The 50,591-nt window shown below is 43.8% G+C and carries 55 protein-coding genes, 4 tRNA genes and 2 pseudogenes (1 of these 61 cut by a window edge); 18 read left to right on the top strand and 43 right to left on the bottom strand.

Features of this window, described 5'->3' with window-relative positions; all coding sequences use genetic code 11:
* Window positions 1–414: 414 nt before the first annotated feature.
* The 3 genes from FTV29_RS11540 to FTV29_RS11530 are packed head-to-tail and all read right to left on the bottom strand — an operon-like array spanning window position 415 to window position 3,228.
* The gene (locus FTV29_RS11540) at window positions 415–1,491 is read right to left on the bottom strand and encodes a DUF6670 family protein (RefSeq protein WP_159138922.1); all 1,077 of its coding nucleotides are present in this window, start codon (window positions 1,489–1,491) and stop codon (window positions 415–417) included.
* Window positions 1,492–1,509: 18 nt separating this feature from the next.
* Window positions 1,510–2,331 carry a CDP-diacylglycerol--serine O-phosphatidyltransferase gene (gene pssA, locus FTV29_RS11535; protein ID WP_005108642.1) on the bottom strand — a complete coding sequence of 274 codons (822 nt, stop codon included), beginning with the start codon at window positions 2,329–2,331 and terminating at the stop codon, window positions 1,510–1,512.
* Window positions 2,332–2,370: 39 nt separating this feature from the next.
* The gene (locus FTV29_RS11530; protein WP_005094045.1) at window positions 2,371–3,228 is read right to left on the bottom strand and encodes a 23S rRNA (adenine(2030)-N(6))-methyltransferase RlmJ; all 858 of its coding nucleotides are present in this window, start codon (window positions 3,226–3,228) and stop codon (window positions 2,371–2,373) included.
* Between the two features lie 118 nt (window positions 3,229–3,346).
* On the opposite strand from FTV29_RS11530, the gene FTV29_RS11525 reads away from it, so the two are divergent.
* Both FTV29_RS11525 and FTV29_RS11520 read left to right on the top strand, forming a co-directional pair.
* Window positions 3,347–3,949: a 2OG-Fe(II) oxygenase gene (locus FTV29_RS11525; protein WP_100357803.1), complete on the top strand. Its 603-nt coding sequence runs from the start codon at window positions 3,347–3,349 to the stop codon at window positions 3,947–3,949.
* A 70-nt stretch (window positions 3,950–4,019) separates the two neighbouring features.
* Window positions 4,020–4,547 carry a hypothetical protein gene (locus FTV29_RS11520; RefSeq protein WP_100355120.1) on the top strand — a complete coding sequence of 176 codons (528 nt, stop codon included), beginning with the start codon at window positions 4,020–4,022 and terminating at the stop codon, window positions 4,545–4,547.
* 90 nt (window positions 4,548–4,637) lie between these two features.
* Here the strand turns inward: FTV29_RS11520 and FTV29_RS11515 are convergent, their stop codons facing one another.
* The 6 genes from FTV29_RS11515 to FTV29_RS11490 all read right to left on the bottom strand — a co-directional run bounded on the left by FTV29_RS11515 (window position 4,638) and on the right by FTV29_RS11490 (window position 9,548).
* Complete coding sequence (locus FTV29_RS11515) at window positions 4,638–4,895, bottom strand: DUF2789 family protein (RefSeq protein WP_005094049.1); 258 nt, start codon at window positions 4,893–4,895, stop codon at window positions 4,638–4,640.
* A 116-nt stretch (window positions 4,896–5,011) separates the two neighbouring features.
* Entirely contained in the window at window positions 5,012–5,266 is a 255-nt protein-coding gene (locus FTV29_RS11510) for a DUF2789 family protein (RefSeq protein ID WP_035337452.1), read from the bottom strand.
* Window positions 5,267–5,354: 88 nt separating this feature from the next.
* Window positions 5,355–5,615, bottom strand: a complete 261-nt coding sequence (locus tag FTV29_RS11505) for a DUF2789 family protein (RefSeq protein ID WP_180072983.1) — start codon at window positions 5,613–5,615, stop codon at window positions 5,355–5,357.
* A 174-nt stretch (window positions 5,616–5,789) separates the two neighbouring features.
* Window positions 5,790–6,776: a malate dehydrogenase gene (locus FTV29_RS11500; protein ID WP_180075523.1), complete on the bottom strand. Its 987-nt coding sequence runs from the start codon at window positions 6,774–6,776 to the stop codon at window positions 5,790–5,792.
* Window positions 6,777–6,943: 167 nt separating this feature from the next.
* Window positions 6,944–7,582 carry a ribonuclease I gene (locus tag FTV29_RS11495; RefSeq protein ID WP_159138919.1) on the bottom strand — a complete coding sequence of 213 codons (639 nt, stop codon included), beginning with the start codon at window positions 7,580–7,582 and terminating at the stop codon, window positions 6,944–6,946.
* Between the two features lie 31 nt (window positions 7,583–7,613).
* Window positions 7,614–9,548, bottom strand: coding sequence for a lytic transglycosylase domain-containing protein (locus FTV29_RS11490; RefSeq protein WP_180040701.1), 1,935 nt, complete (start codon window positions 9,546–9,548; stop codon window positions 7,614–7,616).
* Between the two features lie 334 nt (window positions 9,549–9,882).
* Here FTV29_RS11490 and miaB point away from each other — a divergent pair, with 334 nt between their 5' ends.
* Genes miaB through ybeY form a run of 3 tightly spaced genes read left to right on the top strand, consistent with a single transcriptional unit; the run spans window position 9,883 to window position 12,960 of the window.
* On the top strand, window positions 9,883–11,340 hold the full coding sequence (gene miaB, locus FTV29_RS11485; RefSeq protein WP_159138917.1) for a tRNA (N6-isopentenyl adenosine(37)-C2)-methylthiotransferase MiaB: 1,458 nt from the start codon (window positions 9,883–9,885) through the stop codon (window positions 11,338–11,340).
* Between the two features lie 38 nt (window positions 11,341–11,378).
* On the top strand, window positions 11,379–12,455 hold the full coding sequence (locus FTV29_RS11480) for a PhoH family protein (protein WP_005094064.1): 1,077 nt from the start codon (window positions 11,379–11,381) through the stop codon (window positions 12,453–12,455).
* A gap of 22 nt (window positions 12,456–12,477) precedes the next feature.
* Complete coding sequence (gene ybeY / locus FTV29_RS11475; protein ID WP_005094076.1) at window positions 12,478–12,960, top strand: rRNA maturation RNase YbeY; 483 nt, start codon at window positions 12,478–12,480, stop codon at window positions 12,958–12,960.
* 178 nt (window positions 12,961–13,138) lie between these two features.
* Here ybeY and FTV29_RS11470 read toward each other — a convergent pair whose 3' ends face one another.
* Complete coding sequence (locus FTV29_RS11470; protein ID WP_005094077.1) at window positions 13,139–13,996, bottom strand: energy transducer TonB; 858 nt, start codon at window positions 13,994–13,996, stop codon at window positions 13,139–13,141.
* A gap of 261 nt (window positions 13,997–14,257) precedes the next feature.
* Between FTV29_RS11470 and FTV29_RS11465 the strand changes: the two genes are divergently transcribed.
* From FTV29_RS11465 to FTV29_RS11455, 3 genes are all read left to right on the top strand, one after another.
* Entirely contained in the window at window positions 14,258–14,944 is a 687-nt protein-coding gene (locus FTV29_RS11465) for a hypothetical protein (RefSeq protein WP_159138916.1), read from the top strand.
* 190 nt (window positions 14,945–15,134) lie between these two features.
* The gene (locus tag FTV29_RS11460) at window positions 15,135–15,818 is read left to right on the top strand and encodes a DUF3108 domain-containing protein (protein WP_373683610.1); all 684 of its coding nucleotides are present in this window, start codon (window positions 15,135–15,137) and stop codon (window positions 15,816–15,818) included.
* An 88-nt stretch (window positions 15,819–15,906) separates the two neighbouring features.
* On the top strand, window positions 15,907–16,482 hold the full coding sequence (locus FTV29_RS11455) for a xanthine phosphoribosyltransferase (RefSeq protein WP_005094083.1): 576 nt from the start codon (window positions 15,907–15,909) through the stop codon (window positions 16,480–16,482).
* A gap of 310 nt (window positions 16,483–16,792) precedes the next feature.
* Here the strand turns inward: FTV29_RS11455 and FTV29_RS11450 are convergent, their stop codons facing one another.
* The 3 genes from FTV29_RS11450 to FTV29_RS11440 all read right to left on the bottom strand — a co-directional run bounded on the left by FTV29_RS11450 (window position 16,793) and on the right by FTV29_RS11440 (window position 19,115).
* The gene (locus tag FTV29_RS11450; protein ID WP_034608358.1) at window positions 16,793–17,455 is read right to left on the bottom strand and encodes a hypothetical protein; all 663 of its coding nucleotides are present in this window, start codon (window positions 17,453–17,455) and stop codon (window positions 16,793–16,795) included.
* A gap of 83 nt (window positions 17,456–17,538) precedes the next feature.
* Entirely contained in the window at window positions 17,539–18,744 is a 1,206-nt protein-coding gene (locus FTV29_RS11445) for a CsgG/HfaB family protein (RefSeq protein WP_005168679.1), read from the bottom strand.
* Window positions 18,738–19,115, bottom strand: a complete 378-nt coding sequence (locus FTV29_RS11440) for a hypothetical protein (RefSeq protein ID WP_005094089.1) — start codon at window positions 19,113–19,115, stop codon at window positions 18,738–18,740. Before FTV29_RS11440 ends, FTV29_RS11445 begins: the two co-directional genes overlap by 7 nt.
* 869 nt (window positions 19,116–19,984) lie before the next feature.
* Between FTV29_RS11440 and FTV29_RS11435 the strand changes: the two genes are divergently transcribed.
* Window positions 19,985–20,452, top strand: coding sequence for a hypothetical protein (locus tag FTV29_RS11435; RefSeq protein WP_180075521.1), 468 nt, complete (start codon window positions 19,985–19,987; stop codon window positions 20,450–20,452).
* A gap of 53 nt (window positions 20,453–20,505) precedes the next feature.
* Here FTV29_RS11435 and wrbA read toward each other — a convergent pair whose 3' ends face one another.
* Window positions 20,506–21,102, bottom strand: coding sequence for an NAD(P)H:quinone oxidoreductase (gene wrbA / locus FTV29_RS11430; RefSeq protein WP_005094094.1), 597 nt, complete (start codon window positions 21,100–21,102; stop codon window positions 20,506–20,508).
* Between the two features lie 114 nt (window positions 21,103–21,216).
* On the opposite strand from wrbA, the gene FTV29_RS11425 reads away from it, so the two are divergent.
* On the top strand, window positions 21,217–22,464 hold the full coding sequence (locus FTV29_RS11425) for a YihY family inner membrane protein (RefSeq protein WP_005168686.1): 1,248 nt from the start codon (window positions 21,217–21,219) through the stop codon (window positions 22,462–22,464).
* A 30-nt stretch (window positions 22,465–22,494) separates the two neighbouring features.
* On the opposite strand, the gene yddG is transcribed toward FTV29_RS11425, so the two are convergent.
* The 4 genes and pseudogenes from yddG to FTV29_RS11405 all read right to left on the bottom strand — a co-directional run bounded on the left by yddG (window position 22,495) and on the right by FTV29_RS11405 (window position 25,654).
* Window positions 22,495–23,382: an aromatic amino acid DMT transporter YddG gene (yddG, locus tag FTV29_RS11420; RefSeq protein WP_159138643.1), complete on the bottom strand. Its 888-nt coding sequence runs from the start codon at window positions 23,380–23,382 to the stop codon at window positions 22,495–22,497.
* Window positions 23,379–24,317 (bottom strand): annotated as a pseudogene (locus FTV29_RS11415) (DMT family transporter). The gene yddG and the pseudogene FTV29_RS11415 overlap by 4 nt, the downstream one beginning before the upstream one ends.
* 155 nt (window positions 24,318–24,472) lie before the next feature.
* The gene (locus FTV29_RS11410) at window positions 24,473–25,114 is read right to left on the bottom strand and encodes a fumarylacetoacetate hydrolase family protein (protein ID WP_074383570.1); all 642 of its coding nucleotides are present in this window, start codon (window positions 25,112–25,114) and stop codon (window positions 24,473–24,475) included.
* A 42-nt stretch (window positions 25,115–25,156) separates the two neighbouring features.
* On the bottom strand, window positions 25,157–25,654 hold the full coding sequence (locus tag FTV29_RS11405; RefSeq protein ID WP_005168696.1) for a YcxB family protein: 498 nt from the start codon (window positions 25,652–25,654) through the stop codon (window positions 25,157–25,159).
* A 160-nt stretch (window positions 25,655–25,814) separates the two neighbouring features.
* Between FTV29_RS11405 and FTV29_RS11400 the strand changes: the two genes are divergently transcribed.
* Window positions 25,815–27,113: an SRPBCC family protein gene (locus tag FTV29_RS11400; protein WP_159138619.1), complete on the top strand. Its 1,299-nt coding sequence runs from the start codon at window positions 25,815–25,817 to the stop codon at window positions 27,111–27,113.
* A gap of 105 nt (window positions 27,114–27,218) precedes the next feature.
* Here FTV29_RS11400 and FTV29_RS11395 read toward each other — a convergent pair.
* From FTV29_RS11395 to FTV29_RS11380, 4 genes are all read right to left on the bottom strand, one after another.
* A tRNA-Arg gene (locus tag FTV29_RS11395) sits at window positions 27,219–27,295 on the bottom strand.
* A gap of 295 nt (window positions 27,296–27,590) precedes the next feature.
* Window positions 27,591–27,667: transfer RNA gene (locus FTV29_RS11390), tRNA-Arg, on the bottom strand.
* Between the two features lie 48 nt (window positions 27,668–27,715).
* A tRNA-Arg gene (locus FTV29_RS11385) sits at window positions 27,716–27,792 on the bottom strand.
* A gap of 16 nt (window positions 27,793–27,808) precedes the next feature.
* Window positions 27,809–27,898: transfer RNA gene (locus FTV29_RS11380), tRNA-Ser, on the bottom strand.
* A gap of 263 nt (window positions 27,899–28,161) precedes the next feature.
* Here FTV29_RS11380 and rnr point away from each other — a divergent pair.
* The 6 genes and pseudogenes from rnr to FTV29_RS11350 all read left to right on the top strand — a co-directional run bounded on the left by rnr (window position 28,162) and on the right by FTV29_RS11350 (window position 34,756).
* Entirely contained in the window at window positions 28,162–30,609 is a 2,448-nt protein-coding gene (rnr, locus tag FTV29_RS11375; RefSeq protein WP_159138620.1) for a ribonuclease R, read from the top strand.
* A 79-nt stretch (window positions 30,610–30,688) separates the two neighbouring features.
* Window positions 30,689–31,243, top strand: coding sequence for a hypothetical protein (locus FTV29_RS11370; RefSeq protein ID WP_159138621.1), 555 nt, complete (start codon window positions 30,689–30,691; stop codon window positions 31,241–31,243).
* Window positions 31,244–31,298: 55 nt separating this feature from the next.
* Entirely contained in the window at window positions 31,299–33,353 is a 2,055-nt protein-coding gene (locus FTV29_RS11365) for a M3 family metallopeptidase (RefSeq protein WP_171294114.1), read from the top strand.
* Between the two features lie 40 nt (window positions 33,354–33,393).
* Window positions 33,394–33,603 carry a YheV family putative zinc ribbon protein gene (locus tag FTV29_RS11360; protein WP_171509128.1) on the top strand — a complete coding sequence of 70 codons (210 nt, stop codon included), beginning with the start codon at window positions 33,394–33,396 and terminating at the stop codon, window positions 33,601–33,603.
* Window positions 33,604–33,621: 18 nt separating this feature from the next.
* Entirely contained in the window at window positions 33,622–34,056 is a 435-nt protein-coding gene (locus tag FTV29_RS11355; RefSeq protein WP_159138624.1) for a hypothetical protein, read from the top strand.
* A 53-nt stretch (window positions 34,057–34,109) separates the two neighbouring features.
* Window positions 34,110–34,756 (top strand): annotated as a pseudogene (locus FTV29_RS11350) (DMT family transporter).
* A 59-nt stretch (window positions 34,757–34,815) separates the two neighbouring features.
* On the opposite strand, the gene FTV29_RS11345 reads toward FTV29_RS11350, so the two are convergent.
* The 5 genes from FTV29_RS11345 to FTV29_RS11325 form a co-directional block, all read right to left on the bottom strand.
* The gene (locus FTV29_RS11345; protein WP_180075520.1) at window positions 34,816–37,098 is read right to left on the bottom strand and encodes a TRAP transporter large permease subunit; all 2,283 of its coding nucleotides are present in this window, start codon (window positions 37,096–37,098) and stop codon (window positions 34,816–34,818) included.
* 197 nt (window positions 37,099–37,295) lie between these two features.
* Window positions 37,296–37,868: a rhombosortase gene (rrtA, locus tag FTV29_RS11340; protein WP_159138626.1), complete on the bottom strand. Its 573-nt coding sequence runs from the start codon at window positions 37,866–37,868 to the stop codon at window positions 37,296–37,298.
* 67 nt (window positions 37,869–37,935) lie between these two features.
* The gene (locus FTV29_RS11335) at window positions 37,936–38,976 is read right to left on the bottom strand and encodes a hypothetical protein (protein WP_005094123.1); all 1,041 of its coding nucleotides are present in this window, start codon (window positions 38,974–38,976) and stop codon (window positions 37,936–37,938) included.
* 536 nt (window positions 38,977–39,512) lie between these two features.
* Complete coding sequence (locus FTV29_RS11330; RefSeq protein ID WP_159138627.1) at window positions 39,513–39,899, bottom strand: hypothetical protein; 387 nt, start codon at window positions 39,897–39,899, stop codon at window positions 39,513–39,515.
* Window positions 39,892–40,149, bottom strand: a complete 258-nt coding sequence (locus FTV29_RS11325; RefSeq protein WP_005094125.1) for a succinate dehydrogenase assembly factor 2 — start codon at window positions 40,147–40,149, stop codon at window positions 39,892–39,894. Before FTV29_RS11325 ends, FTV29_RS11330 begins: the two co-directional genes overlap by 8 nt.
* Before the next feature lie 183 nt (window positions 40,150–40,332).
* Between FTV29_RS11325 and FTV29_RS11320 the strand changes: the two genes are divergently transcribed.
* A complete protein-coding gene (locus FTV29_RS11320) occupies window positions 40,333–41,505 on the top strand; it encodes an acyl-CoA dehydrogenase family protein (RefSeq protein ID WP_180075519.1) in 1,173 nt (390 codons plus the stop codon).
* 60 nt (window positions 41,506–41,565) lie between these two features.
* Here the strand turns inward: FTV29_RS11320 and FTV29_RS11315 are convergent, their stop codons facing one another.
* The 16 genes from FTV29_RS11315 to rplE all read right to left on the bottom strand — a co-directional run.
* Complete coding sequence (locus tag FTV29_RS11315; RefSeq protein ID WP_159138629.1) at window positions 41,566–43,056, bottom strand: NAD(P)/FAD-dependent oxidoreductase; 1,491 nt, start codon at window positions 43,054–43,056, stop codon at window positions 41,566–41,568.
* A 221-nt stretch (window positions 43,057–43,277) separates the two neighbouring features.
* Entirely contained in the window at window positions 43,278–43,643 is a 366-nt protein-coding gene (gene rplQ / locus FTV29_RS11310) for a 50S ribosomal protein L17 (protein ID WP_004281488.1), read from the bottom strand.
* An 18-nt stretch (window positions 43,644–43,661) separates the two neighbouring features.
* Window positions 43,662–44,669: a DNA-directed RNA polymerase subunit alpha gene (locus FTV29_RS11305; protein ID WP_005094131.1), complete on the bottom strand. Its 1,008-nt coding sequence runs from the start codon at window positions 44,667–44,669 to the stop codon at window positions 43,662–43,664.
* 16 nt (window positions 44,670–44,685) lie between these two features.
* Window positions 44,686–45,312 carry a 30S ribosomal protein S4 gene (rpsD, locus tag FTV29_RS11300; protein ID WP_005094132.1) on the bottom strand — a complete coding sequence of 209 codons (627 nt, stop codon included), beginning with the start codon at window positions 45,310–45,312 and terminating at the stop codon, window positions 44,686–44,688.
* Between the two features lie 12 nt (window positions 45,313–45,324).
* The gene (rpsK, locus tag FTV29_RS11295; RefSeq protein ID WP_004281491.1) at window positions 45,325–45,711 is read right to left on the bottom strand and encodes a 30S ribosomal protein S11; all 387 of its coding nucleotides are present in this window, start codon (window positions 45,709–45,711) and stop codon (window positions 45,325–45,327) included.
* A gap of 19 nt (window positions 45,712–45,730) precedes the next feature.
* Window positions 45,731–46,087, bottom strand: coding sequence for a 30S ribosomal protein S13 (gene rpsM / locus FTV29_RS11290; RefSeq protein WP_004281492.1), 357 nt, complete (start codon window positions 46,085–46,087; stop codon window positions 45,731–45,733).
* 105 nt (window positions 46,088–46,192) lie between these two features.
* Window positions 46,193–46,309, bottom strand: a complete 117-nt coding sequence (rpmJ, locus tag FTV29_RS11285; protein ID WP_000867907.1) for a 50S ribosomal protein L36 — start codon at window positions 46,307–46,309, stop codon at window positions 46,193–46,195.
* A 20-nt stretch (window positions 46,310–46,329) separates the two neighbouring features.
* A complete protein-coding gene (gene secY / locus FTV29_RS11280) occupies window positions 46,330–47,649 on the bottom strand; it encodes a preprotein translocase subunit SecY (RefSeq protein WP_171063316.1) in 1,320 nt (439 codons plus the stop codon).
* Window positions 47,650–47,694: 45 nt separating this feature from the next.
* Window positions 47,695–48,135: a 50S ribosomal protein L15 gene (rplO, locus tag FTV29_RS11275; protein WP_005094137.1), complete on the bottom strand. Its 441-nt coding sequence runs from the start codon at window positions 48,133–48,135 to the stop codon at window positions 47,695–47,697.
* 3 nt (window positions 48,136–48,138) lie between these two features.
* A complete protein-coding gene (gene rpmD / locus FTV29_RS11270; protein WP_005094139.1) occupies window positions 48,139–48,315 on the bottom strand; it encodes a 50S ribosomal protein L30 in 177 nt (58 codons plus the stop codon).
* Window positions 48,316–48,321: 6 nt separating this feature from the next.
* The gene (rpsE, locus tag FTV29_RS11265; RefSeq protein WP_004281496.1) at window positions 48,322–48,819 is read right to left on the bottom strand and encodes a 30S ribosomal protein S5; all 498 of its coding nucleotides are present in this window, start codon (window positions 48,817–48,819) and stop codon (window positions 48,322–48,324) included.
* Window positions 48,820–48,821: 2 nt separating this feature from the next.
* On the bottom strand, window positions 48,822–49,172 hold the full coding sequence (gene rplR / locus FTV29_RS11260; protein ID WP_004281497.1) for a 50S ribosomal protein L18: 351 nt from the start codon (window positions 49,170–49,172) through the stop codon (window positions 48,822–48,824).
* 14 nt (window positions 49,173–49,186) lie between these two features.
* Complete coding sequence (gene rplF, locus FTV29_RS11255; RefSeq protein WP_005094142.1) at window positions 49,187–49,720, bottom strand: 50S ribosomal protein L6; 534 nt, start codon at window positions 49,718–49,720, stop codon at window positions 49,187–49,189.
* 13 nt (window positions 49,721–49,733) lie between these two features.
* Window positions 49,734–50,129 (bottom strand): 30S ribosomal protein S8, encoded by a 396-nt coding sequence (gene rpsH, locus FTV29_RS11250; RefSeq protein WP_005094144.1) that lies wholly within the window; start codon window positions 50,127–50,129, stop codon window positions 49,734–49,736.
* 12 nt (window positions 50,130–50,141) lie between these two features.
* Window positions 50,142–50,447 (bottom strand): 30S ribosomal protein S14, encoded by a 306-nt coding sequence (gene rpsN, locus FTV29_RS11245; protein ID WP_004732275.1) that lies wholly within the window; start codon window positions 50,445–50,447, stop codon window positions 50,142–50,144.
* A gap of 9 nt (window positions 50,448–50,456) precedes the next feature.
* Window positions 50,457–50,591, bottom strand: partial view of a 50S ribosomal protein L5 gene (gene rplE / locus FTV29_RS11240; protein WP_005094146.1) — the 3' end only. It continues 402 nt past the right edge of the window; 135 of the gene's 537 nt are visible here — the last part of the coding sequence; its start codon lies beyond the right edge, outside the window; its stop codon occupies window positions 50,457–50,459.

Genomic DNA, 50,591 nt, shown 5'->3' with positions numbered 1-50,591 from the left:
CAATCTTGGCTCATCAATTTTCTGACAAATATTTCTCAAATAAACTTCGAGTCATTTCTACCATCAATCAATGAAAATAATTTCGATCGATCAACCAGTAAAAATCCACACAAGTTGTTCTTCATAATCTCTTAATGATCTTCTTGCTGATTCATCACCAGCAAGCTAGGTCGGCTATATTACTCTCTATCTCTAGAAAGTCAACCAGTAATGAAAACTATTTTTAAACTTTCTTTCTAAAACCCAACTCAATCAGTCTTAACTAAGTCACTGTTTTATCAGAAGTTTTAATCTTCATCACCGCCGATGGATGTGCATTCTACAGGATCCCCAACCCAATACAACCCCTATTTTTAAATAATTCAGCAAAAATATCACGACTGTTTATTTATTCTACAAAAATCGCGATTTTCTTCATTTCTTGAGCAGTAAAGGGACTGAATTGGATAAATGACTTAATCTTTTTTCTGTTTTATTCTGTTCCTGAAAGCGTAAAGGCCGACAATCTATGTATTCACAATAGCCCCCTTCCCCACTTTCGGTTTCTTCATTTATTTTCACTTGATAACTAAAACTTCCTACATAGCCCGCTGCCAGGCCAAATTTAAAATCTCCACGACTTTGCCCTTGTACCCAGATACAAGTACCGTCTGCATTTTCATAACACCATTCAAATTCGCGCGGCAAATACATACTCTGCCCATTAGGTGTCGTGACACACGGATAAACACGATGAACTTTAAAATAAACTTTTCGATCGAACATTTGGGTCCGCATGTTTTTTAAATCACGGAGATATATCCGCGACTGAACAATACGATTAAAACCATCCCGAATCTGCGCCAACAACAGTTGCCTGTTTTCACTGAGATTAATAATTTGATAAGTCAGGAAGGCCAAAGGTAGATAAGGAAAGTTAAAACTCCGCGCGTATTCAAAGCTTCCAAGACCATCGATCGTATATTGCTGCGCTTTATAGTTCACCGTTCCCTGACAATGACATAGCAAAGACCAGTGATCTGCCAAGGAAAACCGCATTTGGGTAAAATGAGAAATCAGTTGAGTGGTTTGAATATTTAAATCAAAACTGAGTTCCGAGTCAGAACGCTGCAAACGAAAATTTGGAAAACTTCCGCTCAATTGCTCACGATCCAGAAACTGAAACAGACCTGATCTAAAATGACAGTCCTGCTTGACCGAATAGTGATGCAATTGTCCCACCATATGTGGGCTCGAACTGCAAATCACGGTGGCGGTGTCTAAGGCTGTGGTTTCGATTGCACTCGGGTTTGCCAGCATGGGTGCATTGGGTTGCCCGATAATACTCAGAAAGTTTAAATAATAGAGGGGTGCCGGAAGCCCGGGGATCATCAAACCCTGATGAATAATTTTATATTTTGAGGTGGGGCCATGATAGGCGGGATGGCGCGAAACAGTAGGAGTCTGATTCAGCTGTTTCGAACGATCTAAAAAATCTTGAAGAAACCGCATCTCAGACTCCTTATCTTTTTATAATGTACTCGATCTTTTTGCCATAAAGGTGGTTACAAAACCAGACAAGGCATAGAGAATAGAAATGACCAGAATGCCGACAGGAATATTATAAGTCATCGCTGCAAAGACGAATACGGCAATTGGTAGGACAAAAAATGGAACCCGTTTACGTTCTACAGTTTTAAATGAATAGTATTTGATATTGGAAATCATCAACAAGCCTACCGCAATGATGACCACTGCATTAATGACCTGAAGAGAAGGTTCACGAATATCAAAGATTTCTGGAAAATCCAGACCGACCCAGACCAGTGACACAATCATGATGGCAGCCAGAGGACTTGCGACACCAATAAAATAACGTTTATCGACCACACCAATCTGTACATTAAAACGTGCCAGACGGAAAGCAGCACATGCGGTATAGACAAAACAGGCTGCCAGACCAATACGGCCCAAATCACTTAAGCCCCAGCTATACATCAAAATAGCGGGAGCTACACCAAAAGCCAGCATGTCAGAAAGCGAGTCAAACTGTTCACCAAACGGACTTTGTGCACCAATGGCACGTGCCACACGGCCATCTAGTCCATCCAGCAATGCCGCAATAAAGATCGCATAAATCGCTTGTTGAAAATCACCATTCATACTGGCAATAATCGAGTAGAAACCTGACAACAACGCTGCTGTTGTAATCAGGTTCGGCCATAGATAGATGCCTCGACGCTTAACTTTTTGCCCTTCCTGAGTATGCTCCTCTTCTTCTACCTCAAAGGTGATGCCATCAAAAGGCACTTCAGTTGAAGAGTCGCGTTCCGGTTTGCTTATATTTGTCATTCTTGACGATCCTAGCTATGACCTGATCTTTGAAAAAAATTATTCGCCCACTAACCAGCGAACTGCAGCGTGACCACCATTTTCACTCATGCGAAGATGCGGGAATAACCACTGTAGCGCTTCATCTGCATCTTCAGAGAATTTCCAAGGCGGGTTAATCACCAGCAAACCACAACCGTTCAAGCCGACAGGGGTATCATCCGGCCATACACAAACTTCACACACCAGTTGACGGCGGATACCAGTCTTGAACATTTTCTTCTCGAAGCGTTCGATCATGGCACGGTCTTTAATTGGATACCAAACGGCAAATACACCTGTCGGCCATTTCTTATACGCGGCAACCAGCAGCTCAACCAACTGCGGAAAATCTTTACGTTCCAGTTCATATGGCGGATCGATCATCACCAGACCACGTTTTTCTTTCGGCGGAATCACCCCCAAAAGACCTTCATAAGCATCACGCTCATGCAAACCGGCACGCTTGTCAAAAATATTATGACGAAGTTGCTGAAACACATCACGCTGCATTTCAAAAATAGTCGCTTTATCAATCTCGCGCATACCTTCAAGGGCAAACCAAGGTGAACCGGGATAAGCACCCTTACCAAAGTTTTCACGCATTTTCTCAACAACTTTCAAATATTGTTGTACGCCTTCAGGTGCATTACGCTTGATCGAGTCATCCAGTTTAACAAGACGATGAATACCGTTTAAGAACTCACCTGATTTTTGCGCTTCAGCAGTCGATAAATCATATTTACCCGCACCACCATGTGTATCTACATAGCGATAAGGTTTGTCTTTTGCATTCAGTCGAGTCAACAACTGAAGCAATAAAACGTGCTTCATGACATCGGCAAAGTTGCCTGCGTGGTAAGAGTGACGGTAATTCATGTTTCATTAATTCCTAATATCAACAGCTATTTTAACATGAAAAATAGTTTCGTTCAGGCACGATTCTTACACTAAAATAGCGAACCTGTTTTGCCACACTATCGAGAATTGAAAAAAAATGGAAGCTGTTATCATCCCAGGGGATTGGAATGTTGATCAAATCTTAGATGATTTAGATCAACATGGCTTTAGTATTGTTGACGATGCTTATTCTAGCGAATATCAACATGCGGTAAGTCAGGAATGCTTAAGCCACTTAAACGAATTTCGTAATGCAGCCATTCAAAATGGCGTCGTCAGCAACATCCGTAGTGATCATATTCTTTGGTTACGACCTGAATTTCAAATTTCCCACCTACACACCCAAACCCTGCAACAGTTTTCTCAAGCTTTAAACCGTGCGTTTTATTTAGGCATTAAAGAAATCGAAGCACATTTTGCCTGCTATCACGCTGGCGAGTTTTATGCGCTGCATCGTGACAATCCTCAAGCTAAAAATGGCCGAATGATTTCCAGTGTGTATTATCTGCATGAACAATGGCAGGCAGATTGGGGGGGTGAATTGCGTCTGCAAGATAAAAATGGCCAGTGGCATATTATTCAGCCACAGCCGAACCGGATTGTACTGTTCCAGAGTGATTTGTTACATGAAGTTTTAATTTCCAAACAGCAACGTCTATCCATTACGGCCTGGTTAAGAAGCGATACAGCCTTAATCTAATGCTCGCTCATGCTTTAAATTTATTTTTTTAACCTCATATAGCCATTATTGAGAAATGAGGATTGCGTTGATGCGATTAACAACCAAGCAGATTATTGAGCGACTGGGTGAAACTGACCAATTGTACTTAAAAGGCAATACGCCAGAATTAACGCTTGAACGTGCTGATCTTCGTTTACAGCTGGTGACTTTAAGTGAGCTGCGTCAGGAACAGCGACATTTCCTGCAAGAAGCGATTGTCTTACTTGAACAAGGCCGGGTGGAATTTGAAGAAATGCCGCTGCGCATGTATATCAATTTATCCTTGCATCTGGCCAAGGCTTATATGATGTTTTTTGAATTGACCAAAGAGCAGCATTTTGCCCTGATTACCCAGCAAATTCTTAAGCCGATGGCCAGTTATGAACATGGCGATATTTATTTTTTACTGGCCTATGCCAGTGCCAGTAAAAATGAGCCGGCCCTGACACGTCACTGGTTAGGTAAATACACCAAAACGGCTGAATGTGAACTGGAGTTGTTGCAGCAGCATCATGCCTTTAGTGATTATCGTCAGCAGGAATGGTTTATCAAAATATTAAAAAGTAAAATGCATTAAGCTTAACAGCGTCAAAGAAAACGCCTCATTTAAGGCGTTTTCTTTTGAGCATCACTTTCATTTTTTAAGTAATACCAAGATATAACACAGTTAAGCAGGCTGACGTCTGTAGGCATCCATGTGTAATTGCTGGTTCAGCTCATCCACCCAGATTGCCCAATCATCATCCTGTACCAGATGACTAATCAATAATGAACGCTGGGATTTATTCCAGAATGGTGCCTCATGCAAGGACAGGCCTGCTGGAAGTTGATGAGTCCGGATATACAACTCAATGGCAGCAGCGCTATTGGCCAGACCGAGTTGAGAAAATAACATTTCTAAGGATGGTTGGTTCTTCATGAGCATGTCGCCCTCCTTATATCAGATAAATTGTAATTATTTATAGATCTAACTTATAAGATAAGACAAAAAAAAACCTAGTCATTTGACTAGGTTTGTTGTTTCTTTTTGTAGACTATAATTTAAACACCTTGCTTGTCACTTTCGACATGTAACAGCTGGTTCAGTTTATCAATAATCACAATCCATTCATCATCTTGATGCCAGTGCTCGCGTAAGAATGCACTTTGGCCCTCACTCCAGAATTCGGCATCCGGTAAAGCGACTTCAGATGGCAACTGATGGGTATGGGTGAATTCATTAATTGCGGCTTCATCAGCAGGCAAACCCAATTGTTCAAATAATAATTCTAAAGTTGGCTGTTGTTCGAACATGATCCACTTGCTCCTGTTATATGCTCTAAACTAAAAATAAGACCTTTACCATCCCTAAAATAAGAACTGGCATAAATCCTTAAATACTCATTTATAAATCACATGACCCAGAACCTTGGGCTTCGCTATGTAATTGTTCATTCAGGACATCAACTAAAATTGCCCACTCATCATCTTTTTTCCACTGACCAATCAGGAAATCATGCTGGGATTTCGACCAGAACGGCGCCTTGTGCAAAGGCACGTCCAGGCCAATTTGATGGGTCTTAATAAACTCATCAATCGCCTCGGGACTCGAGTCCAATCCAAGTTGCTGAAAAAACATTTCTAACGTTGGGTGTTGATCAAACATCTTCTTCACCTCGCCTTTTATTGGATTATTTATGTTTTTTAGCTTAGTCCAAGCCTAAGCAAGATTCAGTTGCTGCTGCATCACAGCATGTTATTTTTTGTTCATCAAAAAAATAGAGATATAAAAAAAGCACCCCGAATGGAGTGCTCTTTCAACTTAATCTAAACGATCAAATTATTTAAGCATGTCAGCAATCGCTGCGCGCTCTTCTTCAAGTTCGTTCAATGTAACATTGATACGCTCACGGCTGAACTCGTCGATTTCTAGACCTTGAACGATTTTGTATTCACCGTTCTCAGTCGTTACAGGGAAACCGAACATAACGCCTTCAGGAATACCGTAAGAACCGTCAGAAGGAATACCCATGGTTACCCATTCGCCATTTGTGCCAAGAGCCCAATCGCGCATATGATCGATTGCAGCGTTTGCAGCAGAAGCAGCAGAAGACAAACCACGCGCTTCAATGATGGCAGCGCCACGCTTACCAACAGTCGGAAGGAATGTGTTTGTATTCCAATCTTGGTCGTTAATCATGTCTTTAACGCTTTCGCCATTAATTGTAGCGAAACGGTAGTCAGCATACATTGTTGGAGAGTGGTTGCCCCAAACTGTAAGATTTTTGATGTCTTTAACCGCTTTACCGGTTTTAGCAGCAATTTGAGATGCAGCACGGTTGTGGTCAAGACGTAACATTGCAGTGAAGTTTTTCGCTGGAAGATCTGGAGCAGATTTCATCGCGATGTAAGCATTCGTGTTCGCAGGGTTACCTACAACAAGAACTTTAACGTCACGGCTCGCAACTTCGTTAAGTGCCCGGCCTTGACCGATAAAGATTTCGCCGTTCACTTTAAGCAGATCAGCACGTTCCATACCTGGACCACGTGGACGTGAACCAACTAATAGCGCGTAGTCAGCATCTTTGAATGCAACTTTAGGATCATCAGTACCGATCATGTCTTCTAGTAGCGGGAATGCACAATCTTGAAGCTCCATCATTACGCCTTTTAGCGCTTGCTGAGCTTTCTCAAAAGGAACTTCGAGCAATTGCAAAATCACTGGTTGATCTTTACCTAGCATTTCGCCGCTTGCGATACGGAATAATAGGCTGTAACCAATTTGACCTGCAGCGCCAGTAACGGCAACACGAACTGCTTGCTTCATCTAATTATCTCCAATTGAGGATATTCAACGCGATTAAATAGTTAGTATTTAATCTAATAATCGTAAACGCGAAAGATTGTACTCCAATCCTTTGCCGGATGCATATAAAAGAGGACGGATTTCATCTAAAGTCTGATAGGAAATATAAATTAAACCGGCAAAAAAGCTCAGTATGTTCCTTTTATTGTGACAGTTTTTGGGCATGTATTAATAATGTTGGCAGGACAGGATTTATAATTGCCATTTTTGTGATAACAGACTTTGATCGAGGTCAACACGCTGCTAGCTTGAGTAAGCTGGCAATTAAATCTCAAAGCATTGGCGGGTAATTGCGGATTAATTCTCACAAATTTCACACGCAGCGCATCGACTGATATGGTGATATTTTCCTGTTCAGTCAGCTCTGCCGGCACTTTAAGCCGGTCTGCATAATTGATAATCGTCCGGAAATATTGGCTGGCATTCATTGGAACACAGCCGCCGATGTTGCGCCACAAAATGGTCCGGGTATTTTCATCTGGCATGACTCTGGCCACTACCTTGGACTGAAGCGGTGAAAGTTTCGCAGAGCTATTGGTGGTACAGTTTTCTGACGTAGCCTGAGGATATAAGCCGGAAATATTCAAGGAATAACCTTCTAGACATTTTCGTTTCTTTGCATATTCAGGGTACAGGCTACACAAAGCCGGCACCATTTCTACATCCATAACATAGTCTGTCGGCATGGCGAATGCTGCCGGACTGCTGCCCAAAAACACAAGCGCTGCCCATTTCCCCCAAACTCGACGATCCTTCATTATTTTCATGAATAAATCACCATCCCCAATAATTTTAATTTTATTGTGTATTACGTAATGGTATCAGTTGCATACGCTTACCCACGGACTGTGCACCCTGTCCTAACAAGAGACCGTAATGTGTGGCATTGGTCATGACATGTTTCACATAATCCCGAGTTTCAAGTAAAGGAATACTTTCAGTATATTGATCTGCTGCCATGCCCTGAAATTCCGGCTGCCAACGGCGGGCACGGTTTGGTCCGGCATTATAGCCTGCGGTTGCCAAGACTGGGCTGTTGCTGAGCTGACGCTGAATGGTCGATAAATAAAAGGTGCCATAACGGATATTGGTATTCATATCGGTCAAAGCTGCCGGATTATAAGCCTCACCCATTTGACGCGCCACCAGCTTGGCAGTATCTGGCATGATTTGCATCAGGCCACCGGCACCCACATGTGAACGTGCCACGGTATTGAAACGGCTTTCCTGACGCATCAAGCCATAAGCCCAAGCCGGATCGATCCCGGCATTGCGGCTATGACTGACCACGTAATTCTGGTGCGGCATTGGATAACGATAATTGTAGTTATGTTTGTTCACGGTGCGGTCAGCTGCATAAATGGCCCGATCATGCCAACCCATGTCCATGGCACGCTTTGCTGCGGCCAGCAACAGCTCATCATCTTTCTTCAGATAGGCCTGACGCACTGCCCAGTTCCATTCACGGTTAATGTAGTTATTCGGTGCACTGATATTACGTAGCGTGAACGCACGACGGAAATGAATATCCTGATTCAAACGTTGCATGGCCTGATTCGATGGCTGAATTGGATTGGGTGTGCTCGCAGTCAGCTGTCCCAACTTGTCGCGTGCCAGAAGATTGTGATAATCATCCCCGGCGGCCAATGTACGATAAATACTCTCTGCAGTTTTCTTTGAACTACGATCTGCACGCTGCTCACTGGCACGGGCCAGCCAATATTGCCAGCGATCTTCCTGTTTCTGATTGACGCTCATGGCATCAATCGCACGGATTAGGCTTTCCCACGCACTAAAACGGATGGCCTGACGCGCATAAATCTCAGCTTCTTCCGGACTAAATGGCAGACCATAACTGGCATCAAAGGCATTTAACACTTCCCGGTTAAAGTTGTTCTTCATGACTGTGGTTCCACCGACATACCCCACAGCTCGGTATAAGGCACGTTGTACTTGTACCGGTGTGCCTTCAGCAGTCCGTTTCACAATGGATAACGCCGAGTCCAGATCACTATCTGCCAGACGTCCCAGTGCATAAATCAGATAAGCATGTTCTGCCGCACTGTTTTTCGGTGCAGACCATAAATAATTGGTTGGATTGGCCTGAATCGAATTGAGTTGTGCTAAAGACAGATTCAGACCGATTCCTTGCGCAGTGGCAATAGCCTGACCTGACTGACCGGCACGCAATTGTACCCAAAGTCGCTGTTGGCGGTCTTCTGCCGTCATTAAAGGGCTAGAAAGCATCATTCGACCAAGTCCAGTACAAGAATCCGGTTGGCTATTGGTGGTTAGCCAGACCTCTTTAAACTCGGCATAAACCAGCTCATCACCGGCTTTGGCACGAACTTGTGCTACGGCACAGGCTTCAGCTGGATCAGCATTGGTCACATAAGGCAATACCGGTTGAGCCGTGGTGAAATCTGCCATTTTGACTTTTTCTTCGACATAGTCCGCTGCCAGCTTTTCAGCCATCGCAGATTGCGGGTAGCGCTGAGCAAAACTGACAATTTGGCTGGCAGGTTGCAAGGCAAGATTCTGGTTTAAAATCCAGTATTCCGGATAATAGCCTAAAGCATCATTCTGCATGGACAGGCGATATTGTTGTAATAATTCAGTATTACCTGAATTGGCCGCACGTAAGGCATCGTTAAATTGCTCTTCAGCTGCATATGTACTTGCTGAACCGATACACGCCACACTTAACGTAATTAATTTATAATATTTATACATATTTTCAGTGTGTTTCAACATCCCTTTGCCTTCTCTCATCGATTCTGTGCCTAGCCTATGTTGCTTATCATAAGAGCTTTGTTGAAATATTATAAGCAACTGTATTGTTCAGTTATGTAACCTTATGATTAAGCAATATTAATCTACAGACAATTTTTACCCATAAATCAATATTTTTCCACGTTTAATTTAAGCTATAAGTTTAAGCGACTTTCCTGCTAAAATATGCGCCTTCCCATATTTCAGTCCGTGAATTGAATTGTTATTCACCTGTTTGATGCGTCAATCAGGCTGTTCGTTCACTCTTTCAACGTATTACCTTGTAGGAGCCTACATGACGGTTCAAACCTTCATTCCGAATGGTGCCCCAGCTGCCTCAGAAAACACTGTTACCCAGCCAGCGCACACCCCTGTCCATGAGATTGCAGTAAAAAAACTGTATATCGAAACGCAAGGGTGTCAGATGAATGAGTACGACAGTCACCGTATGGCAGACCTGTTAGGCGATTCTCATGGCTATGTGCTGACCAACGATCCTAAAGATGCCGATATTCTGCTGATGAATACCTGCTCGATCCGTGAAAAAGCCCAAGAAAAAGTGTTTTCCGAGCTGGGTCGCTGGCGCAAACTGAAAGACAAGAATCCGGATCTGATTATCGGGGTTGGCGGCTGTGTGGCGTCTCAGGAAGGCGACAACATCCAGAAACGTGCCAATTATGTCGACATGATTTTTGGCCCGCAAACCCTGCACCGCTTGCCACAAATGCTGGATCAGCATTTTGACCAGATCGAAAAACCGAAAAAAGAAAAAATCAAACTGGTAGATATCTCCTTCCCGGATATCGAAAAATTCGACTTTCTGCCTGAACCGCGTGTTGAGGGCTATAAAGCCTTTGTTTCGATCATGGAAGGCTGTTCAAAATATTGTTCGTTCTGCGTGGTGCCTTATACCCGTGGTGAAGAAGTGTCTCGCCCACTGGATGATGTATTGGCTGAAATTGCGGGTCTGGCAGAAAAAGGCGTGCGTGAAATTTCCCTGCTGGGTCAAAACGTCAATGGCTATCGTGGTGAAACCTTTGAAGGCAATATCTGTACTTTTGCCGATCTGTTGCGTTTAGTCGCGGATATTCCGGGCATTGGCCGGATTCGTTATACCACTTCGCATCCACTCGAATTTAATGATGACCTGATCCAGTGTTATCGTGACCTGCCACAAATGGTTTCGCATCTGCATTTGCCGGTACAAAGTGGCTCGAATGATGTGCTTCAGGCCATGAAACGTAACCATACCATCGATGTCTATATCGAGAAGATTAAAAAGTTACGCTCAGTTCGTCCCGATATGCATTTATCTTCAGACTTTATCATTGGCTTCCCGGGTGAAACCGATGAGAACTTTGCAGAGACCTATCAGTTTATTCAGGATCTGGATTTCGATCATTCTTATAGTTTTATCTATTCAAAACGTCCGGGTACGCCTGCCGCAGAACTGGAAGATACCATTCCGGAAGATGTCAAAAAAGAACGTCTGGCCAAAGTTCAGCAATGGATTAAACGCTCGAGTATTGACAAAACGGATGCCATGCTCGGTAGCATCCAGCGGGTACTGATCGAGAAAGTCTCTGATAAAGATCCGAATATTCTGGTGGGTACGGCGGACAACACCCGTTATGTCAACTTTATTGGTGATCCTGCCTGGGTAGGTCGCTTTGCCGAGATCGAAGTGACCGAAATTAAAACTTTGAATTTAGTTTATGGTGAACTCTTGAATCTTGAGCCTGACGTGGCGTAATGTAGAGCATATAACGTACACTTCATAAGGAATACTCTTTGACTGCAGCGATTCGACGTACAGTAGCTTTTCCTGGGATTTCAATGGACCGTATCCAAGCGATGTTAGGTGCTTATAACGGTCATTTGAAGCAAATTGAACAACGTTTAGATGTCAAAATCTCCCATCGCGGAGAGAGTTTTATTGTGGATGGTGGAATCGATGCCGTTGAAAGAGCCGAAATGCTCTTGCAACGTCTACACGAAGAATCTGAACAGAGCCAGCAGATCAGCGCAGATACCCTGCACCTAATGATTCAGGGCAGTCAGACTGACCGTGAACTCCAGCAAGATCTAGAAGACCAAGAACATACCGGCCTGGACAATGTCTGGTTACAAACCCGTAAAGGCCGGATCAATCCGCGTGGTGCCAACCAGAAACGTTATGTACAGCGTATTCTGCAAAGTGATATTTCTTTTGGTATAGGTCCTGCCGGAACCGGTAAAACCTATCTGGCTGTCGCTGCTGCTGTGGACATGCTGGAACGCAATGAAATCCAGCGCATTTTACTGGTGCGTCCTGCGGTCGAAGCCGGTGAAAAACTGGGTTTCTTGCCAGGGGATTTAAGCCAGAAAATCGATCCTTATTTGCGTCCATTGTATGATGCTTTGTATGAAATGCTCGGCTTTGAAAAAGTGGCCAAGCTGATTGAACGTCAAGTGATTGAGGTGGCGCCACTCGCTTATATGCGTGGCCGTACCTTGAATCATTCTTTCGTCATTCTGGATGAGGCACAGAACACCACCCCAGAACAGATGAAAATGTTCCTGACCCGTTTAGGTTTTGGTTCACGAGCGGTCATTACTGGTGACGTGACGCAGGTGGATTTACCGCGCGGCCAACAGTCTGGTCTTTCACATGCCCTGCGTGTGATTGATAAAATCCCTGAAATTCATATCACCCGTTTTCATTCGCGTGATGTGGTTCGTCATCAACTGGTACAGAAAATTGTTGAAGCCTATGAAGGCTGGGACAGTGATCAGCAGCGTTTAAGTGCAGAAGCACGTGCCGAACGTAAAGCACGTCAGGACGCCTTGATCGCTGAAAATAATGCTGCCGCAGATGCACAGCATTAAGCTTTCAATTTAAGGATTTGTGTTGAAACTTAGTCTTTCCTTACAGCAGGATTTTCAGTCACCTGAACTGGTACTAAAACGTGCCTCTATTAAAAAAGTAGTCGAAACCACTTTAGGTCATATCGGTACGCAAAGTAATTGCGAAATTGGAATTGCCTGTGTCGATCATGATGAAAGTCATAAACTGAATCTGGAATATCGCGGCAAAGACAAATCGACCAATGTCCTGTCTTTTCCGAGCGATCTTCCAGATGAAATGGCGCAATTTCTGGATGCCTTTCCCATTGGCGATCTGGTGATCTGTATTCCTGTGGTACTTGCTGAAGCGCTTGAGCAGCAAAAAGCGCCGTTGACGCATTTCACCCATATGCTGGTGCATGGCACCTTGCATTTAATGGGTTATGATCATGAAACATCAGATGAAGATGCGGAAGAAATGGAAGGCATTGAAATTGAAATTCTGGCCAAGCTGGGTTTTGAAAATCCTTATCTGGAACGAGATTAAGATTTAAAAGAAAATGAAGGAAGCGAGCTGAGGCTCGCTTTTTTAATGCTTTATATTCGCTCTTCCTCTAGGAGATGAGAATCCTCAGAATATATTCTGAGTTCGCAAGGGAGAGGTTCTAATACCTGTTAAAACCCCTCTCTAACTCTCTCCCAAAGGGAAAGAGAACTAGAATGAATTAACGTACTTCAAACTCTGCTTCAGCCGGATCAAAACGCCAGGTTCGGATAATCCGCAATTCAGAAATTTCCTTCATTTTGGCATCAAACGCACCAAATGGCGCCGCTTTACGTACAGAAGATTTCGCAGCCTCATCCAGCATGGCATGTCCTGAACTGTCAATTAATCGGATGGCACGAATCCCTCCATTCTGATTCAGGATCACCATCAGACGAACTTCACCTGCCAGATTCTGCTGCTTGGCAGCTTCCGGATAATACTGATTGCCATAAAACTCTACTTTCTGACGGAACTTTTCCAGATAGGCTGCGGAGACATCCTGCTTGGATTGAATACCATCCACAGTTTTAATTTTTTGCTGACGACTAAAATTTTGCTGACGCTGTAAATATTGCGCTTCCAGACTGGCCACCATGGCTGCTTTGGCCTGAAACTGGCTTTGTAACTGCTCCTGCATTTTTTTACGCTGATTTTCTTCTGCCTGTTTTTGCCAGCTCAAGGTGGTCATCAGCACTTTTTCTTCAAAACTGAGTTCCTGTTTCTGTTGCAGCAGATCCGGACTTTCTTGTTGTTCTTCCCCTGCCTTCTGCTCTAACAAAGGAGATGGCATATCACTCGACATCCGATGCGCTTCTCGAAACTTGCCAGACCCTTGCTGGTCTGTCTGGGCCAGAAAATCAGCGTGTTCAATTTTTTCATCTGTTTGTCGCAAGCTGACTGCAATTTCTTTGGTGCTGGTCTCCCGATCTTGCGGCATACCAAATTCCAGTGTCAATACGATCAAATGCAGAATGCCTGCGGTGAGCACGGCACTGCTAAACACTGGATCTTTCCACCAGGTTCTGACCAGAGGCATTAATATCATTGTTTATCACATTACCCAAACTCAGTCCTGAGTTCAGTTCCCCAAAAAAGTATTTTAAAGATTAAAAACAAACAAATTGGGCATTTCTATTTTAAAAGTGCCAAATCCATCAAATCTTCAACGTTACATAACTAAAACTATAAAAATGGTGCTATTTATTTTGCTAAACTTCAAGCTTGAATACTTGTATTTTTCATACAATTCGACAAGATACACTTCGAGTCAAAAATAAAGTTGCTAGGATGCTTCAATATGCAAACGCTAATTTCCAATATTTCCAACCGAATCCGCCAAGTGTATCAGAGGGCGGAAGGATTTATTGAGGATGAGCGTGAATTCCCTTTATCGCAAGTCTTCTTAAATGCAACTTTTCAACGCTTTGTCACCGACAATGTCGATGCACTGAAAGACTTACACGCAGACCTGCATGAAGACTGGCTGCGTCTCTACGCGACACTAGACTATAAAGGCCTGAATATCACTTTGTCGGTAGACTTGAAGCTGGTTCAGATGGAACTGAATAAGACCACCCAGCTGATTGTATTCGAGCAAATCAGTGATACACAGCTTATTGACGCCAAATATCCAAATCTGTTGTATAAGCTTGGGGTGCGTTTTGCCCTGTTCTTCTATCAACGCATCTTGAACAAAGATCCATTGGGCATGATTCTGGAAAAACTTGGCGTTATTAAAGTCATTGATGACTTGCTGTATCTGGACTTGAACCGCTGGTTAGGCAAAAACCGTTCGATTATTGACACTCTAGGAAAAGTTCATGTGAATCATGCAGTGCTTCGCGAAGCTGAACTGGTGGTGATTGGTAATGTGAATCTGGCAGCCCTGTTTAGAAAACTTTCTCAAGACAGAGAGGAAAATTGGAATGAAGACGAAATGGACGATAACCTAGTGACCCCGATCAAACAGAAAGATCCGTCTTGAATACTATTCAATCCCGTTTTTTGAACTTTTGTTGAAAAAAACTACATGAAAGATACATTTTTGCTAGAAATATCCCTTAAATTTCCATATTTTGCCTAAAGAATAAAAGCTACAACAAGTAAGATATTTTGCCCGTTTAACCAATATAGGAAAATGACTAATGGTGAAGACTGTATTTAAGACTTTAGCGATGACCACAGGTCTAAGCGGTGCAATACTGTTGACTGGTATTTCTAGCCAGGCTTTTGCCATGACGCCTTTCCAAGCCAATTATCAATTTAGCTATAATGGCAAGAATATGGGTTCTGCCACCCGTACTCTGAGTAAATCTGGCAATAACTGGACTTACGTCTTTGCTGCAAAAGCCGGTGGTATTGCTTCAGCAACTGAAACCAGCCGTTTCACCTTTAATAACGGCAAGATTGGCTCCAGCAGTTTCAGTCGTAGCAGTAAAATCCTGGTGCATAACAACACCATGAGTATTAACTTTAATCCTTCCAGCAAAACCATCAATACCAGAAAAGATGATGAAAAGCGTTCTTTTGCCTGGAGAGCCGATGTTCTGGATGAACTGAATGCGGAATTACAAATTCGTGAAGATCTGAAAAATGGTGGCTTAAAATCGAATTATTATCTTGCTGATGCCAAAGAGGTCGAAGGCCGTAAGTTTGTTAAGCAAGGTACAGAAACGGTCAGTACCAAATATGGTTCGTTTAATACCATCAAGGTGGTGATGAAGCATAGCAAGCCGGGTCGTGAAACCATCTTCTGGCTGGCACCGAAACTTGACTATCTGCCAGTCAAGGTTTCGCATGTAGACAAGAAAACCTCTTATGGTTTGCTATTAACTGACTATAAAGGTGCAAGCAACTAAGATTTTGGCGAATTTCACTTGATTTTTTCCGGGTGCTTTTTACAATACGCTTTTGCTTGAAAAAGCACCTGCTCTTGAGGATTCTCCCGTGCATGCACTAGAACAGAAAATCTTGGCCGAAGGCATCGTTCTCTCTGAAGAAGTTTTGAAAGTGGATTCTTTCTTAAACCACCAGATTGACCCAGTCATGATGCAATTAATTGGTCAAGAATTTGCGCGTCTGTTTAAGGATGCTGGTATCACCAAAATTATTACGATTGAAGCATCAGGTATTGCACCTGCAGTGATGGCAGGTTTAGAACTTGGTGTACCTGTCATCTTTGCACGTAAATACCAGTCTTTGACCCTGAAAGATGATTTATACCGCTCTAAAGTGTTTTCATTTACCAAACAGACTGAAAGCACCATCGCAATTTCAAATAAACACATCAGCTCAACCGACAAGGTTTTAGTGATTGATGACTTCCTGGCGAATGGTCAGGCGGCGCTGGGTCTGGCCGATCTGATTCATCAGGCCAATGCAGAAGTGGTCGGTATTGGTATTGTGATTGAAAAATCATTCCAGCCTGGTCGCGACTTGCTGCTTGAAAAAGGCTACCGTGTGGAGTCACTGGCACGCGTAAAATCTTTGGCAAATGGCACAGTTGAATTTGTTCGCGACTAAGCTCGACAATCAATTTTAAAAGAGCGCTTATGCGCTCTTTTTTATTTTGTCTATCTGATGAAATAAATTAAAAATATTCAAAGCTCGACTCTAGTTCAATCTAATGTGTTATTCATGATTCCTGACTTGATCCTAGATGAATGGCTTACTTTTAAATTCGAAGTGATTAAACCTCTAAAATAGATCGTGTCATAAAATAAATAATTTTTCTATCCGATGAATAAACAACCAGTTATAGCAATTTTATTATAAGATAAAGAGGTCTAACTATCTGCAAATAATTAGACCTCTGTTCACCTTGAACAAGAGTTTATTTAACCGTCACAGTAATACTGCCGCTATTTACAGCACCGATAGCGGTAGTTGTGATGCTATTGTTAATAGCAGTTTGAGTTCCTTCTGCAATCGCATTGACAGAGGCATCAATGGTACCCGCATTATAGGCAATGTTCGCTACACTATAATTGCTTAAAGTTTCATTGATCTGCTCACTATAGTTGGTAGACAGTGATGAACTTACAACTTCCGATAGATCTGAACTATCCGCAACCTCGGATAACTCTTCTAAGGTTTCAGAATTATTCGTTGCACTGGTGACTTGACTGAAATCATAGTCATATGTTTCATCTGATACGTCTGATATCACCTGATTGAAGCTGCCTTGCTCAATCGTGATACTACCTGTGTTCGCTGCACCAATTGCAGTAGTTTCAATTGTCCCTTCAATTGAACTAATCGCATCTGGTACTTCTCTTACTGCTCCTGCAAGTGCTTCTAAATCAACGCTTGCATCAACATCACCTGTATTCACTGCCAGATTCAGCGCAGAACCATTTTCAACCTGCTGAGAAATAGAATCCAGAGTAGCTTGTAAACCGGTATCTACTTCCACATTGGTTTCTTGAGCATATGCCATCCCCGCACTAGACAGAAAGGCGACGGATAATGCGACTGTTTTGATCGTGTTTTTCATCATTGTTCTTCCTACTGTTATTTTAAAGTACCTCTCGCTAAGTACTTCTTCTGACAATGGGAGCGAGCCCATTTTCAAATCTTTTAATCACGTTGAATATTTGACCAGTAATTCTCCACTACCTCTGGATTGGCATCCCATAAACTGGATGACTTCTCCTCAGCTTGTTCTTTGTTGGCTTGTTCTTGAACATCTTTTTTGTCATTTATTTTGCTTGTCGGAGATGGGCGCTTAGTCTTACTAATATATTTAATCAGTTCCTGTTTGCTCATTTCAGGCTCGGCTTCAGGATTCTGAATCACCTCAGATTCTTTCTGCTTAGGCGGCTTGGTATCTTTGCTGGGTGAATTGGTCGACTTGTTTTTTTCATTGGATGAATCTGCCTGACGTGAGGCCGATTCCTGAACAGGGTTGCTGGAATCGGTACTGATTTGTTGCTGATTTTTCTTATATTTATGCAAGGCAACAGAACTGCGAGTGAGATCTAAGCGACCAAATTCAGGTGGAATTTCCGCACGGCAACTTGCAAACACTGCCGGTGGCACGACCTGACTGAGTAATTCAAAAGTGGCCAGGTTCAACATTTGGCGTAAGGCAAAATTAGTCGCCTCTCGTTCTCCCTTGCCAATTTGAATATTTAACAGTGTACGACCCGCGAACCTGCCCGCACTCAGACCATAATCCTGTGCAGCAATCTGCTTTTGCAAGGAAACATTACCCACCACTTTACTGCTGCGGGTATCGGTCAGAGATAAATCCAAACCGACCATAATACGGGTTTGACTGTAATTCGGGCCGACTCCGGCAATTTGCATGTCAAAACCCCCACCCGGAATAAAATCCAGACTGTTAATACTGCCGGTGACATAATAATCGGAGGCCTGAATTTGCCTTGGATCACGAATCCCCCACTTGGCTTCACTTTCGATAATCCGGGGATCACGTCGGTTCATTAAACTGACGCCCGCCTGAAACAAGGCAGACTGCACCATATCTCCCGCACCCTGGGTCACCATTTTGCCACTTCCGCCATTGGTGACTACGTCTTTACCGGTTTGATCCAGAATCGCGCCAACAGAGAAACTCACATCGCTACGTAGTTGCCCTTTAAGGCAGGAGAGCGCCATATCAAAAGGGGTAAAAATATCGGTAATGGGTGGTCCTTGCACCAGACTAACTGCTTTCTTGTTTGAGGGAGCTAAACCTGTACAGCCTGTTAGAAGCGAGCTAAAAAAAACAGGAATACTCAGAGAAAATATATATTTTCGGGTTAAGGAGAAATTCAGCATAGCGACTCTCCTGATTGAGTACTTAAATTAGGACAGCGCTGAGCGTTTTGATTGGTATTTGAATTAACAGGTGCTTCATTGAGTAATTCACTCGAAATATCGATGTTGTTGTCTGAACCTTCGACATTGATATTGTTTGTGGGTGTATTTACGGTACCTATAGAGGTGGTTGAGGTACTGTAAATAGTGGTTCTACCTAATCCAGAATAATAATCGGACTCCTTGAGCTCGATCAGATTGGCTTGAACTAGATTTTCATTGGAGCGGGCACTTGATGATTTCCAACGCTGCGTCCACTCATCAGATGTGGCATAAGCATTGTTTAAAAAACAAAAACATAATAAACCCAGATTGATGACTAATATTCTCATAATCTTAATATCCTCTGATCTAAGATATTTATTTAATTCTTGGGTTGAGTAAGATTAAATTTATCTGAAAAATATTAAATCACATAAAAAAATGAAAAGTAGAACCCAGCATTATTCACATATTTATTTATATTGATTAAAAAACCCATATATTTGTTTTTATTTATAATAATTATTTTTGTTATATTTTGTGATTTGTAAGAAATCATTATATCGAAAATATATGAATATAATAATCATCTAAAAAACTTGATTAAAATAATATATTTTTTATCTTATCAATAATAAATAAATTATCTAATCACGACCCAAATTATTATTTATTTTAATTTTAAAAATCTGTAAATTTTTATTTTATTAGAACTTCTCATTAATAATAATAAATATCACACTTTATTAAAAATACAATTAATCAATGAGAATGAAAACCACTTATAAAAAAATGCCGATTTTAAGCTGTTTTTTTGATAAAAAATGCCAAATAGCTTTAATGAATCCTTTCTGTTTGCAAGCTTTTGAGAGCAGCCAGCAAACCGTCAGCTGCTTTGAATATAAAGAAATGGCCAATCAGGCCTGTGTATAGATAGAGTACTGAGGAAGAAAAACCTCCAAAATCTTATAGTGTCCTGCATGATCGAAATAATTCAAAAATGACTCACGCAGATAAAAATAAATATATTTACAGCTGAAATACAATGTTTGAGCGTTAATTCAACTAGAATCAGGAAGGTAGGAAATGCTCCTGACCTCAGGATTCAGCATGTATATATGCTGTTGCAGCATATTATGAAGAGCTGCTGATCTAGAGAAAATTGCATCTCCTCCATAAACTTAAAACAAGTGAATACCAATCCTTGATGGAAAAACCTATGCAATGTCCTAAATGTGGTTCCACTGACATCGAACAGCGTGATCACGAACAGAATTTAAAGAAAATTGGTGGCATTCTCATGAGCTCGGCAGGTGCTACTGCGGGTACAGTCGGTGGTGCTGCTTCTGGCGCATCCGTTGGCGCAGCGATTGGTACTGTTGCTGGCCCCTTAGGTGTAATTTTAGGTGGGACAGTGGGTACTTTTGTCGGGGCAATCAGTGTTGGCATTACCGGTGGCGTAATAGGAAATTTCCTCGGCAAAAAAGCCGGGATTTCCGTCGACCGTAATTTATTCTTGGATTATCAATGTTTAAAATGCAAACATAGATTTATTCAAAAAGATCAAAAAGATCAAAAAGATCAAAAAGATCAAAAAGATCAAAAAGATCAAAAAGATCAAAAAGATCAAAAAGATCAAAAAGATCAAAAAGATCAAAAAGATCAAAAAGATCAAAAAGAAGATTAATATCATGAAGGAAATGAAGTGAGTGAGTTCTTCATTTCCTTGTGAGTTAATGCTTAAGACTGATTGAGTTTTAAAGCCACTTCAGCCAGTCGTTTGCCCTGTACTTCGCACAAAACTTTTTCATCTGGGCTTAAACCCTGATCATGCCGTGGGCCACTGACATGACTGGCACCGTACGGCGTACCGCCAGTCTTGGTATTGGACAAGGCAGCTGTAGCATTACTGAGCCCCATAATCATCATACCGTGGTGGAATAATGGTGGCAGCATAGTCAACAAGGTACTTTCCTGTCCGCCATGCATGGAGCCCGATGCGGTAAAGACACAAGCCGGCTTACCATGCAACGCGCCATTCAGCCATAGACTGGTGGTCTGATCCCAAAAGTATTTCATTTCTGAGGCCATATTGCCAAAACGGGTCGGTGAACCTAAGGCCAAGCCAGAACACTGGGCCAAATCCTCTAAACTGCAATAAATATCCCCTTCTGCCGGGATACTCGGCTCGGCTATGGTTACGACGCTAGAAATATTCGGGACAGTCCGAATTTTTACCGCCATTCCTGCCGATTCAACGCCATTGGCTATCAGATGTGCCATTTCTTTCGTTGAGCCATATTTGCTGTAATATAAAACAAGAACATAAGGTTGCATGAGGCTTCTTATTCATTACTTAAAAAAATAAAACTATACGATATTCTGTAACTTTTTTGGTTAAGCTAATGGATGAAAATTCATGATGATTAAAAAAATTGAGATTGGATGCACATGATTGTTGAGTATTTAAAAAAGTTACCCTTTTATGAGAAACACTGGTTTCAGTTTATTTTATTCGTACTTCGACGCTTTGAAGCAGACCGTTGTCGTGAGCAAGCCGGTTCTCTGACCTATACTACGCTTTTCGCAGTCGTGCCGATGTTGACGGTTTTCTTGGTTATTATTTCATCGATTAAAGCCTTAGAGCCTGCACGACAACAATTGCAACAGCTGATCTACAGTAACTTTCTACCCAAAACCACGATTGCCTTTGATAAAGCGCTGAATGCCTTTACCGATAAATCCAGTAATTTAACCGTGATTGGTATCCTGTTTTTATTTATTACGACCGTATTGATGCTCACCAGTATCGAAACGGCCTTTAACCGAATTTGGCGAGTGACTCAGACCCGAGGTGGAATCATCGGGTTTATGCGCTACTGGACTATCATTTCGCTGGGACCGATTTTACTGGGTAGTGCCTTCGTCATTTCATCAACCGTGGCTTCCATGAGTGTCCTCAGCAATAACTTTGCCGGGTATGAACTTAATGGTGCTTTTGTCCTCTGGGCCATTTCTTTTTCTCTGACCGTACTCGGATTTTTCATTCTAAACTGGACCATCCCCAATCGCAGTGTGCCACTCAAGTCTGCATTTATTGCCGGCCTGTTTAGTGCAGTGGTGTTTGAGCTGCTTAAAAACCTGTTCGGTTTTGTGATGTCAAACTTTACCAGTTATGAGATTGTCTATGGTGCATTCGCCGCTGTGCCGATCTTTCTACTGTGGATTTATTTATCCTGGAATATTGTCTTACTCGGCGTTGAGATCAGTTATGCCCTGACGGCCTTTGAATCTGGCCAGGATCATAAACGTCACCCAATCATCATGCTGCTGGATCTATTAGAGCTGTTTCATAAAAAGCAAAAAACTGGTGAGAGCATTAGTGAAGCAGAAGCATTAGATGCTTTGGGTCGTGATGAAATTGGTCGCTGGCCAAACTATGTGAGCATGTTTGAAAAACAAAATCTGATCAAACGTACCGATGACAATGAATATGTCTTGGTACGTGATCTGGATCAGGTGAGTTTTTGGGACTTTTATCTGCAACTTCCTTATCCATTGCCACGTAAGCATCACTTCACCGAGGCACATACCGAGGAAATCTGGATGCAGAAATTCTCGCCTAAACTACAGGAAACCGATCAATATCTGGAAGAAAAGCTGAGTTTTCCACTTTCTGAATTGTTCCGGAATAAATAATCCTAAATCCTCTCGCTTGAGAGGATTTTTTTAAGTTGTTTGCGTAGACTTCCAGCAGACGATCGCACCTGCGGTCACCAAAGCAGTACCAATCCAAAAACTCAGCTCGGGCCGAATATCCAGAATCAGCATCGACATAACTGAAGACAGAATTGGCATAAAATAGGTGGCCAAAATCAGTACCTTGATATTGCCGTACTGCATGCTCTGATTCCAGTTACTATAAGCAATTCCGATCAGACTGCCTACTATGGCGATCCCCAGCCAGAGCTTCAATGAAGGCATCCTGAAAGGCTCATCCAAGCCCAGATGTAAGCCCCATAACGCAATGACGGCGACCACAAAAAAAATCGGTACGCCATTTTGTCCACGACCATATTTTCTGGTCAGAATGCAATAACATGGCCATAACAAGGCACCGATAAAAGCAAAGCCATAAGCCCAAGGATTTTCAGCTAAAACCTGCATAAGTTTCGATAGATTGGTAATTTCAGGATTGACCACCAACATCAGACCGACTACAGCAAGCAAAAATCCTGGAATGACCCAAAGACGCGCCTGCAATTGCCGGGCAAATATCGAAAAGACAATCATCAAGGGTGGCCAGAGATAATTGATCATCGCAATCAGCATCACCTGTTCACGGTGATCCGACCAGGCAACTGCAACAAGAAATAGAATTTCATAAGCAACGAACAAAGCCCCACACCCCAATAGATAGCACTTGGACATTTGCCTGATTTTAGGAAATCCAATCAATGCCAGAATCGCCAGACTACTAAAACTGTAAATCAGGGCAATCCCCTGCACCGGACTGGTAGATTCGGTAATCAATTTGACCACAGCCACCAGACTGGCCCAGATCAGAATGGAAGACAGGCCAATCCAGGTGGCCAGTTTCATCGACCAGACGTTCATGTTTGCTCTTGAGGATTGTTCGTTGTATTCGGTTTTTTCTGCCATCCCTGCAAGCTCACCAGAATCACGCCCAGCATGACCATACAGGTTCCAACAATAAAATTCAGTTCGATCTGTTCATCCAGAATCAGCACCCCAAACAGCATGCCAAATACAGGCGTTAAAAAAGAAAATACGCCCAAACGTGAAGCCAGATAATGTTTCAGCATCCAGAACCAGATCAAATAACTGGCAAAGGAAATCAGCACGGTATGAAAGATCAGACTGGAAATAGACAGGGTCGTCCATTGAATGGTTGCTTGCCCACTAAAAAAGGCCAAGGGTAGCAATAATATGCCGCCCATCAATAATTGATAGAATAAGGTCTGGGTGGCAGGTGCTTCAGCCAGTCGGCTCAGACGTACACTGAAGTGGTGGCTGCCCAGAATATACCTCCGAGTAAGGCCAGAAAATCTCCCCACAAAGCATCGGTTTGTAAAGTAGAGCTTGTCTGTGGTCTGAGTAAAAAACTGACCACAATCCCGCTAAATGCCACGAAGATACCGCCCCATTGCACACGCGACAAACGCTCTGCCGGCAATTTCCAGTACAGACCCAATGCGACAAAAATCGGCGCAGTATAAAGCAAAACAATGGTATGCGAAGCTGAGGTATAGCGTAGTGCTTCCCCAATCAGATGAAATTCGGTTGCGAACAGTATTCCGACCAGCAATCCTGCAGGCAAATAGCGGGTGCTCAAAAGCTGACGGCGCACGCTCTGCTGAATCAGGGGGATACACCATGATCGCAGACAAGGCTGAACGCAAGGCAATTTGCATCAAGACTGAAATATCACTGGCCGCCCATTTCAGCACGACCTGTTGTAGCCCCCACAACATACATAATACAAACATGATGGCAGATGCTTTGGTATCTAGCGCCTGACGTTGCTTCACCCCTACTCCTGTGACCGCTTTAAAGTGCCCACTATAATCTTCTCTGCGGTAAAACAATACTTTTCTATTATTTTGCCAGCGCTGTAAATATTTTAAAACTCGATAAAAAAGGACTGCGTTCGCAGTCCTTTCAATCAAAAAATAAACCGTTCAGCTTATTTAACCCAAGTCGTCCAGATATAATCCTGAGACTGGCCTTTCAGGGTCATTTTTAACTGATCGCCTGCATGCAATGCCGCCACACCTGCGGGTGTACCCGTCATCACCACATCACCTTCTTCTAAAGTGAATACCTGGCTGATATCTGCCAGTAAAGTCGCGATATCAAAAATCAATAAAGCGGTATCGCCTTTTTGACGCAGTTCTTCATTCACCTCCAAAGTGTAATGCACATCTTGCCAGTCCGCGACCACATCATTCACAGGAATCCAGTCTGACAACAGACACGAACCATCAAAGGCTTTGGCACGTTCCCAAGGCTGGCCTTTTTTCTTGAGTTCATCCTGCAAGTCACGCAGGGTCAAGTCCAGACCTAAAGTCACCGCACCCACCGCTTGCAGTGCTTTTACAGGATCATTTTCTTTGCTTAAAGTCCGGTCAATACGCAAACTGAGTTCACATTCATAGTGGCAGTTGCCCCACTCCGGATTCCATTCAATCCCTGCATCAAGCGAGCCTAAGGCACTCGGTGGCTTAATAAATAAGACCGGACGATCAGGGATCGCATTTCCGAGTTCTTTGGCATGATCGGCATAACTGCGACCAACGCAGACAATTTTGGATGGGCGTGTACTCATGATCAAAACTTTCCTTTATTTGTCTTTATATCGATCTCTGGATTATTTTTTAAATGCATTCTCAAAAATGTTTTGCTCAGTCGCATCTTTAAAGGCACGTTTTGGCACAATGATGACGGTACGGTTTTTCAGTTCCAGCATATAGGTCAGTTTGCCGGCAGCAAAATTCTGCACTTCACTATACGCTACCAGCTTGCTACGCTCATTATTAAAAATCTCCGCATAGTCCTGATACAGATCAAGGCCTTGTTCACTCTTACCAAACTGATATTTGACGAACTGGCGTTTAAACATCATCGGCAGAAACCAGTAACGCATGATGCCTTGCAGGATCAGGAAGAATGCCCCCAAAGCCACGTAATAGCGTCCTACCCCGTCAAAGCCCATCGAAAAGCCCCAAAGGATAATCCCGATACTGACCAGAGGCGTCAGAAAACGTGAAATCTGCTTTTTGCCAAAAGTCGCCAAGGCAAAACCATCCTGAGATTCTTCTAAAGTCAGAAAATAACGGGTCGATAAAGTCGGTGCTGACTCAGTCATAGCATCACATCAAAAAAATAAAATCTTGCCCAATACTATAGCAAAATATGCACAATGCTTATGGCCTGACGCATCAATTACATAACTTTGCTTTGGAAAAACGTGTATTTAGTTTTAAATAAACAGCAATTAAAACAAAAAATATGCAACAGGATGTTGAATGAAAGGATTCAAGCAATGTATTGCAATCGGTATCTGTTCGGGTCTGTCTACTCTATCACTGGCCAAGATCATTCCCTTGGATGCAGAATTACCCAGTAGCCTGAGTGCTTATCCGGGCAATGCCCAACAATTGGCAGAATTGACAGGCGAAAGGATTCTGATTTATGCGCATCCGGTGACTAAAACCCAGCTTCCTACCTTAAACAGTAAGGCCACCAGCAAGGCACAATTTTATAGTGCCGCCGTGGTTTTGCCTGTGGCTGAAACACAGGTCGAGAAATTGCTACAGCATTATCCGGATTATGTTGGCCTGTTTCCGACTTTAAAGTCGGCCAAGATTCTAGAACAGCAAGGCTCGATTCAGCAGGTCAAATATCAGGTGCATATCCCCACACCAATTCCGATATTGAACTTCAAAGAAACCGTGGTGATGCAGCATCATCTGGGCAATAACAGCATCAGCACTTTAATTATTGATGCACCCATTCCTTATGGCGCGGGAAAACTGGAATGGTTCGCGCTTGATCCGCACAGAACTCTGGTGACAGTGACCCAGTGGGGCGACCTGAACCAGCCCAAAGGTTTTCTATTTAGTAAAATTCTCAATGCCCTGCCTGAAGCCAAACTTGGCATTCCTCCCGGTACTAACGCATTTCTACTCGAAGCATTGCAACAGCGCTTTAAAACCAGTCATGCCACAACACTCACCGCCCCGACTCCACAACTGAAATTTAATTCACAACAGCTACAGAAGATTGCCCAGCTTAGTCAAAAATCCGGCCAACCGGTCAGTTTTATTTTGCCCAGCTATCAGGTCAAAGAAGGAAAAGCGTCAGAAAATTTGAGATTTAGCAGCACCTATCAATACTTTCCGCATTCGGTAGACAAGCTACGACCGTGGTTGGCTGCACAAGCCAGTCAACAGCTTTTCCCGCGCCAGATCAAGAAAGTCGAACTTAACCCGATCAATACCCAAAGTGTAGATGCCAACTATAAAGTTTCAGTGGGCTTAGGCGTGATTCAGATTCCATTTAACTTCAAGATGCGTTTTTACCAGCCCGATCCCTTGCAGAATCAGTTCAATGCCAATGGTGGCGACTTAAAGTTTGTCAAAGGCGGCATGAAGCTATTGCCGCAATCACAAGGTAATCTGTTCCAAATCACCAGCAGCATGAAGATTCATGATCAGGCACCGTTTTTATTAAGGGCCATGCGCAGTCTGCCCTATCACGATGTATTACCTGCGGTGGGTGGCAATACCGTCTATGCACTCAAGGTGCAGCAAAAATTAAGATAATCAACGAATCGGTAGTTATTGGTTTTTTATATGAAAAAGCTTTAAATATCACAGACGTAAAAAAACCGCATCAATGTGCGGTTTTTTCAGAATTCTTATCAAGATTGGTGCGCTCAGAGAGATTCGAACTCCCGACCCCTTAGTTCGTAGCCAAGTGCTCTATCCAGCTGAGCTATGAGCGCGACGTCTTGATGGGGTGCATTATACGGTTTTTTTAAGGCTTGTTAAGTGTTTTTTAATAAAAGCACAACTGAATGTATAGTAATTAAACGATACAGCAGTATTGACAGTTTTCTGTGAGAATTTCTGCACATTTAGAGCTAAAAACAATTAATACCATCCGGACTTTGACGCTGCATTCAATGTGGCGACAAGCTCCATTTCATCCTGATGAAAAGTACACAGCAAATACCGAGAAAGATGTTCCCAAATTTCAGGCACAAAAAAACCGCTATGAAAGCGGTTGATTGTTCAAGTTGGTGCGCTCAGAGAGATTCGAACTCCCGACCCCTTAGTTCGTAGCCAAGTGCTCTATCCAGCTGAGCTATGAGCGCGTAACTTGTGTGCCTAGGTTGGCAATACGTTTTTCTGCTTAACTTACTTGGTGCGCTCAGAGAGATTCGAACTCCCGACCCCTTAGTTCGTAGCCAAGTGCTCTATCCAGCTGAGCTATGAGCGCGCGATATAAGTAAGCGTGGCGGTGAGAGAGGGATTCGAACCCTCGATACAGTTACCCGTATGCGTCCTTAGCAGGGACGTGGTTTCAGCCACTCACCCATCTCACCGTAACGTGCGGCCATAATACAAATTTCGGCATGGCACTGCAAGCGCAGCATCGAAAAAAAGTGCATATTTTTGCTCGTTTAAATACTTTTTAAGCAATTCAGCGATTTTTCGTACATTTTCCTGCTCAAAAAACCGAATAAATTTCCAGTTATCTAAAATGAACAGAAAATTGAAAACTTAAATGGATTATTGCAATCATTTACGTGCAGTCTGCGCACACATGTTTTATGCTAAACCTATCTCCTAAGATAAATTTAAAGACATGATGAAAAACTGGGTCGATCCTGAAGCAAAAGCTGAAGCCGAACGTTATGACAACCCTATCCCAAGCCGTACGCTAATTTTAGAAACCATAGAAAAAAATAATGCCCAGTCTCATGCCGACCTGGTAGAACATTTCGAAATTGCAGATCAAAAAAGTATTGATGCTCTCAGTCATCGTTTAATTGCGATGGTACGTGACGGGCAATTGATGAAAGATGGTTATAAATTCCAGATTGCCGTCGAGCAGCCTGAATCCGAAGCGACGGTTTATATCAATTCCCGCGGGATGGGAACTGCCAACATTTCTGGCCAGGACGATCTCTTACTGGCTGAGCGTGAACTACGGCTGGTCTTTAATGGCGACCGTGTCAAAGTACGTCAAACTTCAGTAGACCGTAAAGGTAAAGCCTGGGGTTATGTGACTGAAGTTGTGCAGCACCGCGTTAAGCAGATCATTGGTAAAGTTTCCCTATATGAAGGTGAATACTTTGTTCAACCTGCCAGCCCAAATGCGCATCAGCCCATTACTCTTGAAAAAGAACTGATTGAACATGCGCAAGTCAATCTGGGTGATTCGATTCGCGTGGCGATTGATACTTATCCGACCCGTGAAGAATTTGCGACCGGTCATATTGTCCAGTCCATGGCAGATAAAGCCGATACCGAAATCATCATTCCACAAACCATTTTAGAATATGGTTTACCGTATGAATTCCCGGAAGAAGTGATTCAGGATGCAGAAAGCTTTAAAGAACCAACAGAAAAAGACCGTGAAGGTCGTGTGGATCTGCGTGATTTAGCTTTGGTCACCATTGATGGTGAAGATGCACGTGACTTTGATGATGCAGTATATGCTGAAAAACGTCCGGGCGGTGGCTATCGCGTGGTCGTAGCGATTGCCGATGTCAGTCATTATGTACGTACAGGCAAACCACTGGACGATGAAGCTCAGGAACGCGGAACTTCTGTCTACTTCCCGCACTTTGTTTTACCAATGCTGCCTGAAGCCTTGTCGAATGGCTTGTGTTCTTTAAATCCGGCTGTTGATCGTCTCTGTATGGTCTGTGATTTAAAACTGTCACGTGCCGGTCGTGTTACCGGTTTTGAGTTCTATCCATCCGTGATGCACTCTAAAGCACGTTTGACTTATGATCAGGTCGCCCAATATCTGGAAGGCGACAGTCAGGCCATTACCGAAGATCGCGAAGTTCGCAAGTCGATCAACACCCTGTTCCAGCTGTACCAGGTTCTGAAAGGCTTACGTGCTGAACGCCATGCCATGGAATTTGAAACCGTTGAAACGTATATGACTTTTGATGAGCTGGGCGGAATTAAAGAGATTTTGCCGCGTAGCCGTAATGATGCGCATAAGCTGATTGAAGAATGTATGTTGCTGGCCAACGTGGCAGCCGCAGAATATGCATTGAAAAATGAAATTCCGATGTTGTACCGCGTACATGAGCCACCTGAGTTCTCGCGTATTCAAAAAGTCCGTGATTTCGTCAAGCTGCTTGGTTTGAAATTCCCGGAGCAACCGACCCAAGCAGATTATCAGGCGGTGATTGAAGCGACCAAAGACCGCATAGATGCACCAAGCATTCATGCGGTGTTATTACGCTCCATGATGCAGGCTTATTACGGCCCTAACAATGCGGGGCACTACGGTCTGGCTTATGAGGCGTACACACATTTCACTTCGCCAATTCGACGTTATCCAGATCTGTTATTGCATCGTGCCATTAAAGCGCATTTAAATAAAAAGCCATCTCCGCTTTCAGGTGGAGCTTTAGATGAAGCAGGAACACATTTCTCTGCCACTGAACGCCGTGCCGATGAAGCCTCTCGCTCGGTGACGACCTGGTTGAAATGTCATTATATGCAGCAGCATCTGGGCGAAGAATTTGTTGGCATCATTAGTGCGACAGCAGAGTTTGGCCTGTTTGTGACGCTAAAAGACCTGTATGTGGATGGTATGGTGCATGTCAGCCAGTTGGGCGATGACTTCTTTGTCTTTGATCAAGTCAGCCAGAATCTGGTCGGCCAGAATCGTGGTCAGGTCTTTGGTCTGGGCGATGAAGTCAAGATCAAGGTGGCTGGTGTCAATCTGGAAGAGCGCAAGATCGACTTTGAACTGGTACAACAGCTCAGTCATGCCGGCCGTGCGATCCGAGCCCGTGCGCCGCGCGTGAGCGAGAAAAAACCGGCAGTACGTCCAGCAGCAACAGAAGAGGTTTTTAGCAAGAATGAGCGCGAGTCTAAATCCAGCCTGAATGCCGATGGAGAACAGCCCATACGACGCAAAAAAGCCAAAGGAAAACCCAGCTCTTACAACAGCAAGTCTGCTAAAAAATCTGCAGCAAAGCCTGAAGCAAAGGCTAAAGATAAAGTAAAGAAAAAGACCAAGATCAAAAAGAAAAAGTCGAATGCAAAAGCCAAGACTGAATAATTTTTGACAGTATAAAAAGAGCGCTACGGCGCTCTTTTTTATTTATAATCAAAATATTAAAATAGGAAAAATTATAAGAATGAATACCATAACTATTTTTACTTTGATCATTTCTTTAATGGCTTTGCTTGTGACTTATGCCGTATTTAAATCTGATCAGCAACCACAAATTATAGTTTTTGCTCTTCCGCATTACGGTAAGCAATCTTTCATTCAACTACAGATAAAGAATATAGGAAAATCCATTGCCTATAATGTACAAATATCGAGTGATCAACCCATTCCTAAACGGGCCTTCGGAATTAAAAAATTAAATGCTTCAAAAGATTATTTTGATAGCGGTATTTTCAAACATGGAGTCAAAGTATTTCCACCCAATCAGAGCTATATATACGATTGGGGACAATACGGCGGCCTCAGAGAGGCTTTAGATAATAATCCTATCACCATGAAAGTCACGTATTGGTATCAGCACCCTTTAAACTTATGGAAAACTCAAATCACTGATATTTCCATCATCGATATAAATGAACTAGAAGCCTTACCTTCATCTGATGGTGGATTTATTGAACAGCTTCAAAATATTAATAAAGAATTGAAAATATTAAATACAAAGCTAGAGAAAAAACTTTAACTACCTTGATTTCCCCCACCAAAGGCCCTACATCTAGACTGAATATAGAAAATTAATTTGGCAGACCGACATGACTTTAGAAAAGGCAACTTTGCCTGTTCCACAATTTGATCAGATTACCCTGGCCGATCTCAAAGAAAAAATTGAAACAACCATTCAAGCCGGACAAAAGTTTTTAAATGAACTGACTGACACGCCAGACTCGGTTCAGGCCCAACTTGAGATTCTGGAACAGGTCGATACCCTCGAAAATAATATGAGTGAATCCTGGGGCGTGTTATCGCATCTGAATGCCGTGATGAACAATGCCGAAACCCGTGACGTCTATCAAGCCTTATTACCGGGTCTGAGCGAATACTATACACAACTAGGTCAACATACGGCGCTGTATCAAACTTATCAGCATGTTCATGATGCATCAATTTTTAATGAATTACCTGCAGCCCAGCAAAGTGCCATCAAACTGGCCTTACGTGACTTCAAACTGTCTGGTGTGGCCTTAGAAGGCGAAGCGAAGAAACGTTATGCGGAAATTTCTGCACGCCTGTCCCAATTATCTTCCGACTTCTCCAACCATGTGCTGGATGCGACTCAGGCTTATTTCAGACCATTAGCTGAAGATGAGTTAGCGGGTCTCTCTGAAAGTAATATTGAGCTGTTAAAACAATATGGCCAGCAACGCGAGCTGGATCAGCCGGTGGCTACGCTAGATTTCCCGTCTTATCTGGCAATCATGACCCATGCGGAACATCGTGAACTGCGTGAAGAGCTGTATAAAGCCTATACCACGCGCGCTTCAGATCAGTCCGAACAGACTGAATTTGACAATACCGCCTTAATTGAAGAAATCCTCAGCTTACGTCAGGAAATGGCCAAGCTGCTCGGCTTCAACAATTATGCAGAATTGTCCCTGGCCAGCAAAATGGCGCCAAGTGTAGAAGCAGTAGACGAATTCTTGCGTGATCTGGCAGAGCATGCCCGTGCGCCGGCAACCAAGGAAATTGCAGAACTAAAAGCCATTGCCGCTGAAGATGGTATTGATGAACTGAAACCTTGGGACAGCAGCTATTATTCAGAAAAGCTGAAAATGCAGCAGTTCAATCTGTCACAGGAAGCGCTGAAACCTTATTTCCCTGCACCAAAAATCCTGCAGGGCCTGTTCAGTATTGTCAATCGCCTGTATGACATTCAGGTGATTGAACGTGAAGCGCCGGTTTGGCATCCAGAGGCGCGTTATTTCGAACTGGAAGATCAAGGTCAGGTGATTGGCGGTTTCTATTTTGACCTGTATGCACGCCAAGGCAAACGTGGTGGTGCCTGGATGAGCGGTTTCCGTTCGCGCATGCAGACCCGTGATGGCCTGCAAAAACCGATCTGCTATATGGTGGGTAACTTTACTCCACCTGTTGGCAACCGACCTGCACTGCTCACGCATGATGAAGTGATTACCCTGTTCCATGAATTTGGTCACGGCCTGCATCATATGCTGACTGAAGTGGACAATATCGCGGTGGCAGGTACGCATGGCGTGGCTTGGGATGCCGTGGAGCTGCCAAGCCAGTTTATGGAATTCTGGGCTTGGGATCAGGACAGTCTGAATCTGCTCAGTGAACATATTGAAACCAAGGAATCTTTGCCGGCCGACCTGCTCAAAGCCCTGCTCGATGCACGTTTCTTCCAATCCGGTATGCAAACCCTGCGTCAACTTGAATTTGCCTTGTTTGACTTGAGTATTCACCGTGCCAATCCGGCTTCAAATGCGGAACAGGTTCAGGCCACACTGAATGAAATTCGTGAAAAATATGCAGTTCTGCCCACCACCGACTATAACCGTTTCCAGCACAGCTTCAGTCATATTTTTGCCGGCGGTTATGCAGCGGGATATTATTCCTATAAATGGGCCGAAGTTTTGGCCAGTGATGCCTTCGACCGTTTCGAAAATGAAGGGATTTTTAATACCACCACTGGAAAACAGTTTCGGGAAAATATCCTCGCAGTTGGCGGAAAAGATCAAGCACTTGACGCATTTATCAATTTCCGCGGACGCGAGCCAAAAATAGATGCATTGCTACGTCATCAAGGTTGGACGAACCGCTCTAAAAACGCTTAAACTAGCTTTTTAAGTTGATCACAAGGTGAGTATGATGACCATTAAACGTCGTTTCATTGCAGGCGCAAAATGTCCAAAATGTCAAGCGTTAGATCGTGTCGTCATGCTGACCTCTGGTGAAGATGAGTGGATTGAATGTATCGAGTGTGGTTATGAAGAAAATCGTCCCACACATGTTGACCAACCAGAAACACCAGCTGTTCCAGATGAAATTGGCGTGATTCAGTTTAAACCTCATTCAGCAAAATAAAAAATCAAGGTTCAAGCTATGTCAGTAGAACAAAGAAATAACCCCAAACTTTTAATGGGGATTATGGGGGCTTTAGTTACTGTCGTTGTATTGGTGCTGCTCTATCAATGGTTGAATGCACCTTCGAAGGAGACACAACGCATGCAACAGGAGGAAATCGCAGCTGTTCCGGCAACCACATCTACAGCGACAACTGAAGAAGATACAGATGCAAGCAATGCGACTGAGGCACTCGAGACCAAAGCATTAATCAGCGGCAGCCTGTTAAAAGCGCCAGTGCCGGAAAATGCTACTTTGGCCAATGAAGAGATGGCCAAATTAGCCGATATTCAAGTTCAGCTCAATGAGCAAAAAGCCACGCTAGATGCGCAGCACAGCGATGCTGACCAGCTCATTCAATTGAAAGAGGAACAGATCAAGCTACTCGAAGCACAACTGGCTCAAGGCCAATAATCTTGATGCATTTTGGCTAGAAGATCTGCAGATCTTCTAGCCAAATTGGCTCCCTGTCTACCACAGCCACCTCACCACTATTCAAAGCCATTATTTTACTGACCTGCTCTGCTTTTTTATTTTCAGTGATGGGCGTATGTATCCGTTATGCCTCACAAACGGTTGATCATGCTACTGTGGTTTTCTTCCGTAATGTGGTCGGGCTGTTTATTTTCCTGCCTTTCATTTTTAACCAAGGTCGCGGATTTTTTAACACTGAAAAACTGTGGATGCGCACCTGGCGTGCGGTGGTCGGTCTGATTACCATGTATGGCTTTTGTTACAGTTCGAGCGCTGACCAAAACCGAATCTCCAGAAAAAATCGTATTTTATTTCTGTTTGATTGGCAGCCTGATTTCAGTGATTCCGATGTTTTGGGTGTGGCGGCCCTATACTCTGACAGAACTTCAGCTATCTGATTACTGCCGGCATTCTAACCAATTTCAGTCAGTTATTGATGTCAAATGCTTACAAACTGGCGTCGGCAGGACAAATTGGCCCGGTGAATTATGTGGCGATTTTCTTTGCCGGCATATGGGGTTTTCTGTTCTGGCAGGAGGTTCCTGATCTATATAGCCTGATCGGATTAGGGTTGATTTTCTGCGCGATTCTGCTGTGTAGCCCAATCCTGCAAAAGCGCCTGAATTCATCTAAAATCTGAGCCAAGAATTCAGATTAAATTAAAAAAGCACCCGTAGGTGCTTTTTTAGTGTATATCTTTTATGGATACCAACCGAACAGCTTAAAGACATAAGGCACATAGGCGATGATCAGCATTGCAGGCAGCAGCACAATCACCGGTAAAATCCAGCGTTCATAACGGTAGTAAAAAGACAGATGGCGTACTTCTGCATCCGCTTCAGCCACTTCGGCATTGCCAATGGATTGTCTGGCCAACAGATGGTTCAGTGCCACCGGTGGCGTCACATAGCCCAGTTCAAAGCCAATCAGGGTGATCATCCAGAAATGCACCGGATGAATGCCGTATTGATAAGCCACTGGAGCAACAGTCGCCGAGATCAGAATCACCGCACCAAACGGATCCATAATCATTCCGACAAAAATCATCAAGCCGACAATCAGGGAAATGACCAGAATAGTACTGCTGATATCGGTTGGAAACGCTTCCATAATTTCCATACGTTCCAGCAAGCCACCGACACTCACAGAAAGTGCCATCAGGATCACCAGCGCACCAATATGCCCCACGGTTTCACTGGTGGAGATATGCATTGACTTCCAGAAACCCACCTTGCGCAGGATTTCTGTAGCATTTGAACGCTTTACACCATGATCAACAGCCAATTCTTTATCTCGCTGCCCCGCATGCTCTGCTTCACGATATTCTACATTGGCCACGCTAGCAGCTGTCGCCAGTTCAGGGGTATTTCTCGAATGTAAGGTCGCATTCAAAGTCTCATCCCAATGACCGACCGGTGGCAACGGTGCCGGTTCATGACGTAATTTATCATATAAGACAATCATCAGCAGAATGACCGGCATCATCACAGGGGCGGTAAATTCATTCAGGTCTGTCGACAAAGCATATTTGTAGAATAGCCAGATCAGAATAAAAATCACGATATAAGGAATAATCGCAAGGAAGGCACGACCTGATTGAGGAGCTGCGATGGTTGGTGCGGCAATCCGGAATTTATTTTCTGCAAAGAATAAAGAAATTACCAGGAATAAAGTCGAGCTGAGTAGGAAGACATAAATTCCATAGTGATAGAGCAAATCAGTAGTTACTTCTTTATTCAGTGATGCTACCACGACGATCAGCAAGCATGGACGTAAGATCACACCCAGCGAACCGGACATTGCAGTGGCGGCCAGTGCAAACTGACGGCGTCCACCTGCATTCCAGACTTCCTTATAAATGATCGCACCTGCGGCAATCACGAAAATTCCTGATGCACCGGTATAGGCAGTCGGTAAGGCAGCGGCCAGCAGAATTAACCAGGTCAAGGTTTCAGGGGCCAGATTCCATGGACGCAGAATGTTCAGGAACATATCTACCACACGGGTCTGTTTCAGTAACATACCGGCCCAGATAAACAAGGCCAGATTCAGGAAAATACTGGAAAACTCGACCAGTTGCCCCAGATAAATCCCCTGTCCCATTGGATAATCCATAAAGAAGGTGAAGTTTATTCCGGTAATAATGGCCATATAGGCATACAGTGGCACACTCAAAAAGGCCAGACCAAAACTGCCGCCCTCACGCGTTGGTTTTGGTTGTTTAACCACCTGATATAAACTGATTAAGGTTAAGCTGCTAAACAGAATCATCCACAGCCAGTAGATGTATTTCATCTCGCCCATCGGTACGCCCGAGTTCAGCACAGACTGGTATTGACTGTAGGATGAGAATGCCAGAAAAGCATTACCCAGCAGCATGGCGACCGAATAGACTTTAAAATCGATACCTGTACTTGGACTACGCAGACCAATATGATGGGTTTTTAGGGTGGCACTGATCGCAGCGAATACCACCATGATGACCAAGAGCAAGGCCCGGTTCTCAGTGCCAAACTTGAATATTCCAAAGAAAGACGTTTCAAAGGCCCGATAAGCCCGAATACTCGGTTGTGCTTCGACATGTTGAATGGCTTTATCGTAGAACAGATAAGATTCTTCACAAACCTGCTGTGCCTGTAATACCGCAGCCCGGACATCCGCTTGCGAGCGCACGCCGAAGAAATCAGCATATTCATCGGCTGCATCGGCTTTCATCTGCTGCTGAACACGCTGATCGACATTGATCTTGCGTTCACATTGTGGACGTGTCGGTTCAGCACGTAAAAATGAATATTGCATCCCGGTTGCCGGATCGCCATAGAGACGCTCCCCCATGCGCAGCAACTGGCCGTGAATCATTTCTCCAGTACCAATAATCAGTGTGAGCAAAAGCAAGACCAGCACCACGAAGGTCGAGATCCACTCTGTCCAGATATAACGCAACAGACCTAATCCTGATCTGTTTTGATCATCATTTTGCATGTATATTCCTATTTTTATTTTAGCGGCCTGTGTTTGTTCTAGGACGCTGATCTTTCCTTCTGTCCCCGAAAATTCCTTTTCAAAGGTCAGGATTTTTATTCTATGTTTTGACTCTGCATCAAAATCAGCACAATAAAAATGACAATTTATATTTTCTTTTTGTTTTTTCTGCCAAGTGCTTTATTGATTGCTTCACTTTAGCTATCCCGAAAATAGTTGCTGACAATATAGCCCAGCGCCAACATCACTCCCCAAATTACCCCGAGCAAATGTGCTTCGACCAAGACCGGACTGCCAATCAGCTGTGCGGTTCCGACATTGCCAATGGTATTTTCCCAGACCAGTTTGCCAAAGATCAAAAATAACACCAGTGCAGCAAAACTGCGTTCCCGCTTATACAGCAAATGTACACAGGCAACGGCAACATAGGCACCATGCAGCACACCCGACAAGCCAGCGTAGGCTTCAATATTGGGTAAGAAAAAATAAAAACTTAAACTGATCAAAGGTGGCAAGATCAGTAAAATGGCAGAAAAGTGCCATAGAGTAGCGCGTGGAAAAATAAAAGGCAGACAGATAAAAGCGAGAATATTCAGGAAATAATGGGTCCACCCCACATGTACCCAATGTGCCGTCCACAGTCGCCAAAACTCACTGAGCAAACTCTCTTGCCAGTAGATGAAACTATCCTTGAAAATTTGCAGACATGCACAGAGAGAGACAAAAGCCGCTAGAAAAATAATTTTTCGTCGAACATGTTGATCTAGCATCAGCTTATGCTTCTCCCTAACCATCTAGTTTAATTTCATCCTTAAAATTCTATGCAGGCTATCTGGGTTACAGGTCTGCACTGAACAGGTCATCGAGTTCCGAAGAGCTGTCTGATTCATCCCAGAAACGTTGCATGCCATCATCGGCGCTGCGCACACCAGTATTTTCTGTCCAGTAACGGTCTGAAATTCCACCAACCATAATCGCTGCCATACTGTCGATCAGTTTGAATTGTGGATTTACCGGCTTTTCCTCAGTACGGGCCTGCGCAAAGGTTTTTAAAGCATCGCGGATTTTGGCATCGTCACCACTGGCCTGTGCTGCTACAGCATATAAAGCGTGCGATAAACGTACACCTTTTTGCTCACCAATTTGTGTAGATTGTTTTAATGTTTGGTAAGGATCAGGTTTACCATCGCTTGCACCTGGCAATAAAGTCCAGATCACAGCACGCGTAGCATTCGGTGCTCCCCAGAATTTGGCATTATCCAGACAGGTCATACCACGCTCGACCACGGCAGCGATATCTTTGGGCACATGCACTGCGCCGCCTGAATTAATATCATTGGTCATGGCTTGTAAACCACTCAACATGCCCAGCAGATAAACCGTTTGCTCCATATCGCTGTTCATGCGCGGACATTCTTCACCCAAGGCTTTTTGATATTTTTTTTCATAACGGCTCTGGAACAATTGATAACCGGTATATTGACGCTGTGCCGCTAGAGCCGCCCAGCGCTTCTGCTCGATTCGCGCATCTTGGGCTTCCGCTACCTGGTTGGATTTTGAAGCCCGCAAATAGCGTAACTCAGCTTCCAGCGCCTTTTGCTCGGCACAAATGCCGGCAGCCGAATACATCAATACGGCTACCCGGGTCGGATCCGCTCCCATTTCTTTGGTTGCCATGATGGCCGGAGTTAGAGAATTGCCTGAATTACAGACCATCTCGGCATCATCCATGGCTAAAATTGGCGGGACAATATGGTTTTCGGTAAAACCCAGTGCGACATTGGCACCGGTTTTAATGACATGGGAACACCCCGTTAATACTGTTGTTGTTATTGCAATGGTCGCCATACCTTGGCATATTTTACGGACGCCTGACATTTTCCTGTCCTCTATAATTGTGATTATGTCCATCTTTCTGCTAAAGATATCAGAAGCATTTTGTGAATAAAAGAGTATTTACTCTAATCCGGACCAGACACTGTGCCATCAAACTGGCCGACTGCAATTGACTTGATCTGTTGAATTCCCAAATTTTGGGCAAAAAAAAGTAGCATTGCGACGGTTCAGCACATGCTACTTATTAACTGTACAAACAGAGAGCCGGTAATAACTCTGCTTGATTAAGATGAAAATTTATCCTTCAGCACCGTCGCGAATTGTCCAACCCCCAAAGCTGAAACAATCACTACGATCAAAAACATCCACACTGGAGATTCTATTGAGTTCTCTCGTATTTGCTGTTGGTGCGTTCAATGTACAGGCTAAAAATAAAACATAGGTGGGAAATTGTCATACAATTTATCTTACTGATAAGTCATTATTATTTTTTGTCTGACAATGAAAGCGCGTTAATGATCTAAGTATCTGTTTTATTGAAATTTCAATCAAGTGATTAAAATAGCGTTGTCTGACAACTAGATAAGTTTGGTCAGAACTTTCAGGGATTTCCATTGTTTTAGCGGCAATTGGTCACACCAGATCAATAAAGGCTGAGCCTTGGCGTGCTGAAAATACACCACAATATAAGCTTGATGATCAATCACATGACTAACACATACCCGACAGGTGGGCCGAGATTTGGCCGTCAATGACCATTCACGTCCATCCAGATATTCAAACTGTTCAATCTGGGGCGTCTTGCGATAAAACAGCTGATAAATCACCAGTCCCATCACAGCACACAATAGCCAAATTGTAATTGGCAGTAGCTGATACAGCAGGTACATCAACAGTGCAAAAATAAAAAGCTGAAACGCCAGTGCACAATAACTGCGTTTCAGCTTGAAACAGCGATTATCCATGAACGTAAAATTTAAGCTTCTTGATCAAATCTTTTAATTCAGGACGCGGCGGCTCAGAGACTTCCATAAACCAGTCCAGCAGATCTGGATCTTCCTGATCGACCAACTCAGCAAACATCTGCTTTTCAAACGGATCAGCAGTTAAGTAGTAGTTTTTTACGTAGGGATCAAAATACACATCCAGCTCTTTTAGGCCACGACGCGCGCGATAAATCACTTTGCGCTCTTCTAAGGTGATGTCATCAGTCATCGAATTTCCCCAATTCGTTATAAACCGGAATAGTTTACCTGAAGCCATCGCTGAATTTCGAGGGATTTCATACAAATGACCAAAAGCATCAGCATATTTAAGTTATTTGAACATTCCGCTCATTGTTGCTGATCTATGCTTGACCTACTTTAAAGCAAACAGATCAGAATAAGGAATAACAAGATGCAATCTGCAGCCATTCGCCCGCTTGCCCCGATGCTACCCCGCCAGCTTTTTACTGCCGAACATGAAGCATTTCGTCAAACCGTACGCAAGTTTTATGAAAAGGAAGTTATTCCGCATAGCGAGCGCTATGAAAAGCAACAGCATGTGGATCGAGAGCTCTGGACTAAAGCGGGTGAACTGGGACTACTCTGCGCCACCATGCCAGAGCAATATGGCGGCTCTGGGGTAGACCGGCTGTATAGCATGATTCTGATTGAAGAACAGGCTTATGCTGGTGATTCAGCCACGGGGTTTTCATTACATTCAGATATTGTCGCCAATTACCTGCTGAACTTTGGCAATGATGCTCAAAAACAGCAGTGGTTACCCAAAATGGCGTCTGGAGAAGTCGTCACCGCGATTGCCATGACCGAACCAGGAATCGGCTCTGACCTGCAAGCAGTACGTACCTCTGCGGTACTGGATGGCGATGACTATGTGATTAATGGATCCAAGATCTTTATTACCAATGGCTATCTCTGTGATATGGCGATTGTGGTCTGCAAGACCGGTCATAGTGACAAAGGCTCGGCCAATCTCTCATTGATTATGGTCGAAGCCGACCGGGCCGGATTTAGCAAAGCTAAACCGCTGAATAAAATCGGCATGAAAGGCCAGGATACTTGCGAGCTGTTCTTTGACGATGTACGCGTACCACAAGAAAACTTGCTCGGTCTGGAAGGCATGGGCTTTATGATGTTGATGAAAGAACTGGCCTGGGAACGCCTGATTGTGGCAATTATGTGTCAGGCTGGCGCTGAAGCTGCTTTCGCACATACAGTGAAATACACCAAGGAACGTCAGGCCTTTGGCAAGAGTATTAGCCATTTTCAGAATACCCGCTTTAAACTGGCAGAAATGCGTACCGAAATCGAGTTTTGTCGCGCTTATCTGGATCGCTGCATGGAGCTGCAACTCAAGCAAGAACTAGGCATCGATGCCGCTGCTGCGGCCAAATACAAGATTTCAGAAATGTGTAGCAAGGTGGTAGATGAATGCCTGCAATTGCATGGTGGTTATGGCTATATGCTGGAATATCCAATTGCCCGGGCCTATATCGACAACCGCGCCAACCGGATTTATGCTGGTACCAACGAAATCATGAAAGAACTGATTGCACGTTCACTGTAAACTGGACGCATAAAAAAGGAGTCACTCAGGACTCCTTTTTCTTTAGTTCGATATCCGACTTTAAGAGACCAGACGCGGTTTATGTTTGAGAGCCTTGCTGTTTTTTTTAAATTTCAGCACCCCATCTTCAAAGGAAGCCTGTTTGAGTTCCTTGCGGTCTGCGAGATAATTATTGCTGACTTTCCACGGAGCATGTTTACCTTGTTTTGGCATCACATCTGCGGCACGGGCAATATAGCCCGAACTGAGACTACCCATCACAGTATCCTCTAGCAATTCAGTCTGATCACCCTGAGCGATGACTTCAGCATAGTCCTGCTGATCCATATAGTTCAGCAAACGGCAAATGTACTCAGCGGCAATATCCACTTTTAAAGTCCAAGAGGCATTGATATAACCAATAATTAGCGCCATATTCGGCACATCACTAACCATGATGCCTCTATACAGCATATGTTGTGAGGTATCGATAGGCTGACCATCCATCGTCGCCTGAATTCCACCAAGAATCTGGATATTTAAGCCTGTGGCTGAAACGATAATATCTGCCTCCAGATGTTGACCCGATTTCAGCTGAATGCCGGTTTCAGTCAAGCTTTCGATCTGATCGGTTACAACTGATGCCTGCCCTTCACGTAAAATTTTAAACAGATCACCATCCGGCACCACGCATAGGCGCTGATCCCACGGCTCATAATTCGGGGTAAAGTGTTTCATATCCACTTTACCTTTGAGCTGAAACTGCACGGATTTAAGTAACAGCGTTTTTAACAGTTTTGGCTGTTTTTGTGCCAGGGCATAAATTCCGCGCTGCATCCCAATATTCCGGGCACGGGTAATTTTATAGGCCACATCTTCTGGTAGATACTGCCGCATCTTTGCATAAATCATATCAATAGAGGGCACTGAAGCGATATAGGTCGGAGAACGCTGTAACATGGTCACATGCCCGGCGCCGCCTTTGACCATCGCTGGAACTAAAGTAATCGCGGTGGCACCACTACCAATGATCACCACTTTTTTGCCCTGATAATCTAAATTTTCCGGCCAATGCTGCGGATGAATGAATTGACCTTTAAAAGCCTCCTGATTTGGAAACTCAGGCTGAAAACCTTGGTCATAATTGTAATAACCGGTACAACTCAGTACAAAATTCGCAATCCAGATCTGCTTCTTGCTGTGTTCATCCTCAATCTCTACTGACCATTTACAGGTCATAGAATCATAGTTGGCGGTTAACACACGGTGTTGATAATGAATTTTCGATTCCAGATTAAATTCATCTACTACTTCGGCCAGATAACCCTTAATCGAAGCGCCATCGGCAAGTACACTGGCTTTTTTCCAAGGTTTAAAATTAAAACCAAAGGTCGACATATCCGAATCAGAACGAATTCCCGGATATTTAAATAAATCCCAGGTTCCGCCAATGCTGGCACGTCGCTCAATAATTTCAAATGAGCGCTGCGGACAATGTTTAGAAAGATGCGCTGCCAGACCAATTCCCGAGATCCCCGCACCCACAATTAAAATATCGATTTGCTTTTCCATATTGTTCTTTTACCTAAGCGATACTATCTGTTTTTATTAAATCACAAAATTGACAATACACAATGTCAAGTTTGATAAAAAGCCATTATTTTTTTATCTTTTCAGGCCAGATTCAGATTAGTTCTGCATGATGCAAATACCTGAAAATAAATTTCAGACATTAAAAAAGGCCGGTTTATTCAACCGACCTTTTCGAACAACTCGCGTTATTCTTCACGAAATTAGTTAACTTCGCGATCTACTAGCTCAACGTAAGCCATCGGTGCAGCATCACCTGCACGGAAGCCCGCTTTAAGAACACGTAGATAACCGCCGTTACGCTCTTTGTAACGAGGGCCAAGAACGGTAAATAATTTACCAACAGTTGCTGCTGAACGAGTACGAGCAAACGCCAAACGACGGTTTGCTACTGTATCGTTTTTAGCTAAAGTGATTAAAGGCTCAGCTACACGACGTAACTCTTTCGCTTTAGGCACAGTTGTTTTGATCAACTCGTGCTCGAACAAAGAGTTAGCCATGTTTTGGAACATCGCTTTACGATGGCTGCTTGTACGGCCTAATTTCACACCACTATTACGATGACGCATGGTGATAGTCCTACTTAATTAACGGCTACGATAGGCGAAACGATCGTCCATACGGAGACTAGCCGGTGGCCAGTTCTCTAAACGCATGCCGAGTTGTAAGCCTTTAGAAGCCAGAACATCTTTGATCTCAGTAAGCGATTTTTTACCCAAGTTAGGAGTTTTAAGCAACTCAACTTCAGTACGCTGTACAAGATCACCAATGTAGTAAATGTTTTCTGCTTTCAAACAGTTAGCAGAACGAACAGTTAGCTCTAGATCATCTACTGGGCGAAGCAAGATTGGGTCAACTTCTTCACGCGGCTCTTGAGCCACAGGTGCTTGATCTTTCTGAAGGTCAACAAAGATTGCAATTTGTTGTTGCAAGATTGTTGCCGCTTTACGGATTGCTTCTTCAGGATCTACAGTACCATTGGTTTCAAGATCAATGACCAATTTGTCAAGGTCAGTACGTTGTTCTACACGAGCGTTTTCCACTGTATAAGACACACGTTTGATTGGGCTATAAGAAGCATCTAACTGCAAGCGACCCACTGGGCGAGTTTCGCCTTCTGGGAAGCGTGAATCAGAAGTCTCGTAGCCACGACCTTGAGCAACTTTCAGACGCATTTTCAATGAGCCTGAGGCACTTAAAGTACCGATCAAATGTTCAGGGTTAACCACTTCAACATTATGAGGTAAACGAAGGTCAGCCGCAGTTACGTCGCCTGCACCTTGTTTCTCTAATGTTAAGTATGCTTCATTTTGATCGAACAGCTTAATCGACAATCCTTTTAGGTTCAGCAAGAGCTCGACGATGTCCTGCTGCAAGCCTTCCAAAGTACTGTACTCGTGCTCGACCCCTTCAATCTCAACTTCTACCACAGCTGCGCCAGGTAGAGAAGAAAGAAGGATGCGACGTAAAGCATTACCCAGAGTATGACCAAAGCCACGCTCTAAAGGTTCTAGAATAACTTTTGCCGAGGTCCCGCTTGCCGCTTCGACCTTGATCGCTTGCGGAGTTAGAAACTCATTTGCAGTACGCGTCATATTGCTTCCTCAAGGATTATTTAGAATACAATTCTACAATCAAGCTTTCGTTGATTTCAGCAGGTAAATCAGAACGATCCGGTGCAGCTTTGAACGTACCTTCTAATTTAGAATGGTCGATTTCCATCCAAGAAGGCATGCCACGTTGAGTTGCTAATTCAATTGCGTTTTTGATACGTAATTGTTGTTTAGCGCCTTCGTGAACTGCGATCACATCACCCGCTTTAACTTGGATAGACGCAATGTTAACACGACGGCCATTCAAAGTGATGCTGCGGTGAGATACTAACTGACGAGCTTCTGCGCGAGTAGAACCGAAACCCATACGATAAACAACGTTATCAAGACGGCTTTCAAGTAGCTTCAACAAGTTTTCACCAGTTGCGCCTTTAACACGAGCAGCTTCTTTGTAGTAGTTACTAAATTGACGCTCTAAAACACCGTACATACGACGTACTTTTTGTTTTTCACGTAATTGTAGTGAGTACTCAGACTGTTTACCGCCACGAGCTCCACCATGTTGGCCAGGAGCTTTAGCGTGTTTTTTAGTTTTTACATCAAACGGTTTAACGCCTGATTTAAGTTGCAGGTCTGTCCCTTCGCGGCGAGAGAGTTTGCATTTTGGACCAATATAACGAGCCATGAATGTTTCTCCTTACACGCGACGTTTTTTAGGTGGACGGCAACCGTTGTGCGGGATTGGCGTCACATCGGTAATGCTGTTAATTTTATAACCCACTGCACCTAAAGCACGAACCGCAGATTCACGACCAGGACCAGGACCTTTTACAAGGACGTCCAAGTTTTTCAAACCGTAGTCTAAAGCAGCTTTACCAGCAACTTCAGCAGCTACCTGAGCAGCGAACGGAGTTGATTTACGTGATCCACGGAAGCCTTGTCCACCTGAAGTGGCCCAAGCCAGTGCATTACCTTGACGATCGGTAATAGTCACAATGGTGTTATTAAAAGAAGCGTGAATGTGTGCGACACCTTCAGAGACGGTACGAGTGACCTTCTTGCGTGCGCGAGTATCTTTAGCCATCTTTTAGCTTCCAGAAATCTTATTTCTTAATAGGTTTGCGCGGACCTTTACGGGTACGAGCGTTAGTTTTGGTGCGTTGACCGCGGACAGGCAAGCTGCGACGATGACGAAGACCGCGATAGCAGCCTAAATCCATTAAACGTTTAATGTTCATGGAAATTTCGCGACGTAAATCACCTTCGGTCGGAACCTTAGCAACTTCTGCACGAATCGCATCAAGCTGAGCGTCATCTAATTCACGGATCTTAGTCGTTGGAGCAATACCCGCAGCAGCTAAAATAGCTTTTGAAGTATGGCGACCAATACCAAAGATATACGTTAGAGAGATAACAGCGTGCTTGTTATCCGGAATGTTTACACCGGCAATACGAGCCATTCAATTTTCTCCAAAAAGGCAGTAGATAATCAACCGCCCCACAAAAATCTTGAGGGGCGGATAATAACCCAATTCGCCTACAGAAATCAACAGGTCTTAATCAGATTAACCTTGACGCTGCTTATGACGAGGTTCTGCGCTACAAATTACGCGGATAACCCCATTACGACGGATAACTTTACAGCTACCACAAATTTTCTTAACAGAAGCTTGTACTTTCATGATGAAACCTCTAAGTGCGCTTATCCCTTAGGATGAGCTGTCGTTTTTCTCATTAACGTTTGATTATCATACTGGTGCGAGGTGAGGTGTGACTGCAGCTGAGCCATAAAGTCCATCACTACTACCACAACAATCAGCAAAGAAGTACCACCCAAATAGAATGGAATACCAAATGAACTTTGCAACACCATCGGCATCAAACAAATGACGGTGATGTAAATCGCGCCAATAAATGTCAAACGACTGAGAATATGATCTAAGTAACGAGCAGTTTGCTCACCTGGACGTATACCAGGCACATAAGCTCCGCTGCGTTTCAAGTTCTCTGACACTTCTTTAGGACTAAATACCAGTGCTGTATAGAAGTAACAGAAAAAGATAATTAACGCACCAAAGAGCACCAAATACAACGGCTGACCAGGCGACAATACCAATGCTACATCTTGCAGGCTACGCTGAATAAATCCGGCATTCGGATCTGCACTACCCACCCACTGGCCTAAGCTCGCAGGGAACAACAGCAATGAGCTGGCAAAAATTGCCGGAATCACACCCGCCATATTAATTTTCAATGGCAAATGTGTCTGCTGTGCAGTAAATACACGACGACCTTGTTGTTTTTGAGCATAGTTGACCGGAATACGACGCTGCGCTTTCTCGATAAACACGATGGCTGCCAAAACACCCAGAGACAACAGACCAAAAATTACCAAGCCAATCAGGCTGGTCTGGCCATTATCTACAGATGACAAAGATTGCATAATTAAATTAGGCAATCCGGCAACAATACCCGCGAAGATGATCATGGAAATACCATTCCCCACCCCACGTTCGGTAATCTGCTCACCCAACCACATCAAGAACATGGTTCCCGCAACCAATGAGGTTACTGCAGGAATATAAAAAGCCAGACCAGTATTCAGGGTAATCCCCTGACTGATCAAGCCTGCACACATCCCGATCGCTTGTACAAGCGCCAGAAATAATGTGCCTTGTCGTGTGTATTGATTTATTTTACGTTTGCCTTGCTCGCCTTCTTTTTTCAAAGCTTCCAGCGAAGGAACCACTGTCGACATCAGCTGCACGATAATCGATGCAGAAATGTAGGGCATGATCCCAAGAGCAAGAATAGACATTCGTTCTAATGCACCACCGGAAAACATGTTAAACAAACCAAGGATAGTACCTTGGTTTGCATTAAACAGGTTTTCTAGGGCCGCATTATTGATGCCCGGTACTGGAATATGCGCTCCTAGCCGAAACACCAACAACGCACCAATGAGAAACATCATTCGACGAATAATTTCACGGTATTTCACATGAAATGGTTGGCCTTTCATCATGTTGACATGACCTGAAGAACTAGGAGTCATAGACACTGGGGATTACTCCTCGACTTTGCCGCCAGCAGCTTCAACAGCAGCTTTAGCGCCTTTAGTCAATGCAACACCTTGAACAGTGAATGCACGAGTAATTTCACCAGAAAGTACGATACGAGCACGGATCATGTCTTTACGTACAACGTTCGCCGCTTTTAAAGTTTCTAGAGACACGATGTCGCCTTCAACTTTAGCAAGCTCAGATAAACGTACTTCAGCAGTTTTCAAAGCCAATTGGCTAGTGAAGCCGAATTTAGGCAAACGACGATAAAGTGCTGTTTGACCGCCTTCGAAACCTGGACGAGTACCACCGCTCTTACGTGAGTTTTGACCCTTGACACCACGGCCACCGGTCTTACCAACGCCAGAACCGATACCACGGCCTACACGAAGGTTGTCACGTTTAGCACCTTCTGCAGGTGCAATTGTATTTAAACGCAGAGTCATGGCTTATTCCTCTACACTAACCATATAGTAGACTTGGTTGATCATACCACGGTTAGAAGGCGTATCTTGCACTTCTACAGTATGACCAATACGACGCAGACCTAAACCTTGCAGGCTCAGCTTATGATTTTTCAAGCGGTGCGATGCAGATTTAGTCTGGGTAACTTTAATCGTTTTCATGATTGATTACCCTTGAATTTGTTCTACTGAAAGACCACGTTTCGCAGCAACCTTCTCAGGAGTAGTCATATCACGCAAACCGTTGAAAGTTGCGTTAACTACGTTAGCAGCGTTAGTAGAACCACGGCATTTAGTCAAAACGTTACGTACACCTACAGCTTCTAGAACTGCACGCATAGCGCCACCAGCAATTACGCCTGTACCTTCAGAGGCAGGCTGCATGAATACGCGACTAGCGCCATGACGTGCATGAATTGGGTGCTGTAACGTACCATCAACAAGGTCAACAGTAATCATGTTGCGACGAGCAGCTTCAAGTGCTTTAGAGATAGCAGCTGGAACTTCACGTGCTTTACCACGACCAAAACCTACGCGACCATTACCATCACCCACAACAGTTAATGCTGTGAAAGAGAAGATACGACCACCCTTAACAACTTTGGCTACACGATCAACGGCAACCAGCTTTTCAACAAGACCTTCGTTTTGTTCAACTTTAGCCATGATTAGAACTCCAAGCCGTTTTCACGAGCAGCATCAGCCAAGGCTTTGATACGACCATGATATTTAAAACCAGAACGGTCAAATGCAACTTTAGTAACACCAGCTGCTTTAGCGCGTTCTGCGATTAAAGCACCTACTTTTTGAGCTGCTTCAACGTTACCAGTTGTACCTGCACGTAGAGTAGCGTCTAAAGTAGAAGCTTGCGCTAATACTTTGCCACCATCTGCAGAGATAACTTGAGCATAGATGTGACGCGGAGTGCGGTTTACACACAAACGAGTCGCACCCAATGCACGGATGTGCAAGCGTGTGCTTTTCGCACGACGCAAACGGGATTGTTTCTTTTCGTTCATAAGAACCTCGCGCCTTATTTCTTCTTAGCTTCTTTACGAAGTACAACTTCGTCAGAATAACGAACACCTTTGCCTTTATACGGCTCTGGTGGACGGTAACCACGGATATCTGCAGCAACCTGACCTAAAGCTGCTTTGTCAGCAGACTTAAGTACGATTTCAGTTGCAGTTGGAGTTTCAGCAGTTACACCTGCAGGAAGTGCATAATCGATCGGGTGAGAGAAACCAAGGTTAAGATGAACAACATCACCTTTAACCGCAGCTTTATAACCAACACCGATAAGCTGTAACTTACGTTCGAAACCTTCGCTAACACCTTTTACAAGGTTGTTAAGCACAGCGCGAGCAGTACCAGCTTGCATCCAAGCGTCTTTCGACTCTTGTACTGGAGCAATAGCCAGAGTACCGTCTTCCTGTTTAAGCTCGACCAGCGCATGCAGGTTGAAAGACAATGTACCTTTAGTGCCTTTCACTTCGACCTGCCGGCCGTTCTGAGTAACTGTTACACCATTCGGTACAGTTACTGGGGCTTTAGCCACACGAGACATGAGGAATCACCTATTAAGAAACAAAAGCAATAACTTCACCACCAACGCCTGCAGCACGTGCAGCGCGATCAGTCATGATGCCTTTGCTTGTAGAAACAATTGCAATACCTAAACCTTGCTTAACGCTTGGAAGTGCATCTTTACCGCGATACTGACGTAGACCTGGACGGCTTACGCGTTTCACAGTGTCAATCACTGGCTTGCCTTCAAAATATTTTAACGTAATTGTTAAAGTTGGTTTGCCTTCAGCTTCCGCAACTTCTACGTTAGAAATGTAACCTTCTTGTTGAAGTAAGTTAGCAATTGCAACTTTCAACTTAGAATTAGGCATAGAAACAGTTTGTTTCTTCGCCATTTGTGCGTTACGAACACGTGTTAGCATGTCGGCAACGGTATCTTGCATACTCATTTATAGTGCTCCTTACCAGCTTGCCTTAACAACGCCAGGTACATCACCTTGCATTACTGTTTCACGTAATTTGTTACGGCTTAAGCCGAACTTACGGAAATAGCCATGCGGACGACCAGTTAAACCACAACGGTTACGTAGACGTACTGGAGATGCATTACGTGGTAATGCCTGCAATTTCATCATCGCTTCGAAACGTTCTTCGTCTGATGCATTTACGTTTGCAATAACAGCTTTTAATTCAGCACGTTTTGCAGCGTATTTAGCAACAGTAGCTTCGCGTTTCAATTCGCGATTAATCATACCTTTCTTAGCCATATCGACCTCTTATTTGAACGGGAAGCCGAATGCACGCATAAGCGCACGGCCTTCGTCATCGGTGCGAGCAGTCGTAGTAATGGTAATATCCATACCACGAATACGATCAATCTTGTCAAAATCGATTTCAGGGAACATGATCTG

Origin of the sequence: Acinetobacter sp. YH12254, from assembly GCF_013417415.1 — a bacterium.
Lineage (GTDB): Bacteria > Pseudomonadota > Gammaproteobacteria > Pseudomonadales > Moraxellaceae > Acinetobacter > Acinetobacter pseudolwoffii.
The sequence above is the reverse complement of the archived record's forward strand: the minus strand, read 5'-3'. Positions and strand labels throughout refer to the sequence as shown.

What these genes read in the sequence shown, in the direction of transcription:
- FTV29_RS11495 (WP_159138919.1), bottom strand. Translation starts at nt 7,582, where the DNA reads ATGAAAATAATGAAGGATCGTCGAGTTTGGGGGAAATGGGCAGCGCTT.
- pssA (WP_005108642.1), bottom strand. Translation starts at nt 2,331, where the DNA reads ATGACAAATATAAGCAAACCGGAACGCGACTCTTCAACTGAAGTGCCT.
- FTV29_RS11305 (WP_005094131.1), bottom strand. Translation starts at nt 44,669, where the DNA reads ATGACGCGTACTGCAAATGAGTTTCTAACTCCGCAAGCGATCAAGGTC.
- wrbA (WP_005094094.1), bottom strand. Translation starts at nt 21,102, where the DNA reads ATGCAACCTTATGTTCTTGTTTTATATTACAGCAAATATGGCTCAACG.
- FTV29_RS11470 (WP_005094077.1), bottom strand. Translation starts at nt 13,996, where the DNA reads ATGCCTCTGGTCAGAACCTGGTGGAAAGATCCAGTGTTTAGCAGTGCC.
- yddG (WP_159138643.1), bottom strand. Translation starts at nt 23,382, where the DNA reads ATGAACGTCTGGTCGATGAAACTGGCCACCTGGATTGGCCTGTCTTCC.
- FTV29_RS11500 (WP_180075523.1), bottom strand. Translation starts at nt 6,776, where the DNA reads ATGAAGCAAGCAGTTCGTGTTGCCGTTACTGGCGCTGCAGGTCAAATT.
- rpsK (WP_004281491.1), bottom strand. Translation starts at nt 45,711, where the DNA reads ATGGCTAAAGATACTCGCGCACGCAAGAAGGTCACTCGTACCGTCTCT.
- FTV29_RS11440 (WP_005094089.1), bottom strand. Translation starts at nt 19,115, where the DNA reads ATGAGAATATTAGTCATCAATCTGGGTTTATTATGTTTTTGTTTTTTA.
- FTV29_RS11465 (WP_159138916.1), top strand. Translation starts at nt 14,258, where the DNA reads ATGCAAACGCTAATTTCCAATATTTCCAACCGAATCCGCCAAGTGTAT.
- FTV29_RS11335 (WP_005094123.1), bottom strand. Translation starts at nt 38,976, where the DNA reads ATGTCAGGCGTCCGTAAAATATGCCAAGGTATGGCGACCATTGCAATA.
- FTV29_RS11490 (WP_180040701.1), bottom strand. Translation starts at nt 9,548, where the DNA reads ATGTATAAATATTATAAATTAATTACGTTAAGTGTGGCGTGTATCGGT.
- secY (WP_171063316.1), bottom strand. Translation starts at nt 47,649, where the DNA reads ATGAAAGGCCAACCATTTCATGTGAAATACCGTGAAATTATTCGTCGA.
- FTV29_RS11505 (WP_180072983.1), bottom strand. Translation starts at nt 5,615, where the DNA reads ATGTTTGATCAACACCCAACGTTAGAAATGTTTTTTCAGCAACTTGGA.
- rpmJ (WP_000867907.1), bottom strand. Translation starts at nt 46,309, where the DNA reads ATGAAAGTACAAGCTTCTGTTAAGAAAATTTGTGGTAGCTGTAAAGTT.
- FTV29_RS11345 (WP_180075520.1), bottom strand. Translation starts at nt 37,098, where the DNA reads ATGCAAAATGATGATCAAAACAGATCAGGATTAGGTCTGTTGCGTTAT.
- FTV29_RS11540 (WP_159138922.1), bottom strand. Translation starts at nt 1,491, where the DNA reads ATGCGGTTTCTTCAAGATTTTTTAGATCGTTCGAAACAGCTGAATCAG.
- miaB (WP_159138917.1), top strand. Translation starts at nt 9,883, where the DNA reads ATGACGGTTCAAACCTTCATTCCGAATGGTGCCCCAGCTGCCTCAGAA.
- FTV29_RS11355 (WP_159138624.1), top strand. Translation starts at nt 33,622, where the DNA reads ATGTCAGTAGAACAAAGAAATAACCCCAAACTTTTAATGGGGATTATG.
- FTV29_RS11450 (WP_034608358.1), bottom strand. Translation starts at nt 17,455, where the DNA reads ATGAAAAACACGATCAAAACAGTCGCATTATCCGTCGCCTTTCTGTCT.
- rplQ (WP_004281488.1), bottom strand. Translation starts at nt 43,643, where the DNA reads ATGCGTCATCGTAATAGTGGTGTGAAATTAGGCCGTACAAGCAGCCAT.
- rpsH (WP_005094144.1), bottom strand. Translation starts at nt 50,129, where the DNA reads ATGAGTATGCAAGATACCGTTGCCGACATGCTAACACGTGTTCGTAAC.
- rplF (WP_005094142.1), bottom strand. Translation starts at nt 49,720, where the DNA reads ATGTCTCGTGTGGCTAAAGCCCCAGTAACTGTACCGAATGGTGTAACA.
- FTV29_RS11425 (WP_005168686.1), top strand. Translation starts at nt 21,217, where the DNA reads ATGATTGTTGAGTATTTAAAAAAGTTACCCTTTTATGAGAAACACTGG.
- FTV29_RS11325 (WP_005094125.1), bottom strand. Translation starts at nt 40,149, where the DNA reads ATGACTGATGACATCACCTTAGAAGAGCGCAAAGTGATTTATCGCGCG.
- FTV29_RS11330 (WP_159138627.1), bottom strand. Translation starts at nt 39,899, where the DNA reads ATGGATAATCGCTGTTTCAAGCTGAAACGCAGTTATTGTGCACTGGCG.
- FTV29_RS11530 (WP_005094045.1), bottom strand. Translation starts at nt 3,228, where the DNA reads ATGAATTACCGTCACTCTTACCACGCAGGCAACTTTGCCGATGTCATG.
- FTV29_RS11520 (WP_100355120.1), top strand. Translation starts at nt 4,020, where the DNA reads ATGCGATTAACAACCAAGCAGATTATTGAGCGACTGGGTGAAACTGAC.
- FTV29_RS11515 (WP_005094049.1), bottom strand. Translation starts at nt 4,895, where the DNA reads ATGCTCATGAAGAACCAACCATCCTTAGAAATGTTATTTTCTCAACTC.
- FTV29_RS11320 (WP_180075519.1), top strand. Translation starts at nt 40,333, where the DNA reads ATGCAATCTGCAGCCATTCGCCCGCTTGCCCCGATGCTACCCCGCCAG.
- rplO (WP_005094137.1), bottom strand. Translation starts at nt 48,135, where the DNA reads ATGACTCTGCGTTTAAATACAATTGCACCTGCAGAAGGTGCTAAACGT.
- rplR (WP_004281497.1), bottom strand. Translation starts at nt 49,172, where the DNA reads ATGAACGAAAAGAAACAATCCCGTTTGCGTCGTGCGAAAAGCACACGC.
- FTV29_RS11525 (WP_100357803.1), top strand. Translation starts at nt 3,347, where the DNA reads ATGGAAGCTGTTATCATCCCAGGGGATTGGAATGTTGATCAAATCTTA.
- FTV29_RS11445 (WP_005168679.1), bottom strand. Translation starts at nt 18,744, where the DNA reads ATGCTGAATTTCTCCTTAACCCGAAAATATATATTTTCTCTGAGTATT.
- rnr (WP_159138620.1), top strand. Translation starts at nt 28,162, where the DNA reads ATGATGAAAAACTGGGTCGATCCTGAAGCAAAAGCTGAAGCCGAACGT.
- rpsM (WP_004281492.1), bottom strand. Translation starts at nt 46,087, where the DNA reads ATGGCTCGTATTGCCGGTGTAAACATTCCGGATAACAAGCACGCTGTT.
- rpsD (WP_005094132.1), bottom strand. Translation starts at nt 45,312, where the DNA reads ATGGCTCGTTATATTGGTCCAAAATGCAAACTCTCTCGCCGCGAAGGG.
- FTV29_RS11400 (WP_159138619.1), top strand. Translation starts at nt 25,815, where the DNA reads ATGAAAGGATTCAAGCAATGTATTGCAATCGGTATCTGTTCGGGTCTG.
- FTV29_RS11315 (WP_159138629.1), bottom strand. Translation starts at nt 43,056, where the DNA reads ATGGAAAAGCAAATCGATATTTTAATTGTGGGTGCGGGGATCTCGGGA.
- FTV29_RS11435 (WP_180075521.1), top strand. Translation starts at nt 19,985, where the DNA reads ATGCAATGTCCTAAATGTGGTTCCACTGACATCGAACAGCGTGATCAC.
- FTV29_RS11410 (WP_074383570.1), bottom strand. Translation starts at nt 25,114, where the DNA reads ATGAGTACACGCCCATCCAAAATTGTCTGCGTTGGTCGCAGTTATGCC.
- rpsE (WP_004281496.1), bottom strand. Translation starts at nt 48,819, where the DNA reads ATGGCTAAAGTTGAACAAAACGAAGGTCTTGTTGAAAAGCTGGTTGCC.
- rrtA (WP_159138626.1), bottom strand. Translation starts at nt 37,868, where the DNA reads ATGCTAGATCAACATGTTCGACGAAAAATTATTTTTCTAGCGGCTTTT.
- FTV29_RS11460 (WP_373683610.1), top strand. Translation starts at nt 15,135, where the DNA reads ATGACCACAGGTCTAAGCGGTGCAATACTGTTGACTGGTATTTCTAGC.
- rpsN (WP_004732275.1), bottom strand. Translation starts at nt 50,447, where the DNA reads ATGGCTAAGAAAGGTATGATTAATCGCGAATTGAAACGCGAAGCTACT.
- FTV29_RS11405 (WP_005168696.1), bottom strand. Translation starts at nt 25,654, where the DNA reads ATGACTGAGTCAGCACCGACTTTATCGACCCGTTATTTTCTGACTTTA.
- rpmD (WP_005094139.1), bottom strand. Translation starts at nt 48,315, where the DNA reads ATGAAAACGATTAAAGTTACCCAGACTAAATCTGCATCGCACCGCTTG.
- FTV29_RS11370 (WP_159138621.1), top strand. Translation starts at nt 30,689, where the DNA reads ATGAATACCATAACTATTTTTACTTTGATCATTTCTTTAATGGCTTTG.